This is a genomic window from Halalkalicoccus tibetensis (assembly GCF_037996645.1).
GTDB classification, from domain to species: domain Archaea; phylum Halobacteriota; class Halobacteria; order Halobacteriales; family Halalkalicoccaceae; genus Halalkalicoccus; species Halalkalicoccus tibetensis.
This window is the reverse complement of record NZ_JBBMXV010000002.1, coordinates 55236-108311: the sequence shown is the minus strand read 5'-3', so window position 1 is coordinate 108311 and position 53076 is coordinate 55236. Positions and strand designations below refer to the sequence as shown.

60 protein-coding genes, 1 tRNA gene and 1 pseudogene (2 of these 62 running past the window's edge) are annotated in these 53076 nt (G+C 68.7%); 32 read left to right on the top strand and 30 right to left on the bottom strand.

Going from position 1 to position 53076, the window contains the following annotated elements; translation table 11 throughout:
* On the bottom strand, positions 1-1015 hold the 5' portion of the coding sequence (locus WOA58_RS05820; protein WP_340603233.1) for a M24 family metallopeptidase. 197 nt of this gene lie to the left of the window's left edge; the window shows 1015 of its 1212 coding nt (coding positions 1-1015); its start codon is at positions 1013-1015; its stop codon lies beyond the left edge, outside the window.
* An 82-nt stretch (positions 1016-1097) separates the two neighbouring features.
* Between WOA58_RS05820 and WOA58_RS05815 the strand changes: the two genes are divergently transcribed.
* Genes WOA58_RS05815 through WOA58_RS05805 form a run of 3 tightly spaced genes read left to right on the top strand, consistent with a single transcriptional unit; the run spans position 1098 to position 3404 of the window.
* Positions 1098-2513, top strand: a complete 1416-nt coding sequence (locus tag WOA58_RS05815; RefSeq protein WP_340603232.1) for a dihydrolipoyl dehydrogenase family protein — start codon at positions 1098-1100, stop codon at positions 2511-2513.
* Between the two features lie 37 nt (positions 2514-2550).
* A complete protein-coding gene (locus WOA58_RS05810; protein WP_340603231.1) occupies positions 2551-2868 on the top strand; it encodes a phage repressor protein in 318 nt (105 codons plus the stop codon).
* Positions 2869-2876: 8 nt separating this feature from the next.
* A complete protein-coding gene (locus tag WOA58_RS05805) occupies positions 2877-3404 on the top strand; it encodes a metal-dependent hydrolase (protein ID WP_340603230.1) in 528 nt (175 codons plus the stop codon).
* On the opposite strand, the gene WOA58_RS05800 is transcribed toward WOA58_RS05805, so the two are convergent.
* On the bottom strand, positions 3401-3673 hold the full coding sequence (locus tag WOA58_RS05800; protein WP_340603229.1) for a DUF3006 domain-containing protein: 273 nt from the start codon (positions 3671-3673) through the stop codon (positions 3401-3403). The two genes, WOA58_RS05805 and WOA58_RS05800, sit on opposite strands and share 4 nt — an antisense overlap.
* Positions 3670-4824, bottom strand: coding sequence for a ComEC/Rec2 family competence protein (locus WOA58_RS05795; protein WP_340603228.1), 1155 nt, complete (start codon positions 4822-4824; stop codon positions 3670-3672). Before WOA58_RS05795 ends, WOA58_RS05800 begins: the two co-directional genes overlap by 4 nt.
* 355 nt (positions 4825-5179) lie before the next feature.
* Here WOA58_RS05795 and WOA58_RS05790 point away from each other — a divergent pair, with 355 nt between their 5' ends.
* Both WOA58_RS05790 and WOA58_RS05785 read left to right on the top strand, forming a co-directional pair.
* Positions 5180-6163, top strand: coding sequence for a metallophosphoesterase family protein (locus tag WOA58_RS05790; RefSeq protein WP_340603227.1), 984 nt, complete (start codon positions 5180-5182; stop codon positions 6161-6163).
* Positions 6164-6188: 25 nt separating this feature from the next.
* On the top strand, positions 6189-7445 hold the full coding sequence (locus WOA58_RS05785) for a CDP-glycerol glycerophosphotransferase family protein (protein ID WP_340603226.1): 1257 nt from the start codon (positions 6189-6191) through the stop codon (positions 7443-7445).
* Positions 7446-7513: 68 nt separating this feature from the next.
* On the opposite strand, the gene WOA58_RS05780 is transcribed toward WOA58_RS05785, so the two are convergent.
* Positions 7514-7587 (bottom strand) — tRNA-Tyr (locus tag WOA58_RS05780).
* A 142-nt stretch (positions 7588-7729) separates the two neighbouring features.
* Between WOA58_RS05780 and WOA58_RS05775 the strand changes: the two genes are divergently transcribed.
* The 4 genes from WOA58_RS05775 (at position 7730) to WOA58_RS05760 (ending at position 10526) form a co-directional block, all read left to right on the top strand.
* A complete protein-coding gene (locus WOA58_RS05775) occupies positions 7730-8212 on the top strand; it encodes a double zinc ribbon domain-containing protein (protein ID WP_340603225.1) in 483 nt (160 codons plus the stop codon).
* Positions 8213-8381: 169 nt separating this feature from the next.
* Positions 8382-8561, top strand: a complete 180-nt coding sequence (locus tag WOA58_RS05770) for a ribbon-helix-helix domain-containing protein (RefSeq protein WP_340603224.1) — start codon at positions 8382-8384, stop codon at positions 8559-8561.
* Positions 8562-8564: 3 nt separating this feature from the next.
* Complete coding sequence (gene ftsZ / locus WOA58_RS05765) at positions 8565-9710, top strand: cell division protein FtsZ (protein WP_340603223.1); 1146 nt, start codon at positions 8565-8567, stop codon at positions 9708-9710.
* 102 nt (positions 9711-9812) lie between these two features.
* Positions 9813-10526, top strand: coding sequence for a nucleotidyltransferase family protein (locus WOA58_RS05760; RefSeq protein WP_340603222.1), 714 nt, complete (start codon positions 9813-9815; stop codon positions 10524-10526).
* A 33-nt stretch (positions 10527-10559) separates the two neighbouring features.
* Here the strand turns inward: WOA58_RS05760 and WOA58_RS05755 are convergent, their stop codons facing one another.
* Both WOA58_RS05755 and ncsA read right to left on the bottom strand, forming a co-directional pair.
* A complete protein-coding gene (locus WOA58_RS05755) occupies positions 10560-11543 on the bottom strand; it encodes an aldo/keto reductase (protein WP_340603221.1) in 984 nt (327 codons plus the stop codon).
* Between the two features lie 36 nt (positions 11544-11579).
* Entirely contained in the window at positions 11580-12590 is a 1011-nt protein-coding gene (ncsA, locus tag WOA58_RS05750; RefSeq protein WP_340603220.1) for a tRNA 2-thiolation protein NcsA, read from the bottom strand.
* Between the two features lie 78 nt (positions 12591-12668).
* On the opposite strand from ncsA, the gene WOA58_RS05745 reads away from it, so the two are divergent.
* Both WOA58_RS05745 and WOA58_RS05740 read left to right on the top strand, forming a co-directional pair.
* Positions 12669-13322, top strand: coding sequence for a DUF7095 family protein (locus tag WOA58_RS05745; RefSeq protein ID WP_340603219.1), 654 nt, complete (start codon positions 12669-12671; stop codon positions 13320-13322).
* A 69-nt stretch (positions 13323-13391) separates the two neighbouring features.
* Positions 13392-13859: a DUF4442 domain-containing protein gene (locus WOA58_RS05740; RefSeq protein ID WP_340603218.1), complete on the top strand. Its 468-nt coding sequence runs from the start codon at positions 13392-13394 to the stop codon at positions 13857-13859.
* A gap of 2 nt (positions 13860-13861) precedes the next feature.
* Here the strand turns inward: WOA58_RS05740 and WOA58_RS05735 are convergent, their stop codons facing one another.
* The 3 genes from WOA58_RS05735 to WOA58_RS05725 are packed head-to-tail and all read right to left on the bottom strand — an operon-like array spanning position 13862 to position 15674.
* Entirely contained in the window at positions 13862-14659 is a 798-nt protein-coding gene (locus WOA58_RS05735) for a class I SAM-dependent methyltransferase (RefSeq protein WP_340603217.1), read from the bottom strand.
* A complete protein-coding gene (locus tag WOA58_RS05730; protein ID WP_340603216.1) occupies positions 14660-15487 on the bottom strand; it encodes a deoxyribonuclease IV in 828 nt (275 codons plus the stop codon).
* A 37-nt stretch (positions 15488-15524) separates the two neighbouring features.
* Complete coding sequence (locus WOA58_RS05725) at positions 15525-15674, bottom strand: hypothetical protein (protein WP_340603215.1); 150 nt, start codon at positions 15672-15674, stop codon at positions 15525-15527.
* A gap of 292 nt (positions 15675-15966) precedes the next feature.
* On the opposite strand from WOA58_RS05725, the gene WOA58_RS05720 reads away from it, so the two are divergent.
* From WOA58_RS05720 to WOA58_RS05705, 4 genes are all read left to right on the top strand, one after another.
* Positions 15967-16848, top strand: a complete 882-nt coding sequence (locus tag WOA58_RS05720; RefSeq protein WP_340603214.1) for a coiled-coil protein — start codon at positions 15967-15969, stop codon at positions 16846-16848.
* A 129-nt stretch (positions 16849-16977) separates the two neighbouring features.
* Positions 16978-17973 carry a signal peptide peptidase SppA gene (gene sppA / locus WOA58_RS05715; RefSeq protein WP_340603213.1) on the top strand — a complete coding sequence of 332 codons (996 nt, stop codon included), beginning with the start codon at positions 16978-16980 and terminating at the stop codon, positions 17971-17973.
* Between the two features lie 34 nt (positions 17974-18007).
* On the top strand, positions 18008-19141 hold the full coding sequence (locus tag WOA58_RS05710) for a DUF373 family protein (RefSeq protein ID WP_340603212.1): 1134 nt from the start codon (positions 18008-18010) through the stop codon (positions 19139-19141).
* Between the two features lie 37 nt (positions 19142-19178).
* Entirely contained in the window at positions 19179-19883 is a 705-nt protein-coding gene (locus WOA58_RS05705; RefSeq protein ID WP_340603211.1) for a diphthine--ammonia ligase, read from the top strand.
* A 13-nt stretch (positions 19884-19896) separates the two neighbouring features.
* Here WOA58_RS05705 and WOA58_RS05700 read toward each other — a convergent pair whose 3' ends face one another.
* A complete protein-coding gene (locus tag WOA58_RS05700; RefSeq protein WP_340603210.1) occupies positions 19897-20865 on the bottom strand; it encodes an NDP-sugar synthase in 969 nt (322 codons plus the stop codon).
* 94 nt (positions 20866-20959) lie between these two features.
* On the opposite strand from WOA58_RS05700, the gene WOA58_RS05695 reads away from it, so the two are divergent.
* Positions 20960-21253: a transcriptional regulator gene (locus WOA58_RS05695; protein WP_340603209.1), complete on the top strand. Its 294-nt coding sequence runs from the start codon at positions 20960-20962 to the stop codon at positions 21251-21253.
* 49 nt (positions 21254-21302) lie between these two features.
* Here WOA58_RS05695 and WOA58_RS05690 read toward each other — a convergent pair whose 3' ends face one another.
* Together WOA58_RS05690 and WOA58_RS05685 are read right to left on the bottom strand one after the other, a co-directional pair.
* The gene (locus WOA58_RS05690) at positions 21303-21920 is read right to left on the bottom strand and encodes a helix-hairpin-helix domain-containing protein (RefSeq protein WP_340603208.1); all 618 of its coding nucleotides are present in this window, start codon (positions 21918-21920) and stop codon (positions 21303-21305) included.
* Between the two features lie 22 nt (positions 21921-21942).
* Positions 21943-22767 carry a shikimate dehydrogenase gene (locus WOA58_RS05685; protein ID WP_340603207.1) on the bottom strand — a complete coding sequence of 275 codons (825 nt, stop codon included), beginning with the start codon at positions 22765-22767 and terminating at the stop codon, positions 21943-21945.
* Positions 22768-22885: 118 nt separating this feature from the next.
* Here WOA58_RS05685 and WOA58_RS05680 point away from each other — a divergent pair, with 118 nt between their 5' ends.
* Entirely contained in the window at positions 22886-24211 is a 1326-nt protein-coding gene (locus WOA58_RS05680; RefSeq protein WP_340603206.1) for a D-aminoacyl-tRNA deacylase, read from the top strand.
* Positions 24212-24281: 70 nt separating this feature from the next.
* Entirely contained in the window at positions 24282-25439 is a 1158-nt protein-coding gene (ftsZ, locus tag WOA58_RS05675) for a cell division protein FtsZ (protein ID WP_340603205.1), read from the top strand.
* Here the strand turns inward: ftsZ (WOA58_RS05675) and WOA58_RS05670 are convergent, their stop codons facing one another.
* Entirely contained in the window at positions 25440-26558 is a 1119-nt protein-coding gene (locus WOA58_RS05670; RefSeq protein ID WP_340603204.1) for an iron transporter, read from the bottom strand.
* 38 nt (positions 26559-26596) lie between these two features.
* Complete coding sequence (locus WOA58_RS05665; RefSeq protein ID WP_340603203.1) at positions 26597-27988, bottom strand: hypothetical protein; 1392 nt, start codon at positions 27986-27988, stop codon at positions 26597-26599.
* A 90-nt stretch (positions 27989-28078) separates the two neighbouring features.
* On the opposite strand from WOA58_RS05665, the gene WOA58_RS05660 reads away from it, so the two are divergent.
* The 3 genes from WOA58_RS05660 (at position 28079) to WOA58_RS05650 (ending at position 29589) form a co-directional block, all read left to right on the top strand.
* Positions 28079-28252 carry a protein translocase SEC61 complex subunit gamma gene (locus WOA58_RS05660; RefSeq protein WP_340603202.1) on the top strand — a complete coding sequence of 58 codons (174 nt, stop codon included), beginning with the start codon at positions 28079-28081 and terminating at the stop codon, positions 28250-28252.
* Position 28253: 1 nt separating this feature from the next.
* Positions 28254-28691: a transcription elongation factor Spt5 gene (locus WOA58_RS05655; RefSeq protein WP_340603201.1), complete on the top strand. Its 438-nt coding sequence runs from the start codon at positions 28254-28256 to the stop codon at positions 28689-28691.
* A 145-nt stretch (positions 28692-28836) separates the two neighbouring features.
* Positions 28837-29589 carry a PHP-associated domain-containing protein gene (locus WOA58_RS05650; RefSeq protein ID WP_340603200.1) on the top strand — a complete coding sequence of 251 codons (753 nt, stop codon included), beginning with the start codon at positions 28837-28839 and terminating at the stop codon, positions 29587-29589.
* Positions 29590-29608: 19 nt separating this feature from the next.
* Here the strand turns inward: WOA58_RS05650 and WOA58_RS05645 are convergent, their stop codons facing one another.
* From WOA58_RS05645 to WOA58_RS05635, 3 genes are read right to left on the bottom strand one after another with little or no spacing between them, the layout of a single operon-like run.
* On the bottom strand, positions 29609-30097 hold the full coding sequence (locus WOA58_RS05645; protein WP_340603199.1) for a metal-dependent hydrolase: 489 nt from the start codon (positions 30095-30097) through the stop codon (positions 29609-29611).
* A 38-nt stretch (positions 30098-30135) separates the two neighbouring features.
* The gene (locus WOA58_RS05640; protein WP_340603198.1) at positions 30136-30630 is read right to left on the bottom strand and encodes a CinA family protein; all 495 of its coding nucleotides are present in this window, start codon (positions 30628-30630) and stop codon (positions 30136-30138) included.
* Positions 30627-30980: a nuclear transport factor 2 family protein gene (locus tag WOA58_RS05635; RefSeq protein WP_340603197.1), complete on the bottom strand. Its 354-nt coding sequence runs from the start codon at positions 30978-30980 to the stop codon at positions 30627-30629. The genes WOA58_RS05640 and WOA58_RS05635 overlap by 4 nt, the downstream gene beginning before the upstream one ends.
* Positions 30981-31063: 83 nt before the next feature.
* On the opposite strand from WOA58_RS05635, the gene WOA58_RS05630 reads away from it, so the two are divergent.
* The 4 genes from WOA58_RS05630 to WOA58_RS05615 all read left to right on the top strand — a co-directional run bounded on the left by WOA58_RS05630 (position 31064) and on the right by WOA58_RS05615 (position 35315).
* Positions 31064-32164, top strand: a complete 1101-nt coding sequence (locus WOA58_RS05630) for a pyridoxal phosphate-dependent aminotransferase (RefSeq protein WP_340603196.1) — start codon at positions 31064-31066, stop codon at positions 32162-32164.
* 81 nt (positions 32165-32245) lie between these two features.
* Positions 32246-33052, top strand: coding sequence for a ZIP family metal transporter (locus tag WOA58_RS05625; protein WP_340603195.1), 807 nt, complete (start codon positions 32246-32248; stop codon positions 33050-33052).
* A 79-nt stretch (positions 33053-33131) separates the two neighbouring features.
* Positions 33132-34205: an ArsA family ATPase gene (locus WOA58_RS05620; protein WP_340603194.1), complete on the top strand. Its 1074-nt coding sequence runs from the start codon at positions 33132-33134 to the stop codon at positions 34203-34205.
* Positions 34206-34235: 30 nt separating this feature from the next.
* Positions 34236-35315 carry an aminopeptidase P family protein gene (locus WOA58_RS05615; RefSeq protein ID WP_340603193.1) on the top strand — a complete coding sequence of 360 codons (1080 nt, stop codon included), beginning with the start codon at positions 34236-34238 and terminating at the stop codon, positions 35313-35315.
* On the opposite strand, the gene WOA58_RS05610 is transcribed toward WOA58_RS05615, so the two are convergent.
* Both WOA58_RS05610 and WOA58_RS05605 read right to left on the bottom strand, forming a co-directional pair.
* Positions 35290-36627: a glycerate kinase type-2 family protein gene (locus tag WOA58_RS05610; protein ID WP_340603192.1), complete on the bottom strand. Its 1338-nt coding sequence runs from the start codon at positions 36625-36627 to the stop codon at positions 35290-35292. The two genes, WOA58_RS05615 and WOA58_RS05610, sit on opposite strands and share 26 nt — an antisense overlap.
* Positions 36624-37448, bottom strand: a complete 825-nt coding sequence (locus WOA58_RS05605) for an SDR family oxidoreductase (RefSeq protein WP_340603191.1) — start codon at positions 37446-37448, stop codon at positions 36624-36626. The genes WOA58_RS05610 and WOA58_RS05605 overlap by 4 nt, the downstream gene beginning before the upstream one ends.
* Before the next feature lie 107 nt (positions 37449-37555).
* On the opposite strand from WOA58_RS05605, the gene WOA58_RS05600 reads away from it, so the two are divergent.
* Positions 37556-37993, top strand: coding sequence for an SHOCT domain-containing protein (locus tag WOA58_RS05600; protein WP_340603190.1), 438 nt, complete (start codon positions 37556-37558; stop codon positions 37991-37993).
* On the opposite strand, the gene WOA58_RS05595 is transcribed toward WOA58_RS05600, so the two are convergent.
* Together WOA58_RS05595 and WOA58_RS05590 are read right to left on the bottom strand one after the other, a co-directional pair.
* Positions 37994-38722: an endonuclease V gene (locus WOA58_RS05595; protein ID WP_340603189.1), complete on the bottom strand. Its 729-nt coding sequence runs from the start codon at positions 38720-38722 to the stop codon at positions 37994-37996. It abuts the gene before it with no gap.
* The gene (locus WOA58_RS05590) at positions 38723-39655 is read right to left on the bottom strand and encodes a rhomboid family intramembrane serine protease (RefSeq protein ID WP_340603188.1); all 933 of its coding nucleotides are present in this window, start codon (positions 39653-39655) and stop codon (positions 38723-38725) included.
* Positions 39656-39782: 127 nt separating this feature from the next.
* On the opposite strand from WOA58_RS05590, the gene WOA58_RS05585 reads away from it, so the two are divergent.
* Positions 39783-40220 carry a DUF5788 family protein gene (locus WOA58_RS05585; protein WP_340603187.1) on the top strand — a complete coding sequence of 146 codons (438 nt, stop codon included), beginning with the start codon at positions 39783-39785 and terminating at the stop codon, positions 40218-40220.
* Positions 40221-40234: 14 nt separating this feature from the next.
* Complete coding sequence (gene polX, locus WOA58_RS05580) at positions 40235-41983, top strand: DNA polymerase/3'-5' exonuclease PolX (RefSeq protein WP_340603186.1); 1749 nt, start codon at positions 40235-40237, stop codon at positions 41981-41983.
* Here the strand turns inward: polX and WOA58_RS05575 are convergent.
* Positions 41970-42257 carry a hypothetical protein gene (locus WOA58_RS05575; RefSeq protein WP_340603185.1) on the bottom strand — a complete coding sequence of 96 codons (288 nt, stop codon included), beginning with the start codon at positions 42255-42257 and terminating at the stop codon, positions 41970-41972. The genes polX and WOA58_RS05575 overlap by 14 nt on opposite strands.
* Positions 42254-42532, bottom strand: a complete 279-nt coding sequence (locus WOA58_RS05570; protein ID WP_340603184.1) for an ArsR/SmtB family transcription factor — start codon at positions 42530-42532, stop codon at positions 42254-42256. Before WOA58_RS05570 ends, WOA58_RS05575 begins: the two co-directional genes overlap by 4 nt.
* A gap of 499 nt (positions 42533-43031) precedes the next feature.
* Here WOA58_RS05570 and WOA58_RS05565 point away from each other — a divergent pair, with 499 nt between their 5' ends.
* Positions 43032-44993, top strand: coding sequence for an AMP-binding protein (locus WOA58_RS05565; protein WP_340603183.1), 1962 nt, complete (start codon positions 43032-43034; stop codon positions 44991-44993).
* Positions 44994-44995: 2 nt separating this feature from the next.
* Here WOA58_RS05565 and WOA58_RS05560 read toward each other — a convergent pair.
* The 5 genes and pseudogenes from WOA58_RS05560 to WOA58_RS05540 all read right to left on the bottom strand — a co-directional run.
* A pseudogene (locus WOA58_RS05560) lies at positions 44996-45169 on the bottom strand (cation:dicarboxylate symporter family transporter); the annotation flags it as partial.
* Positions 45170-45874, bottom strand: coding sequence for a hypothetical protein (locus WOA58_RS05555; RefSeq protein ID WP_340603182.1), 705 nt, complete (start codon positions 45872-45874; stop codon positions 45170-45172). It lies immediately after the preceding pseudogene.
* A 44-nt stretch (positions 45875-45918) separates the two neighbouring features.
* On the bottom strand, positions 45919-46512 hold the full coding sequence (locus tag WOA58_RS05550; RefSeq protein WP_340603181.1) for a DJ-1/PfpI family protein: 594 nt from the start codon (positions 46510-46512) through the stop codon (positions 45919-45921).
* 40 nt (positions 46513-46552) lie between these two features.
* The gene (gene dnaJ, locus WOA58_RS05545) at positions 46553-47683 is read right to left on the bottom strand and encodes a molecular chaperone DnaJ (protein ID WP_340603180.1); all 1131 of its coding nucleotides are present in this window, start codon (positions 47681-47683) and stop codon (positions 46553-46555) included.
* A 71-nt stretch (positions 47684-47754) separates the two neighbouring features.
* On the bottom strand, positions 47755-48687 hold the full coding sequence (locus tag WOA58_RS05540; protein WP_340603179.1) for a WD40/YVTN/BNR-like repeat-containing protein: 933 nt from the start codon (positions 48685-48687) through the stop codon (positions 47755-47757).
* A 75-nt stretch (positions 48688-48762) separates the two neighbouring features.
* Here WOA58_RS05540 and WOA58_RS05535 point away from each other — a divergent pair, with 75 nt between their 5' ends.
* Positions 48763-49386 carry an SDR family oxidoreductase gene (locus tag WOA58_RS05535; RefSeq protein ID WP_340603178.1) on the top strand — a complete coding sequence of 208 codons (624 nt, stop codon included), beginning with the start codon at positions 48763-48765 and terminating at the stop codon, positions 49384-49386.
* Positions 49387-49465: 79 nt separating this feature from the next.
* Complete coding sequence (locus tag WOA58_RS05530) at positions 49466-49636, top strand: hypothetical protein (RefSeq protein ID WP_340603177.1); 171 nt, start codon at positions 49466-49468, stop codon at positions 49634-49636.
* A gap of 71 nt (positions 49637-49707) precedes the next feature.
* Here WOA58_RS05530 and dnaK read toward each other — a convergent pair whose 3' ends face one another.
* Together dnaK and WOA58_RS05520 are read right to left on the bottom strand one after the other, a co-directional pair.
* Positions 49708-51642, bottom strand: coding sequence for a molecular chaperone DnaK (gene dnaK / locus WOA58_RS05525; protein WP_340603176.1), 1935 nt, complete (start codon positions 51640-51642; stop codon positions 49708-49710).
* Between the two features lie 150 nt (positions 51643-51792).
* Positions 51793-52383: a nucleotide exchange factor GrpE gene (locus WOA58_RS05520; RefSeq protein WP_340603175.1), complete on the bottom strand. Its 591-nt coding sequence runs from the start codon at positions 52381-52383 to the stop codon at positions 51793-51795.
* Between the two features lie 94 nt (positions 52384-52477).
* Here WOA58_RS05520 and WOA58_RS05515 point away from each other — a divergent pair, with 94 nt between their 5' ends.
* On the top strand, positions 52478-53076 hold the beginning of the coding sequence (locus tag WOA58_RS05515) for a DEAD/DEAH box helicase (protein WP_340603174.1). 766 nt of this gene lie beyond the right edge of the window; 599 of the gene's 1365 nt are visible here — the first part of the coding sequence; it begins with the start codon at positions 52478-52480; its stop codon lies beyond the right edge, outside the window.

The following is a 53076-nucleotide window of genomic DNA, read 5'->3' as shown; positions in this document are numbered from 1 at the left end:
TCTCACAGTGCTCGGCCCATCCCCGGTCGATGTACGGCGGCTCGTGGCCGCCCAGCCCGATGTTGTGGCCGACGTGGTGGCGGGCCAGATCCGCGATCCCCTGCTCCTCGAAGTAGCCCCACACTGCCTCGTCGACGTCGGCGACGGGCACCCCCGGCCCGAGCGCCTCGATGGCGATCGTCTGGGCCTCGAGCATCAGCTCGAAGTAGTGGGCCTGTTCGTCGGTGTAGTCGCCGACGAACATCGTCCGTTCGAGCTCGGAGCGATAGCCGTCGACGTTCGCGGTCGCACCAGTAATGAGAACGTCGCCCTCCCGTAGACGCTGATTGGGCGTGTGGCCGTGGGGCAGGGCCGTCTCATGGGCGCTGATGTAGCCCGCGTGGACGGGGCCGCTCGCGCGCACCCGCTCGACGAACCGGTCGCCGAGGGTGTCGAGCATCGCTCTGGAGGCCTCCATCGAGGCCCGCTGGCTCACGGTCGCGGGGTGGGCGCCGGGCTCGGTGAAGTCGGCGAGATAGCGATGCCCGAGGTTCGCCCACTTCGCCGACTCCCGAACGAGGTCGACCTCGGCCTCCGACTTCTCCCATCGCATCCGCGGGACCCACGACTGGGTTTCGACGTCGACGAAGCCCGAGAGCGCGGGGCCCTCGTAGCCCATCACGCCGGGCGCGCCGTCGGCGTCCGCGAGGACGGACTCGGCGCCCAACCCCCGAAGCATCTCCACTACCGTCTCGATCGGGTCGCCCCCGGGGTAGTCGAAGTAGCTGTGGACGCGGCCGATCCGCGGGTTCCCTTCGACCCGTTCGACCTCCAAGCGAGGGACGACGATCCCACACTCGTCGGGGGTGACCCCGAGGACGACGGGCCGCTCGGTCTGGACGTGGGCGAAGCCCGAGAGGTACTCGATGCTGGTCGCGTCGAACCAGACGCCGGCGTCGTGGTCGCTTTCGGCGATCCGATCACGGACGTCGGCGAGGCGCGTCTCGAACTCGCCGTCGGGGAGGCGTGTCGGCATACCACTGGGTTCGGCGAGTCCTCGCTTAAGCTCCCCGCCCCGCCGGCCCAGCGTTTACGTGTCCCTCCGCCGTCCCTCCCGTATGCAGGAGTTCGATCTGTTGATCGTCGGCGGGGGATCGGGGACGCAGGTGGGGTCGCTCGCGGCCGAACGGGGGATGAGCGTCGCGGTGTGCGAGCCGGGGCCGCTCGGCGGGGCCTGCATCACGCGGGGCTGTGTCCCCTCGAAGGCGCTGATCCGCCGCGCGGACCTCCTCCGGCAGTGTCGGGACGCCGATCGGCTGGGTCTCGACTGCGAGGTCGGCGACGTGGACCTGGGCGCGATCACCGGGGCGGTCCGCGAGACCGTCTACGAGAAGGCCGAGAACCAGGCCGAAAGCCTCCGCGGGTCGGACGACCACACCCTCTACGACGGGAAGGCGCGGTTCGTCGACGACCGGACCGTCGAGGTCGAGGGCCACGACGAGCGGGTCCGCGGCGAGCGGGTCGTCGTCGCGACCGGGACGAGCCCGACGGTCCCGCCCGTCGACGGCCTCGAGGAGGTCGAGTTCCTCACCAGCGACGACGCCCTCTACCTCGAGGAGCGGCCCGACGAGCTCGCGATCCTCGGCGGGGGGTACATCGCCGCCGAGCTGGGTCACTTCTACGCGGCGATCGGAAGCGAGGTGACGATCGTCCAGCGCGGCGACTCGCTGGTCCCCCGCGAGGACCCAGACGCCCGCGAGGCGGTCACGGAGGCCTTCGAGGCCCGCGAGCGCTGCACCCTCCACCTCGGCTGTGAGGCCACCGGGGTCGAGGAGCGCGACGACCGGATCGAGCTCCGCGCGGAGGGCGACGGGGAGGAGATCTCGATCGAGGCCGACGAGCTGCTGGTCGCCGCCGGACGGGAGCCCGCCACCGAGGAGCTCGCGCCCGGGGAGGGCGGCGTCGAGACCGACGACGCGGGGTTCATCGAGGTCGATGACGAACTCGCAACGAGCGCCGAGGGCGTCTGGGCGCTCGGCGACGTCGTCGGCGCGCCGCTGTTCAAGCACGCCGCGGACCACGAGGCGAAGGTAGTCGCGGCGAACGCCGTCATGGATCGGGAAGAAGCGATCGACTACTCGGGGATGGCCCACGCCGTCTTCACCGAGCCCCAGGTCGCGAGCTGCGGGCAGACGGAGGGCGAGCTCGAGGAGGAAGGCAGGGAGTACGAGAGCGCGCGCTTCGAGTACGGCGCGACCCCGATGGGCACGGTCGGGAAGGAAGAGGGGTTCGTGAAGGTCCTCGCCGATCCCGACGGAACTGTGTTGGGCTGTCACGTCGCCGGGCCCGAGGCCGCGACGTTGATCCACGAGGTCTCGGTCGCCGGGCGGGTCGGCGAGGGCACCGTCGAGGAGGTCGCCGAGTCGATCCACGTTCACCCCGCCATGAACGAGGCCGTGCTTGGCGCGTTCGACGAGCTGGCCGACCCGCTCCTCTCGACGGCACCAGACTGGAGCGACGTCTCGATGGAGTAGGCGGCGGGACTAAGGCTCCGGGGGCCGAAACGCCGCCATGAGCGACGACGGACTCCTCACGCGGCTGATGCGGGGCGGCTTTCGCGAACAGGAGCCCCGCCTGCGGATCGACTGGATGACCCACACCGACGAGCGGATCATGGAGCACCTCGACGAGCGCGGGTCGTCGGGGCCCGGGGCGATCGCCGCGTCCCTCGAGAAGAGCGAGGAGTACGTCGCCGACCGGTGTCGCCAGCTCGCGATCCGCGACTTGCTCGCGGCCGAGGGCGACGGGGAGTACCGCCTCTCCGAGCGCGGGCGGGGGTTCCTCGCGGGCGAGGTCGAGCCCGAGGAGCTGGCCGACGACGAGGACTGACCGCTACGATGCTCCCGCCGGTACACCTCGCGGTCGGCTATCTCTGTTACGCCGCGCTCGTCCGCTTCCGTGGGCATGGTGCGCCGGCCGAACGGGCGACCCTCGCCGCCCTGCTGGGCGCGGCGCTGCCCGACCTGATCGACAAGCCGATCCACTGGCTGGGGGTCGTCCCCGTCGGGCGCACGATCGGCCACTCGCTGCTGTTGGCCCTCCCGCTGGTCGCGCTCGTCTGGGTCCTCGCCCGGCGGGCGGGCGAGCGGGAACTCGGCGTCGCCTTCGCCGTGGGGATCCTCTCGCATATCGCGACCGACGTCCCCTGGCACCTGGTCTCGGGCGAGTACCACGAGCTCGGCTTCCTCCTCTGGCCGGTCACCCACATGCCCGAGTACACGGGAACGGCGACCCTCGGAACTCTCGCGGGCGTCGAGGTGACGACGCTGTGGATCGAGGCGGTGATCCTGGTTTGCGGGGTGGCGCTGTGGGTCGCCGACGGGACGCCAGGGGCGGGAGTAGTGAAGGAGCGACTGGGCGATTAGCGCTCCTCGTCGGGCCGCCGCGAGAGCCGGTCGAAGCGCGACTGGGCGCGCTCGCGGCGGCGCTCGCTCTCCCCCCGATCCGGGGTCAGCGCGACGACCTCGTCGTTTCGCAGCTCGATCTCGAGGACGGTCCCCTCGCCACAGTCGTCGGGGAGCTCCCCGGCGTCGAGGCGGCGCTCGTCGATCACCTCGCCCTCCGATTCGAGCAGGCAGACCGCGATCCCCTCCTCGATCCGGTCAACCGTCGCAGTGTAGGTCCCGTCACTCATGCGATCGCCCCCGTCGCTTCCACTTCGCTCGGCACACTCACTGCACTCGCCGCACTCGTCATACCCGTCGCCATCGGACGGACCGACTCGACCGCCCCGTCCTCGGCGGGCGGCTCGTCCTCGATCCCCGCGGGGTCGGTCGTGGCGTCCGTCCCGGACTCGATCGTGAACTCCTCTCCGTCGGATTCGAGCACGACCGAGCCGTGGACCGCGGTCCAGTAGGTCTCGATGCCGCGCTCGGCGAACGACTCGAGGACCTCGTCGTGGGGATGGCCGTACTGGGAGTCGTACGCGCTCGAGATCAGGGCGAGCTCGGGGTCGACCCGGTCGAGGAACGCGGGCGTCGAGCTCGTCGAGCTGCCGTGGTGGCCGGCGTGATAGACGTCGCTCGCGAGCTCGTCGCCGTACTCCTCGACCATGCGCTGCTCGGCGCCCTCCTCGGCGTCGCCGGTCGCGAGGAAGGAGCTCTCGCCGTGGCTCACCCGGAGCGCGAGGCTGTTGTCGTGGAGGTCGTCGGACTCGCGGTCGGCGGGCGGGTTGAGGACCGTCGCCCCGTCGGCGAGGGCGATCTCGTCGCCGGCTTGTGCCTCGATCAGGTCGACGCCGTGCTCGTCGACGGCGTCGAGGTAGTTCTCGTAGGTCTGACTCGTATGGGCGACGCCGGGATCCCACACCTGTCCGACGCCGTCGCGCTCGGTCTCGTAGTGCTCGATGACGGCCGCGTGCCCGCCGATGTGGTCCGCGTGTGCGTGCGTGCTCACGAGGTAGTCGATCCGATCGACGCCCTGTTCGTCGAGGTAGTCGATCACCCGATCCCCGTCGTCACGCCAGTCGCCGCTGTCGATCAGCATCGTCTCCTCGGGCCCGACGAGCAGGGTCGCGTCGGCCTGTCCGACGTCGATCGCGTGGATCTCGAGGGTGCCGCCGGCGTCGTCAGTCCCGACGTCCGTTTCGGATTGATCGTCGTCCTCGTCGTCAGTGCCGTCCGTTTCGGCGTCCTCGCCCATCGTTTCCGCGTCGTTGGGCCCCGCCTCGTCGTCGCTGTCGGCGCCGCCGGCTCCCATGCCGCCACAGCCCGCGACGACGACCATCAGCGAGACGCCGAGGATCATCAGCACCCGTCGCATCGTTGGCTTCCGCTGGCCGCTCATACCGATGCGTTACGCCCCGTCGTGATATACGTTGCCGGTCGACGCCGCCCGGGATCCCGGCCCTCGACCCGTGTCACGGCGATCGGTCGATAGGGATCGACGAACGATCGTCGATCCCGATCGCTCTACATCGTCGGACAGTAACGATCGCGTGACGACGGTAGTCGATGGCGCGCTGCCGCCGAACGTTCCCCACCCGTATCCGCCCGTGGCCGTCTCTCGGCTCCCCTCGGGGTATACCGTCCGAGCCGTGAACCGGAACTACAGCCCCTCTCCATACTACTATTGTCGGTATGGAGTAGAATATATATTTAATACGGAATGTATTTAGCAACGAGCGTCGTATCGAACGGTAATGGGGGCTCCACCGACGCTCGACCCGGACGGGCTCGTCCTCGCCCGGTTACCAGCACCGATTTCGTCGGAGACGACCCGCCTCGCGGTCCTCTCGGACGTTCACATCGCCACCGAGGCGGAGGGTACGGACCGGCTGTTCCATCGGACGGAGGACCGGCTCGCGACCGCCGTCGACCGCCTCAACCGCTCGGAGCCGGATCTCGTGTTGTTCTGTGGCGACCTCACGAAGGACGGCGAGCCGTGGAACTTCGACCGGTTCGACGAGCTGGTCGCGGCGCTCGATCCGCCCCACGTCGTGACGCCGGGCAACCACGACGTCCCGAAGTCGTCCGACGAACACCGGACGCCGGCGGTAGCGGCCTTCGAACGCCGGTATACGCCGGGGTCGCTCCCCCTCGTCGAACGTGTCGGCGGTATCGATCTGGTGGTCTGCAACAGCGCGTCCCTCCCCGACGGCTCGCTGTCCGACACCCACGAGGGGGAGGTCTCCGGGGAGCAACTGTCCTGGCTCGAGGAGACGCTTCCGAGGCTGTCGAACCCGGTCGTCGCGATACATCACAACGTCGTTCCCGTGATGGGAAGCGCCCTCGCGAACCGCCCGCCCTGGCGGACGTTCACCCTCCGGAACCGGGAGGCCGTCAGCTCCCTCCTGGCTCGGTACGACGTCCCCCTGGTGATCTCCGGCCATCATCACGTCCCGTCACTCGCCCGCCGGTCCGGGATCACGCAGCTCATCGCGCCCGCGGCCTGCGCGTACCCGCAGGCACACCTCCTGCTGGAGATCGACCCGTCGGGAACGACGGTACGGATGATCCCGCACGCGGACCGGGACCAGCAGCTCGAAGCGTACGAGGCGATGCAGGCAAACGAGCTTCGGCGCGTCTTCAGGAGCCTGGTCGGGGCGACCATCGAGACCGCGCCGGTCGTCGACGAACCCTCGCAGCCGTCCCTCGAACCGGCCGGCAGTTACGCACAGCCCTGAACAGATGGGGCCGTTCAGCAACCCGTTGAGGAACGCCTCCCTTCGGACGCATCTGAGTCACGCCCTCCTCGTCATCGGCTGTCTCCTCCACTGGGTCGTCGCACGGCTCTCGGAACTGTGGGGTCGTGACCCGTCGCTGTGGGTGTTCGGTGCGCGCTCCGGTGAGGCGTTCGCTGACAACGCGAAATACCTGTATCTGCACGTCGCGTCCACCCATCCCGAGATCCGGCCCGTCTGGCTCTCGAAGGACCGAGCGGCCGTCCGCGACCTCCGGGAACGGGGCTACGAGGCCCACCACGTCCACTCGCCGCGAGGGGTGTATCTCAACCTCCGGGCCGGCGCCGTCCTCGTCACACACGGGCTCCGGGACGTCAACCTGTGGTGCTCGGGCGGGGCGAAGGCGGTCATGCTGTGGCACGGGACGGCCCTCAAACACGTCTCGTGGGACGCCCATTTCCCCGACGAGCCGCTGCCGGTTCGGCTGGCCCACGGCTACACCCATCGGACGCTCGATCTCGTCACCGTCACCGCGGAATCGATGGTGCCGGTGTTCGCCTCCGCGTTCCGGATCGACCCGGCGAGGATCGTCGCCACGGGCTATCCGCGCAACGACGCGCTCTTCGAGCCGACGCCGGGCGCCGAGATCGGGATCGATCAGTCCGTTCACCGTCGGGTCGAGCGGCTCGCGGCGGAGCACACCGTCCTCCTGTATCTCCCGACGTTCCGCGATTCCTCGGAGTCGACCGCGCTCGACGTGCTTGACCTCCCCGCGCTCGGAGGGTTGCTCGAGCGCCACGACGCGTACCTCCTCGTCAAGAGCCACCCCAACGAGGCCATCGACCCCGACGCCGTCCCGTCGGAGCGCGTCGTCCCTCTCCCGGAGACGGCCGACAGCCACCTGCTGCTCCCGTACGCCGACGCGCTGATCTCCGACTACTCGTCGGTGGTCTTCGACTACCTGCTGCTCGATCGTCCCGTGGTGTTCTACGCCCACGACCTCGAGGAGTACCGGGACGAGCGGGGGTTCTACTTCGAGTACGAGGACGTCACGCCGGGACCCGTCGCACGGAGCTCGCCAGCGTTCCTCCGTTCGATCGAGCGGGTCCTCGCCGGCGCCGATCCGTACGCCGACGAACGGGCGCGGGTACGCGAGCGGTTCTGTCATACGGACGAAAACCGCTCGGAGGCCGTCTACGAGGCGGCGTGGCGGCTCCTCCCACCGGCGCCATCGAAGCCCGCTGACTCCTCGCTCGCCAGCAGACTACAGCGGTTCGGGGACTGAGCCGACGATCATGCCTATCGGGTGGCGGTCGCTGGAGGTCCGACGGCCGTAAAAGGTCGCAACGGTAGTCCGCCCTCCCCGATTTGAACGGGGGGCAAGCCGATCTACAGTCGGCTGCTCTACCAGTCTGAGCTAAGGGCGGGCAGCACCTACTGGTCATGCGGTTTCGGACTTAAGGGTTGTTATTCGCCCGACGCCACTGCCGCGTTCGACCCGCGACCGACGCCCGTCCGACGCGGAGCCTAAACGTTCAAATACTCGGGCTCGCTATGGAATTATAGTCGATGAGCAAGATCACCTTCCGCGCGGACGACGACCTCGTCGCCCGCATCGAGGCGATGGACGCCTCGAAGAGCGAGGTCATGCGCGAGGCCCTCCGCGCGTACTTCGGCTCCGACTCCGTCGGGGCGCCGACGGGGTCGGGGTCGCTGGACACGCTCATCACCGACCGGATCGACGAGCGGATCGACGAACGGCTCGGGAACGGAACGGACGTAAACATCACCGTCTCGGTCGAGGACGACCGGATACGGACGGCCGACCCGGGGCCACCGGCCGACGACACCCCCGTTTCCGCCCCCGCCCGAGAGCACAGCTGCGCCCAGTGTGGCGAGACGCTCGACGACGATCACGTCTACTGCCCGAACTGCGGCGAGAAGGCCGACGAGCCGGCCCTCTGTGAGTGTGGTGTCGAGCTGCGTACCGACTGGGCGTTCTGTCCGTCCTGCGGGCGTCGGACGCCCGCGGCGGACGTCCTCGACCGGTGACGTCGTACATCGGCCGGTAGTTTTAATAGTTTACGGGGTCACCCTGTTGCCATGTAAGACACGTCTTACGCACCAGCCACTCACTCGTCACGGATGGGGCGGGTCTGGCTGCTGTGTAAGACACGATGGCCGCCGATCCGGTCCTCGTCTTACGCCAGGGGAAGATACCATGGAACGTGTGACACTGCGAATCCCGGAACAGCAGATAGAAGAGGTAGAACAGATGGTCGAGACGGGGCAGTTCCCCAACCGCAGCGAGGCGATCCGCGCCGCGGTTCGGGAGATGCTCGACGAACGGGGCGTGAGCCAGGACGCCCAAGGGTCCGAACGGACATGGGCGAAGGTGTGATCGATGCAGGACATCGTTCGTGACGCGCTCGACAACGCCGAGGAAGAACAGAAACGGAAGAGCGAGCTGAGCGAGGCCGACGAGTTCGGCGATCCTCGTATAGTGATCGTCGGCTGTGGCGGCGCCGGCAACAACACGGTCAACCGGCTGTACAACATCGGCGTCGACGGCGCCGAGACGGTCGCGATCAACACCGACAAACAGCACCTCCAGATGATCGAGGCCGACACGAAGATCCTCGTCGGCAAGTCCCTGACCAACGGGCTCGGTGCCGGCGGCGACCCCGAGATGGGCGAGCGCGCCACCGAGATGGCCACGGGCACGATCGAGGAGGTCCTCGGCGACGCCGACCTCGTCTTCGTTACTGCCGGTATGGGCGGCGGCACCGGCACCGGCGCCGCGCCCGTCGTCTCGAAGATCGCCAAAAGCCAGGGCGCGATCGTCGTCGGCATGGTCTCGACGCCGTTCAACGTCGAGCGCGCCCGTACGGTGAAAGCCGAGGAGGGCCTCGAGAAGCTCCGTAACGAGGCCGACTCGATCATCGTGCTCGACAACAACCGCCTGCTCGACTACGTCCCGAACCTACCCATCGGAAAGGCGTTCTCGGTGATGGACCAGATCATCGCCGAGACCGTCAAGGGGATCAGCGAGACGATCACCCAGCCCTCGCTGATCAACCTCGACTACGCCGACATGACCGCGATCATGAACCAGGGCGGCGTCGCGGTGATGCTCGTCGGCGAGACCCAGGACAAGAACAAGACCGAGGAGGTCGTCAACGACGCGATGAACCACCCGCTGCTGGACGTCGACTATCGCGGCGCCTCGGGCGGGCTCGTCCACATCACCGGCGGCCCCGACCTCACGCTGAAGGAAGCAGAGGGCATCGCGGACAACATCACCGAACGCCTGGAGGCCAGCGCCAACGTCATCTGGGGCGCGCGCATCCAGGAGGAGTACAAGGGCAAGGTGCGAGTGATGGCGATCATGACGGGCGTTCAGAGCGCCCAGATCCTCGGGCCGAGCACGCAGAAGCAGGCCGACCGCTCGCGGGCCTCGATCGACGGCCGGCAGGTCGACGCCGGCGCCCAGAGCGACGGCGGCCAGGACGAACGCGAGAAGAACAACGGGCTGGACGTCATCCGCTGACGCGACGGCCCTCCTCTCTTCCCGCCCTCCCTTTTCGACGGCCAGCCGGCGGCTCGCCCCGATGGCGAACGCCTATGGCCCGTCGGACGCGTGTCTCCCGGCATGGACGCGCTCGTCTTCGCCGCGGGCCGCGGCACGCGGCTCCGACCCCACACCGACGACGTACCGAAACCCCTGCTACAGGTGGCCGGCGAGCCCCTGCTCGCGCACTGTCTGCGCGCGGCCGTCGACTACGTCGACCGAATCGTCTTAGTCGTCGGCTACCGGGACGCGGAAATCGAGGCGCGATTCGGCGACGAGTTCTCCGGAATCCCGATCGAGTACGCCCGCCAGGAGAGCCGCGAGGGGCTGGCCCACGCTGTGCTCGCGGCCGAAGAGTACGTCGAGGGCGACGTGCTGACGATCAACGGCGACAACGTCTTCGAGGGCGACCTCTCCGGACTCGTCGACCGTCATCACGAGCCCGGCGTCGACGGGACCGTCCTGCTCGATCGGGTCGAGCGCAACGAGGCCGAGGCGACCGCGCGCTGTGACCTCGCGGAGGACGGCACGATCCGCGGGATCGAGACCGCCGTCGGCGAGGCGCCCGAGGCGGGCTACATCGCCGCCGGCGCCCAGACACATGACGGGACGGCGCTGCTCGACGCCTGCCGGTCGGTCGAGCGCTCGAAGAACGACGAGTACGAGCTGACCGAGGCGCTCGCCTCGCTCGTCGAACAGGGGCGGTACGTCGGCGTCGAACCCGACGGCTGGCATCTGAACGTCAACACCCCGGCGGATCTCGACGAAGCGCGGCGGCGTTTCGCGGGGGAGTGAGCGCCGTCGCGAGCGCTTTCGGTCTCTACTGTCCTACCAGCGGTGGTGGACCGCCGGCGCGACGTGGCGGTCGTAGACGTCCCGCACTGCCCGGTGCTGTGCGTCGTCCGGCGCCGGGAGGTCGGCGGCCGCGACGTTCTGTTCGATGTGCTCGGGGTTCGTCGAGCCGGGGATCACCGTGCTGACGGCGTCGAAGCTCAGGATCCAGCGCAGCGCGAACTGCGCCATCGTCGCGTCCTCGGGGACGATCGGGCGGAGCTCCTCGACGGCCGCGACGCCCGCCTCGAGGGGGACGCCCGCGAACGTCTCGCCGCGGTCGAACGCCTCGCCCTCGCGGTTGTAGTTTCGGTGGTCGTCCTCCGGGAACTCGTCATCGGCGTCGATGGCTCCCGTCAGCAGGCCCGAGGCCAGTGGCACGCGCACGATCACGCCGACGTCGCGGCGTTTGGCCTCGCGGAAGAACAGCTCCGCGGGGCGCTGGCGGAACGGGTTGAAGATCATCTGCACCGTCTGCACGCCGGGATACTCGATGGCCTTCAGTCCCTCCTCGACCGTCTCGACGCTGACGCCGTACTCCTCGATCCGGCCCTCCGAGACGAGGCCCTCGAGCGCGTCGAAGACTTCGGGTCGGTAGTAGGCCTCCGTGGGCGGGCAGTGCAGTTGAAGCAGGTCGATCGTCTCGGTCGCGAGATTCTCCCGGCTCCGGTCGACGAAGGTTCTCAGGCTTTCCTCGGTGTAGCCCTCGACCTCGTGGGGCGAGAGCCGGCGGCCGGCCTTGGTGGCGACGACCGGCTCCTCCTCACGCTCCTCGAGGACGGCCGCGATGTGGCGCTCGCTGCGGCCGTCGCCGTAGACGTCGGCCGTGTCGATGAAGTCGACGCCGGCGTCGAGCGCGGCGCGGATCGCCCGTTTTCCCTCCTCGTCGGAGACGTCGCCCCAATCCGAGCCGACCTGCCAGGTTCCGAGGCCGATCTCCGAGACGGTCCAGCCGGTGCGTCCGAGCGGGCGCTGTCGCATACCTCGACCATCGACGCCAGGCGCTTGTAGCTTCGCCTACACCGCCTCGATCGCTTCCAGAAGCGAGCACTTCCGACAGACCTCCCTCGTGGTGGTCGAGCCACACCGCTCGCACTCCCGCAGATCGGCGCTCCGCTCGTCGAGCTCCTCCGAGACGATTCCTCCTAACTCCTCGTAGCCGGCCATGATCGAGTGGCGCGTTCCCGGGTGGTTCTCCTCGAGATCGTAGAGCAGGCGCTGGATCTCGCCGCGATACGCCTCGCTCGAATGCGGGCACTCGGTGATGTGGGCCGGCAGGTCGGCGAGGTGGGCGTACAGCGCGACCTCCTTCTCGGGGACGTCTCGCAAGGGCTTCGCGCGCGGGACGAACTCGTCGCCCTCAGTCCGTGTTCGCGGACTCCGCCCGCTCCCGTTCGAGGAACTCCGTTCCTCGCGCTCCTCGAACCCGCCCAGCGAGGCGTCGAAGTGCTTCGCGATCTGGGCGACGTCGCCCTCGAGGAAGTTCATCAGGGCGGTCTGGGCCTCGTCGTCGAGGTTATGGCCCGTCAGTAGCTTGTCGGCGCCCAGCTCCTCGGCGTATCGTGAGAGGACGTCCCGGCGGAACACGCCGCAGTAGGCGCAGGCGGCCATGTTCTCGGGGTCGTCCTCGACGACGTCGTCCATCCGAACGCCGAACTCGTCCTCGTAGGTAACGACCTCGTGGCGGATCCCGATCTCCTCGGCGAGCTCCTCGCAGGCTTCCAGGCTCTCGTCGCGGTAGCCCTCGATCCCCTCGTGGATCGTCAGGCCGACGATCTCGACGCGGGGGTCCTTCGCGAACGTCTCGTGGAGGATCTGGGTCAGCACGACGCTGTCCTTCCCCCCCGAGAGGCCGATCACCCAGGTCTCGGGCTCCTCGGGGGTCGCGCCGTCCGAGAGCAGCGAGTCCTCGCGGACCCGCTTTCGCACCCGGCGGTCGACCGACTCGAGGAAGTGGGCCTCACAGAGGTGGGCCCCGGAGTACGCCGCGTGCATGACCGCCTCGCGGTCGCACTTCGTACACTCCATCGCCCGACCCTTGCCCACCTCGGCGTATGACGGTTTCGCTCCGAGGGGGTTTTGGCCTCCCGCGAACAAAGGCACTCAATGGACCGAAGCGCAGCGGTCGAGCGGGTCGAACGTCTGGTCGAGACGGTCGAGTCCGACCCCATGCCCGTCCCCGTTCGCGAGATCTGGGTCTACGGCGAGGTCTCGCTGGGGCTCGACCCGATCGAACGGCTCGACGTCTACCTGACGAAGGACATCCTGCTTGGCGGCGACGGGAGCGATGGCGACCGAAGCGGGGAGTTCGAGGAGCGATACGGCGTGAAGGGGATCGGGCAGACTGTGCGGGGCGAGTGGGCCGAGGCGTTCCCCGAGCACGTCCGGGCGAACGACAACGGCTACGCCGCCCCCGAGAAGTGTCTCGCGGCCCATCTCATCGGGGACGACGAGCCGATCCACCTCGAGGTCTGTAACGCGAGCTTCGAGGACAACGTCACCCAGCGCCTGCAGGGGGCGATGACCCGCGAGAACTACGAGCAGATCCTCGATCCGCGCGGGGTCTGTCTGTGGGTCGACGGCCAGCGAAGCGAGGAGGCCTTCGGGAAGCTGCGCTCGGGCGAGCTCGTCCTCCCGACGCTCCCCGACGCTCTCGGGATGCTCGGGATGGACGAGGGCGAGGCCCGCGAGGCCGCCGAGACGTTGCAGGCCTACCGCGAGCGCCAGGAGGGCGCGACCGTCCGGGGCGACGTGGTCTGAGCCGGAAAACCCCGCGTCCCTCGCGTCCCGTTTGACAACCCATTTTGTAGATTCCCGCCATTCCCCGCCATGTTCGACGCCCTCCGCGCGCGGATCTCCCGACACGTCTTCAACTGGTTTCCGGCCTATTGGGGCACCGGCGGCCGGATCACCCACATCGCCCCCGACTGGCAGGAGGTCTGGATCGAGCTCCCGCTGAACTGGCGGACGAAGAACTACGTCGGCACCACCTACGGCGGCAGCATGTACGGCGCGGTCGATCCGGTCTACATGATGATGCTGATCCGCACCCTCGGCGAGGAGTACGTCGTCTGGGACAAGGAGGCCGAGATCCGCTTCAAGAAGCCGGGGCGGGACACGCTGTACGCCACCTTCCGGCTCCCCGACGAGGAGCTCGACGCCATCCGCGCGGCGCTCGAACGGACCGACTCGACCGACCGCGTCTACAGCGTCGACCTCGTCGACGAGGAGGGTGTTACCCACGCGACGGTCCGCAAGACGCTCCACGTCACGACCGATCAGGGGAAGGCGGCCTGAGCCTACGGATCGACCCGGCCGACGGTCACGTAGAAGGGCACCCGCTCGACGCGCTCGTACTCGCCGGTCTGCATCTGCTCGATCGCCTCGCGGCCCATCTCGCGCCACTCGGCGCGCAGCTCGTCGAACCCCGTGGATCCGAGGTCCCCCGCAAGCATCGTCTCCCGGTCGCTCTCGATCCCCGCGCCCGTCGCCTTGCGCTTCGCGCCCTCGAGGGCCGCCTCGTCGTAGGGCGCCTTCACCGTCTTCTCGTGGTCGTACCGCCGGGTCCGAACGTCCGACAGTCCGGCCGCCTCGAACAGCTCCTTCCCATCGGCCCCGAGCGTGACGTCCGTCCCGACGCCCTCGATGTACCGCTCGCGCGCGCGCCGCGCGAGCGCCGCCTCCCCTTCCACCGTCGACTCGACCTCCACCCCGCCGTTGTCGGGTTCGATCGCACAGACGAGGTCGGCGGAGACGCGGACGAACTCCTCGACCGCTAAGCGGGGCTCGGAAAGGTTGATCAGCAGGGCCTGGCAGGTCACGAGGTCGACCGCGCCATCGATCAGGGGCAGGCGGGTCGCGTCGCCCGCCAGGGTCGGGACGTGCTCGCGGACCGTCTTCAAGAGGTCTCGGTCGGCGTCGATCCCGACCACGGCGGCAGGGCTCTCGCGGTCGAGCACGCGCGTCAGCTCGCCGGTCCCACAGCCGACGTCCGCGATCCGCGTTCTACTATCCAGTTCGAGGTCCGCGAGCGCCCCGACCTCCTCCCACATCCCCCGGCGGGTCGATTCGAGATAGTCGGCGTCGAACCGGCGCATCTACTCCCGGAGCTCCCGAACCCGGTCGATGTTCCACTCGTAGCTCTTGCCGTCCTCCGTGGGCGTCTCGAGCACCAGCGGGACCTCGGCGAGATCGGGGTGGTTGATGACCGCCGCCATTCCCTCGATGCCGATCAGGCCCTCGCCGACGTGGGCGTGCTCGTCCTTGTTCGTCCCGCAGGCGTGCTTCGAGTCGTTGAGGTGGATACACCGCAGGTTCTCCAGTCCCACGACCTCGTCGAACTCCTCGACGGTCTCACGGACTCCCTCCGTAGTGGAAAGGTCGTAGCCCGCGGCGAAGGCGTGGGCGGTGTCGATACAGACGTCGAGCTCCTGCTCGCTGGCTTCGAGTACCTCGGCGAGATGCTCGAACTCCCCGCCGAGTTTCGTTCCCGAGCCGGCGTCGCTCTCGATCAGGATCGTTACCCCGTCGGGAACGTCGAGCGCGTCGAGCGCGCTCGCGGCGTTCTCGAGCCCGCCCTCGACGCCCGCGCCGGTATGGGCGCCGAGATGGACGTTGACGAACTCGATGTCCAACTGTTCGGCGGCGTCGAGTTCGGCCTGCATGCTCGCGACCGACTTCTCGCGGAGGTCCTCCTTGGGCGTACAGAGGTTCACGAGATAGGAGGAATGGATCACCCACGGACCGTCGAGCTCCCCTTCCGTTTCCTCGCGGAAGCGCTCTGCCTCCTCCTCGGCGATGTCGGGCCGGGCCCAGACCTGCGGGGAGGTGGTGAAGATCTGTCCGCAGTTGCCGCCGACGTCGAGCTGGCGGGAAACGGCGTTGTCGACGCCGCCGGCGATCGAGACGTGTGCTCCGACGTGCATGCAGGGGGGAGCCGGCCGGGGAGGATAGGGGCTTCGATCAGCCGCGCGTGACCGTGATCGTCACTGCGCCACACGGACACTCGTAGGCGTTGCGGACGTGCCCGCCCCGTTCGAAGCTCAGCATGCGCCGCTCGTCGTTCAGCCGCCGATCACAGCCCTCACAGCGACACGCGAGGCGTTCGAGCATACCCGTATCGAGGCGTCGGAGCGCCGTCAACCCGAGCCAAGGGGGGAGCGGAAGTGAAGGTGAACGGCCGCGGGCCGCAAACGCCGAATCCGGGGTCCTTGGTACCGTTTTACAGGGACTCACGACCGCAACAGTTAAATTGTCAGTCCCAGTACTAGGGGATACCAGAACGCCACCGGTGTGGCGGCAGTATCGCTCGAAAAATGAGAGGGCATCCTTGTACACGGCTGGTTGCGATGACGAGTGTACACTGCCGGGTTTCGGTGGAGGGATGGGAACGGATTAACTACGCATGGTAGACGAAAGCAAGAACATCGAGGTCAGCGACTCCGACCTCGAAAGCGACTCGAAAGGACAGCTCATCAAACTCGCCGGCAAGCTTCGGGACCGACGAAACGACCTCAACCAGATGGCCTCGGAGCGCGCCTCCAAGCGCGACGACCTGAACGCCAAGACGCGCGAGAAGGTCGACGAGGCCCAGGAACACCGCGAGAAGCGCGACGAGCTCAACGAGCAGGTCCAGGAACACAAACAGAAACGCAACGAGCTCAACGCGGAGGCAAACGAGCTGTTCGACGAGGTCGAGGGCCGCAAGTCGGACCTCGAGCTCGATGACGGCAAGGGCCTCGAGGAGCTCGAGGAGGAGATCGAGCAGCTCGAGTTCAAACAGCAGACCGAGGTCCTCTCGACCGAGGACGAGCGCGAGCTCATCGAGAAGATCGAGAACAAGCGCGAGGAGTACCGCGAGCGCCAGGAGAAGCTCGAGGGCAACGACGACCTCGAGGGTCTCGTCGATGAGGCCGAAGAGGTCCGCTCGGAGGCCTCACAGCACCACCAGAAGGTCACGGAGCTCGCCGACCAGGCCCAGGAGCACCACAACCAGATGATCGAGGCCTACCGCGAGGCCGACGACATCCGTGACGACGCCGACGAGATGCACGAGGCGTTCGTCGAGGTTCAGGAGGCCGCCGACCAGCACCACGAGGACTTCGTCCGCGTTCAGAAGCGCCTGCGCGAGCTGGACAAGAAGGAGGAGGAAGCCCGCAAGTCCAACCGCGAACAGGAGCGCGAGGAGGCAAAGGAGGAGGCCGAGGAGATCTATCAGAAGTTCAAGGAGGGCGAGACGCTCGACACCGAGGACCTGATGAAGCTCCAGAAGTCCGGCCTGCTCTAGGACGGATCGACCTTTCTGCGACCCTACTTTCGCGCCGACAGGGACGTCGCCGGCAGCGACCGGCCGCGTCCCGTTCTCAACCTTTAATCAGCCTCCGGCCCGATCGACGGGTATGACCCGGAGGTCCGTATGAACGCGAGCGGGATCGGACGGCTGGCCGTTTCGGTGCTCGGCGCGGTGCTCGCCGCCGCCGTCGGCTACGTGCTGTTCTTCGAACTGCCGACGACGGGCGTCGAACTCGTCGGGGTCCTGTTGGTGATCGCCACGGGGCTGCTCGGCCTGCGGATCGCGGGCCGGATCGGCGAGGACGCCTTCAGCACCTACAACGTCGCACAGGTGGCGGTCGAGGGGCCCATCAGCCGCGACGGCGGCGGCGGGCGGTTCCCGAGCGGACCACAGACGACGCCGACCGACGACGTCGTCGAGCAGATCGAGGCCGCGGACGAGGACGACAGCGTCGAGGGGCTGCTTGTGAAGCTCAACACCCCCGGCGGCGAGGTCGTCCCGAGCGACGACATCCGGCGGGCGGTCGTCGAGTTCGACGGGCCCGCGATCGCCTACACGACCGACGTCTGTGGCAGCGGCGGCTACTGGATCGCGAGCGGCTGCGACGAGCTGCTGGCCCGCGAGGCCAGTCTGGTCGGGAGCATCGGCGTGATCGGCTCGCGGGTCAACGCGACCGAGCTCGCCGATCGGGTGGGCCTCTCGTACGAGCGACTGGCGGCCGGCGAGTACAAGGACGCCGGCGTCCCGCTGAAGGAGATGGAGGAGCACGAACGCGCCTACCTCCAGGGGCTGATCGACGACTTCTACAGCCAGTTCGTCGAACGCGTCGCCGAAGGACGGGAGCTGAGCGAGGAGGAGGTCCGCGCGACCGAGGCCCGTGTCTACGTCGGCGAGGAGGCGCTGGATCTGGGACTGGTCGACGCGCTCGGCACGCGCGAGGACGCCGAGGACCGCCTCGGCGAGCTCCTCGACGTCGAGCCCGAGGTCCGCGAGTTCGAACCCGAGCGCGGGATGATGGCCCGACTCTCGGGCGGCGGTGCGACGATCGCCTACGCCTTCGGCGCGGGGGTCGCGAGCGTCGTCGGCGAGTCGGACCGCGAGATCGACGTGCGCCTGTAGGTTTTTACCCGGCCGGCGTTTGTGTGCGCACATCGTGAGTACGTTGGTGGTGTGTCTCGACCGGTCGGGCAGGATCACGGAGGCCGCGGGCGTCGCCCCGCCGGTCGTCGGCTGGGAGGCGGTGCGCTCGCTCGTGATCGACGTCGGCCTCGCGGACCCGGAGGACTCGCGGGTTAACTGTCTGCTCGAGACCCTCCGTGTGGCCCGCGAGCTCCGCGACGGCGACGAACGGGTGACCGTCGCGGTCGTCTCCGGGGAGACCGACTCGGTCGGGGCGGGCCGGTCGATCGCCGCCCAGATCGAGGCGCTGCGTTCGGATCACGACGTCGACTCGGCGGTCATCGTCACCGACAGCGCCGACGACGAGCGGTTCGTTCCCGTGATCGAGAGCCGGCTGTCGGTCGACTCGGTCGACCGGGTCGTCGTGCGCCAGGCCCGCGACATCGAGTCGACCTACTACCTGCTCAAGCAGTTCCTCGGCGACGAGGAGCTGCGCCAGACGACGCTCGTCCCGCTCGGGCTGGCGCTGCTCGTCTTCCCCGTCCTGCTCACCTTCATGGGGCCGGTGATCGCCGTCGCCTCGATCACGGCCGTCTTCGGGCTCTTCCTCATCTACAAGGGGCTGGGGATCGACGCGTATCTCTCGCGGATCGCCGCCGGCGTCCGGGACGCGCTCTACTCGGGGCAGGTCTCGGTGGTGACCTACGCCGTCGGCGCCGGTCTCGCGCTGATCGGCGTCTTCGTCGGCCTGCTGGGCGTCTCGGGGCACGACGGGGGCGGCGTCTTCGTCCCCGCGATGCGCTTTACCTTCGACAGCGTCCCCTGGCTCGCGATGGCCGCGCTGGCCGCGAGCGCGGGCCGGCTGCTCGACGAGGCGATGCGCGACGAGCCCCTGGCGAGCTCCTCGCTCAACCTCCCCTTCGGCGTGATCGCGCTCGGGCTCGTCGTCCGGGGGTTCTCGGCGTACTTCCTCCAGCGAAGCGACGCGCTGGCGCCGACGGCGGTCCCGCCGATCGACGTCGGCGTCGTCTCCGTCGAGGGGTTCGCGCTCTCGCCGCTCCAGCGACTCGCCGCCTTCGTCGTCGCCGGCGTCGTCGTCAGCCTCGTCGGCGTTCGCGTGGCGACGCGCTTCGGGGGCGCCACGCCGGAGGCGACGCCGACGGACTGATCGACCCACCTATGTCGATCGAGGCGCACCCCCCGGTATGACGAACTGGATCGCGCTGTTCTCGGGCGGCAAGGACTCCTCGTGGGCGCTCTATCGCGCGCTCGAGGAGGGACTGCCCGTCTCGCGGCTAGTCACCGTCCACCCCGCCGCAGACTCGTACATGTATCACGTCCCCGCGACGGAGCTCGCGCGCCTCGCGGCCGAGAGCGTCGGGATCGAGCTCCTGGAGGTCGACTCCGGCGTCGATACGGTGGACGTCGCCGATTCGGGCCGGCAGGGCGACGAGGAGCTCGAACCGCTCGAACGGGCGCTCTCGGAGCTCGACCGCGAGATCGGCGTCGACGGCCTGATCGCCGGCGCGGTCGAGAGCGAGTACCAGACCAGCCGGATCGCCGCGATGGCCGAACGCCTCGGCGCAGAGACGTTCACCCCGCTGTGGGAGCGCGATCCCGTCTCGCTCGCCGAGGCGATGCTCGAGGCGGGCTTCGAGATTCGGATCGTCCAGGTCGCCGCCGCGGGCCTCGACGAGTCGTGGCTCGGACGGAGCCTCGACCGGGCGGCGCTCTCGGAGCTCGTCGAGCTCAACAAACGATACGGCGTCCACGTGCTCGGCGAAGGCGGCGAGTTCGAGACATTGGTCACCGATGGTCCCCATATGGACCGGCCGATCGAGATCGAGTACGAGACCGAATGGGGAGAAGGCCGCGGAAGCCTGACGATCACCGACGCGCGGCTCGGGTAGCCGACCTACCCCTCTACTCCTCGCCGTTGATCCGCGTGTGGGCGCCGATCAGCGCGCCCGCGAGGTTGATCCCCTCGACGTGAGTGGCTTCGTCGATGATCGTCCCCCGCAGCTCGCAGTCCTTCACGGTGACGTCGGGGAAGATCACCGAGTCCTCGGCGGCAACGCTTTCGAGGTGTGCTCCGGCCATGACGTGGACGTTCGCGCCGATATCGCAGTCCTCGACGGTCGCCTCGGGATGGATACGGGAGTCGCCGCCGAGGTGCCACGCGACCGCTTCGAGATAGCTCTCGGGGGTCCCGATGTCGTACCAGGCGTCGTCGAACGCGAACGCGTAGACCTCGCCCTGCTCGACGAGCCACTGGATGAACCAGCCCGGCTCGTCGGGGTTGTTGTCGTCGGCGAGGTACTCCTCCAGGCGCCCGAGTGCCTCGGCCGGGAAGCCGTAGCAGGCGATCGAGGCGAGCGTGCTCGCGGGCTCGTCGGGCTTCTCCTGGAAGCCGACGACCCGGTCGCCCTCCATGTCGACGATTCCGTACTGGCTGGCCTGGTCGTACGAGCCGACGTCGTAGGCCGCGAGCACCGGCTCGCCCTTCGACTCGAAGAAGTCGACGAACTCGCCGATGTCGAAGCTGATCAGGTTGTCGCCGGCGATGACGAGGGTGTCGTCGTCGAGCCCCTCGCGCTCGACGAGCTGGGCGAGCGCGCCGACGACGCCGAACTTCTCGCCCTCGTCGCGGGTCTCCTCGACGGAGACGCGGGGCTTCTCGAACTCGCTCGCGGCGATGTGCTCCTCGAACTCCTCGGCGAAGCGCTCGTTGGTGCTGACGTAGACGTCGTCGATCCGGTCGTCGGCCTCGAGGCCGGCGAAGACCTGGTCGATGACGGTCTCCTCGCCGATCGGGAGGAACATCTTCGGCCGGTGTTTCGTGATCGGCCACAACCGGGTCGCGTACCCGCCCGCCAACACGATGGCGTCCATGGTCGACCATCATCGCCCTTGATTAAGTGGTTTTCCCGTGTGCCAGGGGGCGGTTCTCGCGAACCGTTTTGTACCCCCGACGTCTCGAGCGGACATGTCCGATTCGAGCGCCACCACCCGCGAACGGATCGCCGACCGCCTCCGCGAGGGGCCCGCGACGCCGAGCGGGCTCGCCGAGGAGTTCGCGATCACGACCGGCAGCGCCCTCTCGCACGTCGAACACGTCTCCCGGTCGGTCGAGGCGGGCGACGACGAGCAGCTGCTGGTCGCCCCGCCGGAGTGTCGCGACTGCGGGTTCTCGGAGTTCGACGACCCGCTGAACGTGCCCTCACGGTGTCCCTCCTGTAAGGCGGAATCGATCGAGGAGCCCGCGTTCGTCCTCGAATAACGGGTCGCGGCGCCCGGGACTCCCGAAAGATCGGCGTCGGCTCCGGCCGTTATCGGGCTTGTGCGCGGTCGATCCAGCCCTGGATGCGCTTCTCGGAGAGGCCGGTCTCCGCCGAGAGCTCGCCGGCGTCGGCCGCGGCGAGGTCGGCCGTCGAGTCGACGCCCGCCTCGGAGAGCTTCGTCTCGTAGGACGGCCCGATCCCCTTGATGTCGCGGAGGTCCTCGTCGGCTTCGTCCTCCGGCTCGGGCTCGACCGTCTCCAGGGGTTCGGACTCGGGCTGGGCAGCCGACTCCCCTCCCTCGTCGGGTTCGGGTCCGGATAGCGGTTCCGTCCCCGCCTCGTCGGTCGAGCCCCGGCCGTCGAGCTCGTCGGTCGACTCGTCGACCGTGTCATCGGCGGCGGGCGGTTCGACCTCCGGATCGACGTCCGGATCCGGATCGGGGTCGGGGTCGGTCCCGGCGTCGGGTTCGCTCTCGGCGGCCGGCTCGGGCTTTGCGGCCCCGGAACCGGGGGCGGGCGACGCCGGCGGGGCGTCCTCCTCGGCCGGCTCGGCCGTTCCGGGCTCGCGTTCGACCGTGACGCCGGCCTCGTCGGTGCCCTGCCGATCGCTCCCCGACCGCCCGTCGTCGAGTCCGAGCAACGATTTCAGCTTGTCCAGCAGTGCCATTAGGGGGATTATGCGTGCCGACCTACTTAAAAGCGCCCGACTCCCCGGCCAGTTCGGCCCGCAGCGTCTCGTTCATCGCCTCGACCGGGGCGTCCTGGCCGGTCCAGCGTTCGAGGGCCGCGACCCCCTGGTAGAGCAGCATCCACGCCCCGTCGATCGTCGCCGCGCCCGCCTCCTCGGCGTCCCGTAGCAGCCGGGTCTCGAGGGGCCTGTAGACGATGTCCATCACCGTCAAATGCCTGTTCAGCGCCCCTGCCGGCACCGGTGACTCGTCTTCCTCCATTCCGACGCTGGTGGCGTTGATCAACACGTCGGCGTTCTCGAGCAGTTCGGGGAGGTCCCCGAGCCCGTGGCCCGTCGACTTGGGCACCGCCGTCGCGAGCTCCTCTGCGCGTTCCTTCGTTCGGTTCGCGATGTGGATCGTCGCGCCGGCGTCCGCGAGCACGAAGGCGATCGCCCGGGCGGCCCCGCCGGCGCCGACCACGACCGCGCGCGCGCCGTCGACGTCGACGGCGTGGTCCGTCAGCGCGCGACGAGCGCCGACGGCGTCGGTGTTGTGGCCGGTCGGGCGATCGCCCGTGAGGTCGATCGTGTTGACCGCGCCGATCCGGTCGGCCAGCTCGTCGAGCTCGACCATCGTGAGCACCTCCTGTTTGAAGGGGATAGTCACGTTCAGCCCCTTGATCCCCAGCGCACTCGCCCCCTGGAGCGCCGCCCTAAGCGACTCGGCTTCGGGTTCGAAGATGACGTACCGAGCATCCATCCCCAGCTCCCGGTAGGCCGCCTCGTGCATCGACGGCGATAGTGAGTGCCCCACCGGATTCCCCAGGAGTCCGTAGACGTCCATGCACGGTGTATCCGGCGGGGGCGACATAACACCACTGCCGACTGAACCGTCTCTCCCGCCCACGAGCGTATTTGACGCGGAGCGACGCGCTTATTCGCCGAGCGTGGGAACTGCGGGCGTGATCGGAATCGTCGTCAGCCGCGCCGACTCGGCCTCCGTACTGATCGGCGAGCAGCTGGTCGAACTCGCCGACTGGCGCCCGAAGGAGGACCCGGACCGACCCGACGACGAGGGCGGCGGGACCTACTACACGCTCGATACCGACGCGGCGAGCTTCGAACTGCGCACGTTCGAGGAGTGGCACCTCGAGCTCGAAGGGGTCGCCGACGCCTTCTCCGGCCCCGACCTCGTGATCTTCGCCTCGCGCCATTCGGGCGAGACCGGCCCGCTCCTCACGGCGCATTTCACCGGCAATTTCGGCGAGGCGGAGTTCGGCGGCGAGGACGGCGATCTCGCCGAAGCCTGTCCAGCAGCCCACAAGCGCCTCCTCGAAGGGTTCCGCGAGCACGCACCGGAGGGCTACGAGGTCGGCATGGAGTGTACCCACCACGGGCCGAGTTCGGTGGGCGCGCCCTCGCTGTTCGCGGAGCTCGGAAGCGACGAAGAGGAGTGGGCCGACGACGCCGGCGCCCGCGCGGTCGCCCGGTCGATCCTCGGGCTCGACGGGATCGCTCATCAGGAAAAACAGCTCGTCGCCTTCGGCGGGGGTCACTACGTCCCGCGGCCCGAGCGCGTAGTGAGAGAGACGCCGTGGGCGGTCGGGCACATCGGCGCCGACTGGTGTCTCGATTCGATGGGGCCGCTCGACCCCGACGTGATCGGCTCGGCCTTCGAGGAGAGCCGCGCCGAACTGGCGGTGATCGACGGCGAGCACCCCGAACTCGAGTCGGTCATCGAGGAGCTCGGCCACCGCGTCGTGAGCGAGACGTGGCTCCGGGAGGTCGGCGACCGGGAGCTCGACCTCGTCTCCCGGCTCGAAGCCGAGCTGGGATCGGTCGATGAGGGGCTGCGGTTCGGCGAACGCGACGAGGGAGAGGGGTTCGAGCCCCGCCCGCTGCCGACCGAGGTGATCGAGACGGCCCGCGCGGTCGATCCCGACGCGGTCCGCGACGCCGTCGAGCGCCACACGCTCGCCTTCAGGACAACGGAGGGAGGAACGGAGATCGGCGAGCGGGCGGCCTTCGTGGACGGGGCCGATCGGGAGGCGCTGATCGACGACCTCGTGGCGGTCCTCGAACGGGAGTACGAGATCGAGCGGAACGCTGCGGGTGTTCGGATCCACGAGCGGGCGTTCGACCCCGAGAAAGCGGCGATCCTCGGGGTGCCAGAGGGGCCGGCGTTCGGCAGGCTCGCGTCGGGCGAAAGCGTCGAGGTCGACGGCCGGACCATCGAGCCCGAGGCCGTGACCTCCGAGGAAATCAGGACGTTGTCATATTCTTCCTGAACCGGTCGGACGCGTGTCGGACGTCAAAGGGAACAATGATTACCATGGGTATATTACGGATCCGCAAGACATGGATTCGATCATTCAGAACGCCGTCGAAGACGACGAGGAGGAGCAGGCGGCGGCAGGACCGGACGACGGCGGCGGTGACGACGACGGCGTCGCTCCCGAGGTCAGCCAGTCGGGGCAGATGACCGACGAGGAGCTGCGCGACGTCCTGGAGGACCTCCAGACCAACATCACGGTGGTCGGTTGTGGCGGTGCCGGCGGCAACACGGTCAACCGGATGGAGGAGGAGGGTATCCACGGCGCGAAGCTGGTCGCCGCGAACACCGACGTCCAGCACCTCGTGGAGATCGAGGCCGACACCAAGATCCTGCTGGGCGAGCAGAAGACCCGCGGCCGCGGGGCGGGCTCGCTCCCGCAAGTCGGCGAGGAGGCGGCGCTGGAAAGCGAGGACGAGGTCAACGACGCGATCCAGGGCTCGGACATGGTGTTCGTGACCGCGGGCCTGGGCGGCGGCACCGGCACCGGCTCCGCGCCGGTGGTCGCGAAGGCCGCCCGCGAGTCGGGCGCGCTCACCATCGCCATCGTCACCACGCCGTTCACCGCGGAGGGCGAAGTCAGGAGAACGAACGCCGAGGCCGGCCTCGAACGGCTCCGTGACGTCGCCGACACCGTGATCGTCGTCCCCAACGACCGCCTGCTCGACGCCGTCGGCAAGCTGCCCGTGCGCCAGGCGTTCAAGGTCGCCGACGAGGTGCTCATGCGCTCGGTCAAGGGCATCACCGAGCTGATCACCAAACCTGGTCTAGTGAACCTCGACTTCGCGGACGTTCGTACCGTCATGGAGAAGGGCGGCGTCGCCATGATCGGCCTGGGCGAGAGCGATTCCGAGTCGAAGGCCAAGGACTCGGTGAAGTCGGCGCTTCGCTCCCCCCTGCTCGACGTCGACATCTCGGGGGCGAACTCCGCGCTGGTCAACGTCACCGGCGGCAACGACATGAGCATCGAGGAGGCCGAGGGCGTCGTCGAGGAGATCTACGAGCGGATCGACCCCGATGCACGCATCATCTGGGGGACCTCCGTCGACGAGGAGCTCGAGGGCTCGATGCGGACGATGATCGTCGTCACGGGCGTCGACTCCCCGCAGATCTACGGCCGCGAGGAGGACCAGAAGGAGACGTCCTCCAGTGGCCAGCTCCAGGACATCGACTACGTCGAGTAATCAGTACTCGAACTCGAGGGCGGGCATCTCCATGAACGCCGTCTCGTAGCCGTCGTGGCGCGAGATCTGTGGCACCGACTCGACTTCTACCCGCAGCTCGTCGCCCTCCTCCAGCCCGATCGCCGCGCCGTAGTGAAACCCCAGCTCCGGGTCGAGCGTCCCCGCGAGCGAGTCCTCGAAGACCGTCTCGCCGTCGCGCGTAACGGTCGCCGACAGCGCCATCAGCGGCAGCATGACGCTGTTGTAGGGCGTCCGCGGCGAGACGGCGAGGTACTCCCCATCGAAGCGCTCCTCCTCGAGCGCGGCGACGACGACCTCGGCGTCGCCGCTCCTGTCGGTCCCGACGACCTCCCCGGGGAGCTCCTCGGCGGACGGGACCGTCGGATGGGGCATGTGGCCGTGGTCCCCGTGGTCGTGATCGTCGTGGTCGTCGTGGTCGCCGCCCTCGCCGCCGTGATGGACCATCTCGTCGTGCTCCATGAGGTCGAGCTCGCCGCGCCGACCCCGCTCGTCCTCGTCGATGAGGTCGAACCCGAGGTCGTAGACCGTGTCGGTGTCGAACGCAAAGTCGAACTCGACGGTGCGTGGCTCCTCGAACAGTCCCTCGAACTCCCCGGCGGTGCGGGCGTCAGCGGGGTTGATCCGAAGGGTCGCGGTGTACTCGCCCTCCCCCGGCATCGCGAGGTTGTCGCCGTAGTGAAACCCCATTCGCTGCGAGAGCATCGGCCAGAGCTGGCGCGCGTAGGGGGTCTCGCCCTCGCCCTCGACGGTCATGTGGACGTCGGCGGGGACGACCGTCTCCGATTCGGTCTCCCAGACGCTCGCCATCAGGTGCAGCGAGTCGTCGTCCGCGATGTCGACCATGTTGGTCTCGGTGCCGGTGATCGTCCAGAACCGGTGTGGGTAGGTGTAGGAGAGCGCGACGGCGTATTCCTCGACCTCCCTGACCCCATACATCCCCATCTCCTCGATCGAGGCGGGGATGTAGGCGGCCTCGGGGCGGTCCTCGACGATCGGCGGGTCGCGCCAGGCCGACTGGGTCTCGAAGACGCCGGTACAGCCCGCCAGTCCGGCGGACGCGAGGAGGGCGCCGGCCTGCAGAAAGCCGCGACGGTGCATGTCGGCCCTCGGGGAGTCGCGTTATTACGGCTTCTGGTTCAGCTCACGAAGACGGGTTCCGCGGTGGGAAGCGAGATGATCCAGAGGCTGATCATCGTATAGAGGATCATCACGATCACGAAGGGGTACTGGCTGCGGATCGCCTGCAGCCGGCTCGGGAAGATCGCGAAGGACGCGGCGTGGGCCGCCCAGATCGCGAGCAGGTGACCCACGAGGATGAAGGTCACGTCGAGATAGCCGAACCAGCCCGGCAGCACGAGCGTCAGCGGCGGCAGCGGCGGCGAGAGCGGGGAGCCGAGGGTCAGCACGAACGAGGGGAGCAGGGAGACGAAGAACGTGAAGTAGTGGGCGAGATGGTAGCCCGCGGCGATCCCCAGCAGCGGCGGCGCGAAGCGGATCGCGAGGTGCTCGTCGGTGACGTACGTCTCCGCGAGGCGTTTCGCGTAACGGGTCGCGAGCCAGTAGCCCCCGACGAAGAGGCCGTAACCCGCGAGCAACAACAGCGCGTAGGTCGCGAGCGGCGGGACCCCGAAGCCGACGACGAACTCGACGGTCGCGATCCCGGCGGGGACGACGATGAAACCGCTGTAGGTGAGCTCCCAGACCAGCAGGACGACGAACGCCACCCCACTCAGCCCGTCGATGGCGTCGGATTCGCGGAGCTTCGCGCCCGGAAGGACGAGCTCGACCCCCTCGTCGGTGCGCTGGATCGGCGCGACCGCCCCGTAGTACCGAAAGAGCACGCCCAGCGGATCGCCATAGCGAAACCAGGTCGAGGGGGAGAACAGGACCGCGCCCGCGAGCGTGGAGGCGCTGTAGGCGAGGACCGCGACCGCCAGGGTCCGGGGGGCGGTGTTGACGGGGAAGACGATCTCGACCCAGATGATCGCCAGCAGGCCACAGACGGCGGGCCAGACGCCCCATCGGTCGCGGTACTCGAGAAAGCCCGACGGGAGGACTCGAGAGAGAGCGCGCCACGGATCGACGGCGGGCCAGGGGTTCACCAGCAGGTACGAAACCATGACGAGGCCGGCCCGCCCGCCGACGAAGACGGCGAGGACGGCGAGGTTGGCGTTCGCGACGCTCGGGCCCGTGAACCCGACGTAGACGACGAACACGAGGCCGACAACCGTGAGCGCCCCGATGACGTAGCCGAGCGGCCGTGTGATGGGCTCGCCGACGGCCGCCGAGCGCCGCCAGGCGTGGAGGGACTCGATCAGCCGGCGGTCGGTGACGAACATCGCGAGCAGGCCCGAGGCGCCGACGGCGGCGCCGCCGGTGAAGAGATACAGCCACGTCGGCACCTGAAGGTCCCGGCCCTCGTCCTGGAGGCCGGTCGCGACGTTGCTCGCGGCGACGGTGTCGGATGCGATCAGCAGAAGCGCCGCCGCGAACGCGGCGATCGCCAGCCCACGCCTCCGTCCGTTCATTGTCGGACGTGGGTCCCGGGGGGTTCTCTACCTATCGCTCAGCCCCTGACCAATAGATAGAAAACCCCACCTCCCCTATCGCCGGCACCTATGAACATCCCGACCGATCTCAACTCCTACGTCCGGGTCCTGAAGTTCGCCACCACACCAGAATGGGAGGAGTTCTCCCGCGTCGCGCTGATCGCCGGTGCGGGGGTCTTCCTCGTGGGTATGCTCGGCTTCTTCATGTTCGTGATCATGAGCTACCTCCCCGGGGGTCTCTGAGATGTCGATCTACGCCGTCAAGACCACGGCGAGCCAGGAGCGCACCGTCGCCGACATGATCATGAACCGCGAGGAGCCCGAGATCCACGCGGCGCTGGCGCCCGACTCGCTGACCAGCTACGTGATGGTCGAGGCCGACGACCACGCGATCATCGAGCGCGTCCTCGACGAGATCCCCCACGCCCGCTCGATCGTCCCCGGCGAGAGCTCGATCACCGAGGTCGAGCACTTCCTCAGCCCGAAACCGGACGTCGAGGGGATCGCCGAGGGCGACATCGTCGAGCTGATCGCCGGCCCGTTCAAGGGCGAGAAGGCCCAGGTCCAACGCATCGACGAGGGCAAGGACCAGGTCACCGTCGAGCTCTACGAGGCGACCGTCCCGATCCCGGTGACCGTTCGGGGCGACCAGATCCGCGTGCTCGATAGCGACGAACGCTGACAGCGTTCCTCGGACCATGCGAGCAGCGGCTTCGCCGCCGTGAGGGAACTCCGAAGAACGCGCGAGTGCCGTAGTTACGAGACCGCATACGGGGCCGTTCACGCGAACCACAACTCGCAAACCCGCCCTCCGCGAAGCTCCCACCATGTCGACCCGCGTCGATCCTCACGTGAAGATCCTCGACGAGCAGGTCGCCCGCCGGGCGAAGGAACGCGGCATCGACGTCCTCGTCTACGCCCCGCATTTCACCCGGCTGCCGGAGATCCGCGAGCGCGCGGCGCGCTTCAGCGACGACGACCTCCTCGTGGTCCCGGCTCGCGAGCTGTTCACCGGTTCCTGGAGGAACCGAAAGCACGTCCTCGCGCTCGACCTCGACGAACCGGTTCCCGACTTCCTCACCCTCGAGGCCACCCTCTCGGAGCTCGACCGCCAGGACGCGGTCGTCCTCGCGCCCCACCCCGAGTTCGCGAGCGTGAGCCTCGACGTCGTCGACCTCAACCGCCGTCCCGAACTGTTCGACGGCGTCGAGGTCTACAACCCCAAACACCTCGGGAAACACAACCGCCGCGCCCGTGAGGTCGCCCGCGGGACCGGCCTCCCGGCGTTCGGTTCCTCGTACGCTCACCTCGCGCCGACCGTCGGCGAGGTCTGGACGGAGTTCGAGGGGAGCGTCGACTCGGCGGGCGAGCTCCACGGGGCGCTTCGCTCCGGCGCGCCCCGACGGGTGTTCCACCGCTCGGGGTGGACCCACGAACTGCGCCGTCGGACGGAGTTCGCCCACCTGTTCTGGGAGAACTCCGTCGAGAAGGTCGATCGCCTCGTCCTCTCGGGAACGGAGGACACCCATCCGCGCCACCCGGCCTACGGGGGGCGGTTCGACGACGGCGCGGTCTACTGAATCGATAAGGTCGTTCGGATCAGCGAGCACCCAGCAGCGCCAACGCGCTTTCCGCCATCGTCGGCGGGAGCCAGTAGATCACGGCGGCGGCGGCCGCGAGCTCGACGGCGGTCACGAGGAGGGTCACGACCGGGGACCACCGGCTCCTGACGGGGACCCCGAAGGGAAAGCCGAACTCCCGGCTCCAGAGGGGGTAGAACAGTGCGATCCCGCGTCGGCTCCCGAAGACGTCGAGCAGATAGTGGCTGAGCACGCCGATCCAGACCCACTGGAGGTTCCCGAAGTGGATCGGGTAGGCGAGAAAGACGGCCAGAACGGGCAGGTTGTGCAGCGTCTTGCGATGGCGCCCGAACGCGGTGTCGACGTCGGGAAAGAGCGCCCCGAGAACGATCGGGACGAACAGCTCGGCGACGATCAGGGCCGTCCCGACGTCGGGGACGGGCCGGACCAACACCCCCAGCCCGATCGCCAGCAGCGCCGCGTTCAGCACGTGCCCGCGTTTGTTCACCCATCTGATATAAACGCGGCACGCAAATAACGGTTGCGTCAGACGATCGCGTCGTGGAGGTCCTTGAGCGCCTGCCGGGCGATCCTTCCCTTGATCTCGGTTCGGGAGCCGTCGAACTCGTAGCGCGAGACGGTCGCGTAGGAGTCCCCGGAACCCCAGGGCGCGGCGTGGGCAATGCCTATATAAACGGTTCCGACGGGGTTCTCCTCGCTGCCGCCGGTGGGGCCGGCGATCCCCGTCGTGGCGAGCCCCCAGGTGACGTCGGCCGTGTCGCGCGCCCCGCGGGCCATCTCGCGGGCGACGGGCTCGCTGACCGCGCCGTGTTCGTCGAGCGCCTCCCGCGAGACCCCGAGCACCTCGCGTTTGGCGTCGTAGGCGTAGGTGACCAGCCCCCGATCGACGTAGTCGCTCGATCCGGGGACGTCGGTCAGCAGCGAGCAGATCAGCCCGCCGGTACAGGACTCGGCGGTCGCGACCGTCGCTCCGCCCTCGCGCAACGCCTCCCCGACGCGCTCCTCGATCGGGTCGCTCATACCCGCCCCGTGTCGGTGTAGGTCCAGCGCTCCTCGATCAGTCCCTCGTCGTCGAACCGGTGGACGTCGGCGAAGCCGAAGTCGACCTGCTGGCCCTCCAGGACGCCCGTAAAGCGGCCCCGTACCGCGATCGTGTCGTCGTCGATGGTGAGATCGAGGACGGTGTGGGTACCCCGCTCGATCGCCCGTATCTCGCGGTAGAACTCCTCGAAGTCGTTCATCCCCTCGATGGGCTCCTGGCCGGGTCGGTGGTAGACGACGTCCTCGGAGAAGAGCTCGAACAGCTCCTCGTAGGCCTCGCTGTCGACGTACTCGTAGTAGTCGCGGATCGCCTCCTCGTTCGCGCTCATGGTCGGGGTAGTCGCCCGTATACCATAATGGTCGGCCCCGCCGACTCCGAAAGAGGGAGGGGAGGTCGCTTCCGAGGGGGAGTATGGACTACGAGAAGCCGCTCTTCTTCCGGGTGATGCAGTACGCCGAGCGGGCCGATCGGGACGTGATCGACATGGTCAGCGGCAACCCCGACTGGGAGCCCCCCGAGGCGCTCCGCGAGGGGCTGCGCGAGTACGCCGACCTCCCGGTCTCCGAGTACCAGTACCCCCCGAGCGACGGGCTTCGTGAGCTCCGCGAGGAGATCGCGTCCCGGCGGAACGTACCGATCGAGTCGGTGATCGTCACCAACGGCACCGGCGAGGCGAACTACCTCGCGATGGCCGCGGCCCTCGACCGCGACGCGGGCGAGGAGGTGGTTCTCACGGACCCGGTCTACCCCTACTACCCCGGCAAGACCGGGATGCTCGGCGGCGAGCCGGTCTACGCCCCCGTCGAAGAGGACGGCCGGCTCGATCCCGACGCCGTCCGCGAGCGCGCGAACGAGGACACCGCCGCGATCGTCGTCAACTCGCCGAACAACCCGACGGGGGCGGTCTACGGCGAGGACACGGTAGAAGCGCTCGTCGAGATCGCCGAGGAGTGCGACGCGATCCTCGTCAGCGACGAGGTCTACGACCACTTCGATCACTCGGGGCGCTTCGCGAGCGCGCTCTCGGTGGACTCAGAGCACCGGGCGGTCACGACGGGCTTCTCGAAGTCGATGGCGATCACGGGCCTCCGGGTCGGCTATACGGTGCTCCCGCCGGAGCTCGCCGAGCCCGCCCGGACCCGTCACATGCTCGTCAACGTCGCCGGCTCGCGGCCCGCCCAGCACGCGGTTCTGAGGGCGCTCCGCGAGACCGATCCCGACTACTACGAGGCTAACAGGGCGATGCTCGAAGAACGGATCGACGCCTTCACCGACGCGCTCGACGCCGCGGGCGCCGAGTACACCCGCCCGGACGGCGCGTTCTACGTGCTGGCGCGGTTCGACGGCTTCCCGGGCACCATGGAGAACGTCGAGCGCCTGATCGACGAGGCCGGCGTCGCGGGGATGCCCGGCGACGCCTTCGGCGAGTCGCGGGAGGACTGGCTGCGCTTCGCGCTGGTCACGCCGCGTGCACAGGAGGCCGCGGACAGGCTCGCGAGCTTTTTCAACTGAGCGCCGGAGCGAGCGCCGTCGAGTGGCCCGCCAGCGGTTTGAGGACAGGCTTTTTGCGGCCGTGAGTGGTTGTGGGTCCTGATGGTCGGCGTGGAGCTCGGTTTCGTGGTGGCCGCGGGGGTGTTCACGGCGCTCGTCTGTGGCCTCGGGACGCTGCCGTTCTTCTTCGTCGACGAGATCAGCGACCGCCTCACGGTCGTCGCGTGGGGGTTCGCCGGCGGCGTGATGCTGTTCGCCTCCGTGTTCGGGTTCGTCTTCGAGGGGCTCGCCGAGGGCACGCTCGCGGAGGTGGGCGCGGGGCTGCTCGTCGGCGTGCTCCTGGTCGTCGTGGCGGGTCGCCTGATCGCCGGCCACGAGTTCGCCCCGCGCGAGATGGCGGAGGCCGATTTCGGGAAGCTCGTCCTCATCGTCGGCGTCCTCACCGTCCACAGCTTCCCGGAGGGGGTCGCCCTCGGCGTGGCGTTCGCCGACCTCGGCGTCGACGGCGACCTCGTGATCGGCGGGCTCGCCGTCCCGGCACTGGCGGTGTTCATCACCGTCGCGGTCTCCGCCCAGAACGTTCCCGAGGGGCTGGCGGTCGCGATCCCGCTCAAGACCTTCGGCGTGCCGAACCGGCGGATCTTCGGGTGGGCCGTCTTCTCGAGCCTCCCACAGCCGCTGGGCGCCGCGGTCGCGTACGTGTTCGTCACCCGGGCACGCGAGTTCCTCCCCTTCGGCTTCGGCCTCGCCGCGGGCGCGATGATCTACCTCGTCCTGCACGACCTCTTCCCGGACGCGCTCGAACACGGCCACGGCGCCGGCCTCGTCGACGGTGGTCGGAGTGAGCTGCTCGCCGGGATCCTCTTGGGGGTGGCACTCATGCTCCCAGTGATATGGCTGACGGGCTGAGGCGGCCTCGACGAGACCCGGTCGGGGGATCGTCGGGCAGGACCGACGGGTACACGGGGTTCGGCGAGCACATCGACGTATGGCCGAAGTAGACGTCGAACCCGTCGAGGAGATCGAGGACGTGGACGTCTCGGTTCCCTCGGGCGTCGACGCCCCGGAGTACGTTCTGTACGGCGGGAAGGGCGGCGTGGGGAAGACGACGATGGCCGCCGCGACCGCGCTCGCGAGCGCGCGCGACGGCACTCCTACCCTGGTGGTCTCGACCGACCCCGCCCACTCGCTCTCGGACACCCTCGAGACGGAGATACCGGGCGAGCCGACGCGGATCCGCGAGGGGTTCCCGCTGTTCGCCGCCGAGATCGATCCCGACGAGGCGATGGACGAGGGGATGCTCGGCGGCGAGAACCCGCTTGGCGGGCTCGAGGGGATGTTCGGCGGCGCGGGCGGAGCGGGTGGCGGCCCGGGGGACGGCGAGGGCGGGCTGGGCGACCTGTTGTCGGGCGGGTCGATGCCCGGCGCCGACGAGGCCGCCGCGATGCGCCAGCTGCTCCAGTATCTCGACGACGACCGCTTCGACCGGGTCGTGATCGACACCGCGCCGACGGGCCACACCCTCCGGCTGCTCGAGCTACCGGAAGTCATGGACTCGATGCTCGGGCGGCTCATGCAGTTCCGCCAGCGGATGCAGGGCATGGCCGAGGGGATGAAGGGGATGTTCGGCGGCGAGGACCCCGTCGAAGGGGGGCACGCGGACCTCGACGAGCTCCGGGAGAAGATCGAGCACCTGCGGGCGACCCTCCGTGATCCCGAAAAGACCGACTTCCGAGTCGTGATGGTCCCCGAGGAGATGAGCGTCGTCGAGTCCAAGCGGCTGATCGCCCGGCTCGAGGGGTTCGAGATCCCCGTTTCCACGGTGGTCGTCAACCGGGTGATGGAGGACTTCGCACAGGTCGCCGGCGGCGACCCCGAGGACTTCGTCTCGCCGGACGTCGAGAACTGCGAGTTCTGCAAACGGCGCTGGAAGGTCCAGCAGGGCGCGCTGACCCGCTCGCAGGAGGTCTTTCACGGCCACGACGTCAAACGCGTGCCGCTCTTTGCCGACGAGGTCCGGGGCGAACGGATGCTCGAGCTCGTCGCGGCCTGTCTCGACTGACTTTATCCCATCCCCGGCCGATCCCCCGACATGGACGCCGATCACGAGGGGCGAACCCGGACCTGCCAGGAAGCCCTCTCCGAGGGCGAGTGTCTCGTGCTCTTCCCGGGGCCGAACCTCCAGTATCTCACCGGATTCCGCGACGAGCCGATGGAGCGCCACCTCCTGTTGTTCGTTCCCCGCGAGGGCGAGCCCGTCTTCCTCGCGCCGACGATGTACGACGACCAGCTCGCCGACACCCACGTCTCGGACGTTCGGCTCTGGGACGACGGCGAGGACCCACGCGCGTATATCGGCGAGATTCTCGGAAGGATCGACCCCGACCGACTGCTCGTCGATGACCGGCTGTGGGCGCGCTTCACCCAGGACCTTCAGGCTGTGACGGACGCCGAGTTCGGGCTGGCGAGCGAGGTGCTGGCGGACCTTCGAGTGAAGAAGGACGGGGCGGAGATCGACGCCATCCGAGAGGCGAGCGCGCTGGCCGACCGGGTGAGCGAGGAGGTCAGAGGGCTCGACGCGGTCGGAATGACCGAACGCGAGCTCGCCCGCGAGATCGATTCCCGATTGGCCGATCTGGGCGGCGAAGGGCCGTCCTTCGAGACGATCGTCGCCGCCGGGGAGAACGGCGCGCGCCCGCACCACCGCCACGGCGACCGGGAGATCGGGACTGGCGACCCCGTGGTGCTCGACTTCGGGACCCGCTTCGATGGGTATCCGAGCGACCAGACCCGAACTATCGTTTTCGGGGGCGAGCCGTCCGAGGGGTTCGAGGAGATTCACGAGGTCGTCCGCGAGGCCCAGGGGGCGGCCGTCGAGCGGGTCGAACCCGGCGTTCCGGCGGAAGCGGTCGACCGCGCTGCAAGGGACGTGATCGAAGACGCGGGCTACGGCGAGCGGTTCACGCACAGAACGGGCCACGGGGTCGGCATCGAGGTCCACGAGCCGCCGTACATCGTCGCCGGGAACACTCGAGAGCTCGAGGAGGGGATGGTCTTCAGCGTCGAGCCGGGAATCTATCTGGAGGGCGAGTTCGGCGTGCGGATCGAGGACCTGGTGGTCGTCACCGAAACGGGCTGTGAACGGCTCAACGACTCGAACCGGGGCCCGTGACGACGAGCACCCGCAGGTCGTTGACGTTCGTCCCCGTCGGCCCGGTCTCGATGATCGCTCCCTGCTCGTCGAGATAGGGATAGACGTCGTTCTCGGCGAGGGCGGCCCGCGCGGGCTCGGGATCCGGGACCGTTTCGCTATCGACCACCGCGCCCGCCGCATCGCTCGCGCCGTCGATCCCGTCGGTGTCGACGCTGGCGAGCGCAGTGTGGGAATCGAGCTCTAGCGCCGCCGAGAGCGCGAACTCCTGGTTCGGGCCGCCGGTGCCGTCCCCTCGAAGGGTGACGGTCGTCTCGCCGCCCGAGCAGATCACCGCCGGGGGTTCGACCGGGTTGCCCGATCTCCGCACCTCCTCGGTGACCGCGACGTGGGTCTTCGCGGCCTCGCGGGCCTCGCCGCGCACGCTGGAGGAGAGGATCAGCGGTTCGTAGCCCCGCTCGCGCGAGAGATCGCGGACGGCCTCGAGCGCGGTGAAGCCGTCGGCGACCACGTGGTTGTCCACCCGATCGAAGGCCGGATCGTCGGCGTCGGGCGTCTCCGCGACATCCCCGTTCGCGCCGCGTTCGAGCCGCTCTGCGATTTCTTCGGGCGGGTCGATCCCGTAGCGCGAGAGCACCTCGCTGGCCTCGGCAAAGGTCGTCGCGTCGGGGGCGGTCGGGCCGCTCGCGATCGTGCTGAGGTCGTTGCCGATCACGTCGCTGACGATCAGCGAGACGACGGTGGCGGGAGCGGCCCGGCGTGCCAGTCCCCCGCCCTTGAACGCCGAGCAGTGCTTGCGGACGGCGTTGATCTCGCCTATCTCGGCCCCGCTCGCGAGCAGCGCCTCGGTGGCCTCCTGGAGCGCGGAAAGCGAGACGCCCTCGGCGGGCGCGGGCATGAGCGCGCTGCCGCCCCCGGAGATCAACACGATCGCGAGCGTCCCCTCGCCCGCCTCGTCCGCGAGTTCGAGCATCGCGCGGGTCGACTCGACGCCGCGCTCGGAGGGGACGGGGTGATCGCCCGGCAGCACCTCGATCGCCCCCGTCTCCTCGGGCGCGTCGGTAACGACCCGGCCCTTCGCGATCCGCTCGCCGAGAACCCCCTCGATCGCGCTCGCCATCCGGCCGCCCGCGTTGCCGCCGCCGAGGACGACCAGCTCCTCGTAGGTCGAGAGATCGTAGCTCGCCTCGCCGATGCTCAGACGATCGCCGTCGAGCGAGACGCTCTCGGCGATCGCCCGCTCGGGGTCCGCGGCCTCGATCCCGGCCTCGACGCAGTCGAGCGCGAGCTCGCGTTCGGGCGTTCCCCCCAGCTCCTCGCGCCCGCGGATCATCCGACGATCTTCAGCGCGAGCTTGAACGCCGTGTCCCGAAGCGAGTCGGGCAGCAGGCGGGCGAGCGAGCCGACCTTCGCGACCTTCCCGACGGGGTAGCGGGCGTTGGGGCGGGTCGCGCTCGCGGCGTGGACGATCCAGTCGGCGACCTCGCCGGGCTCGATCGCGCCGGGGCCGTCCCCGCCGATCGCGCTCGTGTCGTCGATCACGCCGTAGATGTCGCTGTACTCCTCGGAGCGCGGAACGTCGTCCGCGGAGTCGGTCGCCCGGTTCGAGAAGTTCGACTTCACCGGGCCGGGCTCGACCAGCACGACGTCGACGCCGAAGCGGCTCGCCTCCACCCGCAGGGAGTCGGTCATCGACTCGAGGGCGGCCTTCGACCCGCAGTAGACCCCGCCGCCGGGGAACGCGACGCGCCCCGCCAGGCTGGAGACGTTGACGATCGTGCCGTCTCCCTGCTCGCGCATGTACGGGAGGACCTCCCGAACCAAGCGGTGGGGACCGTAGACGTTGGTGTCGAACTGTTTCTCGACGTCCCTGACTGGAACGTCCTCGACGGGGCCGAGCTGGCCGTAGCCCGCGTTGTTGACCAGACAGTCGATCCGGCCGGTCTCCTCTATGATCCGCTCGACGACCGCCTGTACCCGGGCGTCGTTGGTGACGTCGAGCTCGAGGGTCTCACAGCCGATCGACTCGAGATCCGCGATGTCGGCCGTGTCCCGGGCCGTCGCGTACACCGTCCACTCCTCCTCTCGGAACTGCCGCGCCGTCTCGCGACCGATCCCCGACGAACAGCCCGTGATACAAACGGTCTTCTCCATGATCCACCCGTCGGTCGCGGGGGAGTTAATTGTTGTACCATGATCCTCGCCCCGCCGACCCGGCCTCGGGGAACGCTTTTGCCCGTCTCGCGCCTACTCGCCCCCGAATGAGGACCGAACGATTCCAACGGCGGCTCGACGAGGAGTACGCCGACGGCTGGCGGGTCGCGCGCGACGGCGGGACCCGCGTGGTCCTTCGCAAGCCCGACTACGGCTCGGTCTGGATCCACGCGCTGATCGCCGTGACCACCGTCTGGTTCACCTTCGGGATCGGAAACCTCCTGTACGCCGTCTACGCCTACCTCAACTCCCCGACGAAGCTGTTGACGGAGGACGACTGTTTCGACGATCCCGACCCCGACGCCGACGCGCTGACGGTGCTCCGACAGCGCTACGCGCGCGGGGAGATCTCCGACGAGGAGTTCGACCACCGGGTCGAGCGACTGCTCGGAACCGATCCCCACCGGAACGCGGGCGGTGGCGAGCGCCAGCGCGGGAGCCGGGACCGAGGACAGGGCCGCGAGCGCGCGACCGACCGTTACTGATTACTGACGCGCCTCGTCGGCAAGCTCGCCCGCATAGGAGTCGGCCCGGCGGACCGGCTCGGGGAGCTTATAACCCTCGCAGTGGGCCTGTGCGAGCGACGCGGCGGTCTCGGGGTCGACCCGGTGGCCCGGGCTCACGTACAGCGGGTTGATGTAGCGCGACCCCCCCTCGTACTGGCGGGTCTGGACCGCGTATCCCAGTACGGTGCCCTCCTCGACCTCGACCCGGTCGTCCGCGAGGATCGGCACCCGCGTGCCCTCTGAGAAGGGCTCCTCGGGCGGGTTGCTCAGGCGGCCACAGAGCAGGCTCTTCGCGACGCCCACGCTGGGGAGGTCGAGCGCCACGCCCATGTGGGTCGCGAGCCCGGCCTGCCGGTAGTGGATCCGGCCGCTGCCGTCGAACAGCGCGAGATCCGGCTCGCACTCCAGCTCCTCGAACGCCGCGAGGATCGACTCGCCCTCCCGGAAGGAGAGCAGGCCGGGGATATACGGGATCGAGAGCTCGGTGACGGCGGAGGCGCGCTCGATCACCTCGCCGTCGCGCATCGCGACGATCGCGCTGACCGCCTGCTCGTCGGGAAAGGCCTGGTCGACGCCGACGACCACGGGCGAGTCGCACTCGAACCGACCCTCGAAGACAGCCTCGCGGGCGATCTCGCGCTGGAGCTCCTCCATCTCCGCCCGCGAGAGGCCGGGGTCGGGCCGGAACTTCGGATAGACGACCTCCATCTAGAACCGCCCTCGACCGGGGCCGCCGGGGCCACCCGGCCCACCGGGACCGCCCGGGCCGCCGGGACCGCCGCCGAACTGGAGCTGGTCGGGCGCGCGCTCGCCCTCGCGGCGGAGCTTCTCGCCGTAGGCGAGGCCGACGAACAGGCCCGCGAGGTGTGCGAGGTGGGCGATCCCGCCGGCGCCCAGCCCGCCGAAGCCGACGACGGCCACCGAGACCCCGGCGAACCCGAGGGTGAGCAGCCACAGCGGCATCGGGATGAAGAAGAACAGCAGCACCCGGAGCTGGGGGTTCAGAACGGTGAGCACGCCCATGATCGCCATGATCGCGCCGCTGGCGCCGAGGACGGCGCTGAACTCCCCGAGCAGGACCGAGACGCTCACCTGCGAGAGCCCCGCGAGCGCGCCGCTGGCGAGGAACAGTATCGTGAAGTTCCGGCTGCCGACCTTCCGCTCGACGATCGGCCCGAAGAAGTAGAGGACGATGCTGTTCATCACGATGTGGCCGAAGCTGCCGTGGGCGAAGATCGAGGTGAACCACGTCCAGACGTGCGAGACGTTCGCCGAGTCGAGGACGAACAGGTAGAACGTGAGCGGGCTGTTGACCCCCGTGAGCAGCTGCAACAGGAAGGTGACCCACATCAGCGAGAGGAAGACGTAGGTCATGTTGTTGCGGAAATACCCGAGCGGCCCGCCGGTGCCGGTGTTGATCGGGATCCGGTCGCTAACGCTCGCTCCCGCGCTCTGCCCGCCGGGGTTGTTCACGCTGTCGTCGAAGCCGCTGTCGAAGACCCCGTCGGGGTCGCGCCACTCCTGGAGGCCGGGACAGTCGTGGTTCTCCGGCAGCCGGTGTTGACCACAGTACACGCCCCCGCAGCGCCCACAGCGATAGGGCATGTTCTCGTGTGAGCCACACCGATCACACTGCGCCATTACCCGCGATTCGCGGCGGGGTGACAAAAGGGGTTGGGATCGGGAGCGGCCGCACGCTCTCGTACGGGCCACGACCGCCGGCACGCGACGAGCGGGGTTTTTGGCCCTCGACCACCGACGTCGGGACGTGCAGGAGTACGAGCGAAAACAGCTGCTCGAACGCGTCAACAAGGAGGGTGCGACCATCGGCGCCTCCATCCCCGAGGAGATCGACGTCCAGGGCGAGCGCGTCGAGCTTCGCGACTTCGTCTTCGAGATCAAGCGCCGCGAGACGATCCCCGAGGGCGAGCGCGACCGCGTCGAGCGGGCGAAGCGAAACCTCCGAAAGGAGCGTCTCGAACGCCTGGAGCTGATCGAGGAGGGCGAGATCAGTCGGGAGGAGGGCGAGCGCCTCGCCGAGTCGATCATCGGGATCGACCGCGCGCTGGAGGGCCTCCAGCAGCTCGGGCCGGCAGACCTCGAGAACGAGGTAAGGGCCCAGGAGGTCGCGGACAAGAAACGCTGGACGCGCTTCATGCGCCAGGCGCTCGGGCTCGACGAGGACAGTACACCTAACAGGCGATGAGCCGAAGGGAGGGTATGAGCCGCAACGCCGAGGTCGCCGCCCTCCTCGAGGAGTACGCCGACCTGCTCGAGGCCCGGGACGTCGAGTACAAGCCCAACACCTACCGACGGGCCGCAGACAGCATCCGCGAGCACCCGACGGCGATCGAGGCGTTGGCGAGCGAGGGTCAGGACGCCGTCGAGGAAATCGACGGGGTGGGCGACGCCATCTCCTCGAAGGTGCTCGAGTACATCGCGACCGGCGAGATCGAGGAGCTGGAGGAGGAGCGCGCCCGGCTCCCGGTGGCGATGGGCGAGCTCACGAGCGTCGAGGGCGTCGGGCCGAAGACGGTGGGAACGCTCTACGAGGAGCTCGGCGTCGAGGACCTCGCCGATCTGGAGAAGGCCGCCAGCGGCGGCGAGATCCGGGAGATCAAGGGGTTCGGGCCGAAGACCGAGGAGAACATCCTCAGTGGGTTGGAGTTCGCCCGGAAGGCGAGCGAGCGCGAGCGGCTCGGCGACACCCGCCCGCTCGCCGACGACCTGCTCGACTACCTGCGCGATCACGAGATCGTCGAGGCGGCCGAGGTCGCGGGTTCGATCCGCCGGTGGCGAGAGACCAGCGGCGACGTCGACGTGCTCGCCGCGAGCGACGATCTGGAGGACGTCGTCGAAACGCTCACCGACTGGGAGCGCGTCGAACGGGTCATGGAGGCCGGCGGGAACAAGGCGAGCGTCGTCGTCGACGGGATCCGGGTCGATCTCCGGGTCGTCGTCCCCGAGGAGTTCGGCAGCGCGCTGCAGTACTTCACGGGCAGCAAGGCCCACAACATCCGGTTTCGCAACCGCGCGCTGGATCGGGACCTGAAGGTCAACGAGTACGGCGTGTTCGACATATCGGGAGTCGACGACACGAGCGGCCAGCGCGCCGGCGAGCGGGTCGACGGGGAAACTGAAGAAGGGATGTACGACGTCCTCGACCTCGCGTGGATCCCGCCCGAACTGCGCGAGGACACCGGCGAGATCGACGCGGCCGCGGCGGACGAGCTGCCCGATCTGATCGGGGAGGGCGACCTCCGGGGGGACCTGCACACCCACACCGACTGGTCGGACGGCACCGAGTCGATCGCCGACTGGATAACCGCCGCCGAGGAGTTCGGCCACGAGTACCTCTGCATCTCGGATCACGCCACCGGTCCGGGGATGGTCGGCGGGGTCGGCCTCTCGGACGAGGAGCTACTGGAACAGGCCGAGGAGATCCGGGCGGCCGCCGAGGACGCGAGGATCGAGGTGTTCGCCGGCGTGGAGGCGAACGTCGACGAGGAGGGCGGTCTGAGCGTTTCCGAGGACGTTCTCGACGAGCTCGACCTCGTCGTCGCCTCGCCACACAGCGCGCTCGACATGGCGCCCGAGGCGGCGACCGACCGGCTCGTGGGGACGATCGAACACCCCGCGACGGACGTGCTCGGCCACCCGACGGGGCGGATGCTGGGCCGGCGTCCCGGCCTCGACCCCGACCTGGAGGCGGTCGCGGAGGCCGCCGCAGAGCACGGCGTGGCTCTGGAGGTAAACGCCAACCCCTCGCGGCTGGACCTCTGGGGCCGGGCGGTGAAGGTCGGCGTCGAGGCGGGCGCGACGATCGCGATCGACACCGACGCCCACAGCGTCGCGGAGTTCGACAACGTCAGATACGGGGTTTACACCGCACGACGGGGCTGGGCGGAGCCGGCGGACGTCCTCAACGCGTGGGGCCCCGCGGAAGTCGCCGAGTTCATCGGACGATGACCCACGTCAGACAGCACAGCGCGACGAACTCGAGGGCACGCAACACGAAGACCATCTGCTGGGCGGCGGTGGTGGTGTAGAAGCCGACCATGCCGACGAAGAAGTAGACCGCGAGCAGGTTCTCGACGAGCAGCACGACCCCGAAACAGAGGAAGCCGAGCGTCATCGCCGTCCGGAACCGCCGGTAGTTCGTGACCCAGACGTAGGTCAGACAGAGCAACAACAGGACGTTGAGGCCCGCGAACGCCGTGGCGCCGTACATCCAGAGGCTCATCCGTTCTCCCCCTCCGCGATCCGATCGAACGTCTCCCTGTGTGCGTCGAACTCGTCGGTGAGGAAGTACATCTCCCCGTACGTGTCCCCGTACGTCAGAACGATGTCGTGTTCTTCGAGCATGTCGAGGTGGTGTCGAACCGTCTTGTAGTTCAAGTCCAGCTCCTCCGCGAGCTGGTTCGCGTTCTTCGGCCGGTCGAGCAGCGAGCGAATGATGCGGATCCTGTTCGTCCCGCCCCGCATTCCCGTGAGTAGATAGTAGAGGATCCGTTCCATTCAGTCAGCCCACCCTCGTTTCGGCCTCGGGACAGCTTCATCTCTCTGTGGATGGGGCACCTATTAGTGGATTTCTGTTCCCGCACGAAGAGCGCAGTCCCCGTGTCCCTCGGCCCGCTGCCGGGGTGGGGTGCGTGGATCGAACACACGACGACTCCGTGCTACTCGCGTCGCGTGCATACGACGGGTGACCAATCCCGTCGATAACAAGTACAGCCGCCACAACTAAAGGCATTTTGCGGCAATCGGACATAAATCATACCCAAATTCGGCCCTACTTTTCTCTCTCGAACGATCTGCACCGGTGACGGGCTCGGCGGGCGACCACGACCGCCCCGCACCGACGGGGGCGGGGACTGGCATTCTCGTTTTGGCCGTTCTGGGCCTCCGAAAGGCCGGCCCATACGCCTTCCACGGATCGATGGGAGTAAAATTGTATATGTATAATATTGAAACAATCTGTGAAAAACCTCTTTGTCCCTCCTGTGGATCGTCGGGTATGGACTCGATCGACGGGGAGGTCGTTCACGAGCCGTCCCCGGAGTTCGCCGCGAACACGAACGTCGCGGCGTTCATGGACAGACACGACCTCGCGGACTACGGGGAGCTGATCGACCGGACCTGCACGGACCTCGAGTGGTTCTGGGACGAACTGGTCGACTACTTAGGGATCGAGTTCTACGAGGACTACGATCGCGTTCGCGACGACAGCGAGGGCCCGCAGTTCACCGACTGGTACCCCGGCGGCGAGCTCAACGTCGCGCACAACACCGTCGATCGCCACGCCGCCCCCGGTAGCGAGACCCGAAACGAGGTCGCCTGCATCTGGGAGGGCGAGCCCGGCGAGGTCAGACAGGTCACGTATCACGACCTCCACCGGCAGGCCAATCAGGTCGCGAACGCCCTCGAGGAGCGGGGGGTCGGGACGGGCGACACGGTCGGGCTGTACATGCCGATGGTCCCCGAGGTGATCGCGATCCTGTATGGCTGTTTCAAGGTCGGCGCGATCGCCGTGCCGATCTTCTCGGGCTTCGGCACCGACGCCACCGCCACCCGGATCGCCGACTCGGAGCCCTCCGTCCTCTTCACCGGCGACGGCTTCTACCGGCGGGGCAGCGAGGTACGCCTCAAGGAATCGGCCGACGAGGCCATCTCGGAGGCGGGCCACGTCGAGCACACGATCGTCTACGAACGGCTCGAGAGCGACTACGAGCGCCAGGAGCGCGATGAAACGTGGGTGGAGGCGATCGGGAGCCAGTCCGACGAGTACGAGACGAAGTCACTGCCCTCCGATCAGGAGTCGATGCTGCTGTACTCCTCGGGCACCACCGGCAAGCCGAAGGGGATCGTTCACACCCACGCCGGGGTCGGGGTCCAGTGCCCCAAGGAGGTCCACTTCGGGATGGATCTCAAGCCCGCCGACCGCTTCTTCTGGGTGAGCGACGTCGGCTGGATGATGGGCCCCTGGACGATGATCGGGACCCACACGTTCGGCGGGACGATGGTGATGTACGAGGGCTCGCCCGACCATCCCCAACCGGATCGGTTCTGGGAGATGATCGACCGCCACTCGATCACGCAGTTCGGGATCAGCCCGACGGCGATCCGCGCGCTGCGCAAGTACGGCGACGAACCCCTCGAGGGGCACGACCTCTCGAGCCTGCGCATCCTGGGCTCGACCGGCGAGCCCTGGGACCCCGAGTCCTGGCAGTGGTTCTACGAGAAGGTGGGGGGAAGCGAGGCGCCGATCATCAACATCTCCGGCGGGACGGAGATCTGTGGCTGTTTCCTGATGCCGATGCCCAACCAGCCGCTCAAACCCTGTACCCTCGGCGGTCCTGGCCTGGGAATGGACATCGACATCGTGAACTCCCAGGGCGAGTCGGTCGCCGACGAGGGCGAGCGAGGCTTTCTGGTCGCGCGCGATTCGTGTCCGAGCATGACGAAGTCGCTCTGGGAGGGCGACGAGCGGTATCTCCAGGAGTACTGGAGCTCCTTCGAGGACCCGCCGCTGTGGGACCACGGCGACTGGGCCCAGAAGGACGAGGACGGCTTCTGGTTCCTCCACGGCCGCGCGGATGACGCGCTGAACGTCGCCGGCCGAAAGGTCGGACCCGCCGAAGTCGAGGGCGCGCTGATGGACCACGAGGCGGTCAACCAGGCCGCCGCGGTGGGCGTCCCCGACGACACGACTGGCACGGCGGTCGTCACCTACGTCGTCCTCGAGGAGGGCGTCGAGGAGGGCGACGAGCTGCGCGAGGAGCTGCGCGGGCAGGTCGGCGAGGAGCTCGGAAAACCGTTCCGTCCCCGCGAGGTGCTGTTCGTCGCGGAGTTCCCGAAGACCCAGAGCGGGAAGGTCGTCCGCCGTGCGATCCAGGCCGCCTACACCGGCGAGGAGCTCGGCGACACGGGCTCGATCGAGAACCCCGAGGCGCTGGAGGGGCTCGAGGAAGCGCGATAGAATCAGTCGTCGCTCGGCGCGACCGCCGGGGCCCCGTCGCCGCTCGCCCAGACGCCGCCGTCGAAGTCGACCGCGCCGTTCCAGTGGCCGACCAGCGTCGCCACCGCCAGGTCGCCGGTGACGTTGGTCATCGTGCGCAGTCGGTCGAGGATCGGATCGATGCCCGCGATGAATCCTTACAGGGCGTCGGTAGGGTCGATCGCCTCGGGTTCCGGACCGTTACCGACGGCGACGTCCGCCACCTCGTCGGGGCCGGGGAGGACGATCACGCCGCCCGCCGCGAGGGGCGCGAGCACGCCCGCGACGACCGTCCCGGGGTGGGCGAGCGGCGCGCGGATCGCCACCTCGTCGCCGGCGTCGAGACCCGACTCGGCGACGATCCGCTCGGTGGCCGCGAGCAGCTCGCCGTGGGTGTGCTCGCCGTCGTCGGTTTCGAGCATCGGGGTGTCCGGGCCGACCTCCGGAGGGACGGGACAGGCGGGGTTCTCGCTCCAGACGCTCTCGCCGAACGCCTCGACTCCCCCTCCCGCTTCGCCGTCGTAGGCGAGGTGGCTCGCGCCCGCCGGCAGGTCGTAGCCCTCGATGCGCTCTCCGGGGGCGACGAGCAGGCGCGCGTCGATCTCCCGCGGGGGATCGAAGCGAACGCGGGCGCCGAGCAGCGCCGCCCCGAACAGCGACAGCAGCGGCGCGCCGCTCTCCTCCCCCACGATCCCGACGAGCGAGCCCGCCCGCACCCCGCGGTGGCTGAAGAAGTTGCCCGCCTTGTGGGCGGTCGTACAGAACTGGTAGTAGTCGTACCGGAGGTTGACGCCGGTCCGTGCGCGAAGCGCCGGCTCGCGGGTGCGTCGCTCCCGGGCGACCAGCTCCCCGATGGTGTCCATGCCGCCCCTTCGTGGGCGGCGAAAAATACGTGCTCGGTCTCGTCTCAGTCGTCCGCGGGCGCGGGCTCGGCGTGCTCGACGTCGGTCCCGAGCAGGTCGAGGAACTCCGCGAGCCACGCGGGGTGGTCGGGCCAGGCCTGGGCGGTCACGAGGTTTCCCTCGCGGGTCACCTCGTCGGTCCACTCGGCCCCGGCCGCGCGGACCTCGGGTTCGAGCGCCGGGTAGGCGGTGCAGGTCCGCCCGTCGAGGACGTCGGCGGCCGCGAGCACCTGCAGGCCGTGACAGAGCGACGCGACGGGCTTGTCGGCCTCGAAGAAGTGTCGGACGATCTCGAGCACCCCGTCGTAGGTCCGGAGGTACTCGGGCGCGCGTCCGCCCGGCACGACGAGCGCGTCGTACTCCGCGGGATCCACGCTCTCGAAGTCGTGGGTCAGCTCGAAGTCATGCCCCGGTTTCTCCGTATAGGTCTGGTCGCCCTCGAAGTCGTGGATCGCCGTCTTCACGGTCTCGCCTGCCTCCTTCTCGGGACAGACCGCGTGGACCTCGTGGCCCACCGTCCCCAGCGCCTGGAACGGCACCATTACCTCGTAGTCCTCGACGAAATCGCCGGCCAGTAACAGGATCTTCTTGCCAGTCATGGTCCCGTTTATCTTCGTCACGAACGATGATAAACGTTCCTTACAGCGAGCTCTTGATCTTCTCGAAGAAGCCCTGTTCGACCTCGATCTCCTCGCCGCCGGCCTCCGCGAAGGTTTCGAGGGCCTCGCGCTGTTCGTCGTTGAGCTCCTCGGGCGTGACGACCTGGATCGAGACGTAGAGGTCCCCCCGTCCGCGCCGGCGCAGCCGGGGCATCCCTTTCCCTTCGAGGCGGAAGCGCTCGCCGCTCTGGGTGCCCGCCGGGACGTCCATCTCTACCGTGCCGTCCATCGTCGGCACCTCGACGGTGGCGCCGAAGACGGCCTTCGGGAAGGAGATCGGCTTCCTGTGGCGCAGGTCGTCGCCGTCGCGCTCGAAGTCGGGATGGTCCTCGACCCGGATCTCGATCAGGAGGTCGCCCTTCGGACCGCCCCGCTCGCCGGGCGCGCCCTCCCGTTCCATCCGCAGCGACTGGCCGTCGCGGATCCCCTTCGGAATCTCGACCGAGAGCGTGGTCTCGCGGGTGACCTGCCCGTCGCCGCGACACTCGCCGCAGGTCTCCTCGTAGACCTGGCCGTCGCCCCGACAGTTGGGGCAGGCCTGGGTCTGCTGCATCCGGCCGAAGGGGGTCTGTTGGACCTGAGTGACCTGACCCTGCCCGTTACACTCGGGGCAGGTCTCGGGGTTCTCCCCGCCCGCGCCGTCACACGAGGGACATTCCTCGGGGCGGTTGATCGTCATCTCCTTCTCGACGCCCTCGTAGATCTCCTCGAGGGTGACGGACAGTCGGGTCTGGAGGTCCGCACCCTGCCGGCGGCCGCCGCCACCGCTCCCGCCGAAGAACTGCTCGAAGATGTCGCCGAGGCCGCCACCGCCACCGCCGAAGCCGCCCGCGCCGGCGCCCCCGAACCCGCCGGCGCCGCCGGCGTCGAAGCCGCCGCGCTTCTCGGCCTGCTCGAACTGCTCGTGGCCCATCCGGTCGTAGGCCGAGCGCTGTTGTTCGTCCGTCAGCACCTCCTTTGCCTTCTTCGCCTTCTTGAACTTCTCCTCTGCGTCCGGCTCGTCGCTGACGTCCGGGTGGTACTTGGCGGCCTTCTTCCGGAAGGCCTGGTTGATCTCGTCCTCGTCGGCGTCCCGACTCACGCCGAGGACGTCGTAGAAATCCTCGCTCATCAGTTGTCACCACGTACTGGGTTGTCGTACTTGAACGGACCGCTTGAGTCATCGACGAGCCGACAGCACGCTCAGATCGCCGTCAGCGACCTGACCCCGGCCGGCAGTGTGCCACAGTCCCGCCACGTCCCGTCCGCCCGCCGCAGCATACGCCCGTCGTTCGTCCCCGCCGTCACGATCCCGTCGACGACGGCCCACGCGAGGACGACCTCCTCGGGGCCGCCCGGGTAGGCCACTTGCTCGAAATCCATCCCGCCCTCGGACTCGAACAGCGCGGCGTCGGCCCCGCTCTCGCCGGACCACGACCCGGGCGAGCCGCGGGCCGCCGCGGCGTACAGCCGTCCATCGTGGGTGATCGCCTCCCGGAAGTATCGATGATCGAGATCACCGTCGAGCCGGGTCCAGGACCGTCCCGCGTCCGTGGTTCGATACAGCCCCGACCCCGTCGAGGCGACGTACTCCGCCGGCCTGAGGACGAGCACGTGGTGAACGTCGTCGTGGACACCCTCCTTTCGCTCGCTCCAAGCGTTGCCCTCGTCGTCGCTGACGTGGACCCCGCCGACCTCGACGCCGGCGATGACCCGCTCGGGGACGTCGGGATGGACCCCGAGGCTCCGGATGTGGGCCTCGTCTCGGTGTCGTGGGGTGTACCACTCCCCGCGCGAGGGCAGCTCCTGGAACCCCGTGAGCTCGCGCCATTCCCCGCCCTCCCCGTCGACCGAGACGTACAGGTGTGCCGGGTGCGTGCCCACATAGAGACGTCCGCCATCGGGCGCGGCCACGACCGAGTAGATCTCCTCGCGGGGCACCCCGAGGTCAGTCCACGAATCGCCCCCGTCGAGCGAGCGATATAGCCCGGTCTTCGAGGCGGCGAAGACCCCCTCGAACGCGTCGAACGTCCGAAGCCGCATGACTCGCCCGGCATCGAGCACCCGTCGCGCGTCGTCGGTCGAATCGGTCGCTAGCCGGAACACGCCGTCGTCAGTTCCCGCCAGTAGTGACATGGGGGAGCTACGCCGCCGATCCGTATAAACGCCGGTGACAGCATCCTTTTGGTGCTCTCGGCCCTTGGTACGGACGTGAACGTACTCATTGCGGGCTCACATGGCGGGGTCGGACAGCACATCACCGAGCTGCTCGCCGAAAGCGAGCACACGGCACGCGCGATGGTCCGGGACGAATCGCAGGTCGACGAGATGGAGGAAGAGTTCGGCGTCGACGTGGTCGTCGCGGACCTCACCGAGGACGTCTCGCACGCCCTCACCGGCTGTGATGCGGTGATCTTCGCGGCGGGCTCGAGCGGCGAGGACGTCGAGGGGGTCGATCGCGACGGCGCGATCCGGCTGATCGACGAGGCCGAGAAGCAGGGTGCAGAACGGTTCGTCATGCTCAGCTCGATCAACGCCGACCGACCCGAGGAGAGCCCCGAGGGGCTGCAGCCGTATCTCGAAGCCAAACTCGCCGCGGACGAACACCTCCAGGACAGCGACCTGACCTACACGATCGTTCGGCCGGGCGAGCTGACCGACGATCCCGCCACGGGGCGGATCGAGGCCGCCCGCCGCGTCGAGCGCGGACGGATCACGCGTGCTGACGTCGCCCGGACGCTCGTCGCCGCGCTCGACGTCGAGACCACCCACGGGGAGACCTTCGAGCTGATCGAGGGCGAGGAGCCGATCGAGGACGCCCTCGAGGGACTCTGATCGCTCGCGAACGTCCCGTATCGTCGAATCCGGCATGGATCGGCAGAAAACACTTATGGTCGTTGGGCCTCGGTCCGCCATGGTATCGACCGATACGTGGATCACTGCCGTTTGTGTTGCCGTCGCGGTCGTTCTCTGGTACGGGACGAGGGTAGCGATCGAGAGCCGGACCGCGGCGATGCTCGTTCTGCTCGGCGTGGGGCTGGCCCTGCCGCTCGGGATCAACGCCTGGCGGGCGCGAACGGCCTGAAAAGCGAGCCGTTTGTTCCCTCTTTCGAACCCCATCGGGGCTGAGAACCGTCCGCGAGGGATGGGTCGTCGCTACTGTTCGTCCTCGTCCTCTACGTCCTCGAAGTCGGCGTCGACGTACTCGCCCTCCTGGCCGCCGCCGGCACCGGCCGCGCCGCCGGCTTCGCCGGGGCCGCCCGCACCGCCCATGTCGCCCATGCCGCCGGGACCCGCACCGGCCGCCCCGCCGGGACCGCCAGCGCCGGCGCCCGCGGCACCCTCGGCGTCCTGATACATCTGCTTGCCGATCTCCTGAAGCGCCTTGCTCAGGTCCTCGGTCGCGGACTTGATCTCCTCGGTCTCGGCGTCCTCGTCCTCGAGCACTGCTTCGACCTCGTCGATCTCGGCCTCGATCTCCTCGATCAGCTCCTCGTCGAGCTCCTCCTCGTTCTCCTCGAGGAGGCTGCGGGCGCGCTGGACCGCGCTCTCGGCGTCGTTGCGCGCCTCGATGCGCTCGCGGCGCTGCTGGTCCTCCTCGGCGTGCTCCTCGGCCTCGCTCTGCATGCGGTCGATCTCCTCGTCCGAGAGGCCCGCGCCGCCCTCGATGGTGATGTCCTCCTTGTTGCCCGAGCCCTGGTCCTCGGCTGAGACGTTGACGATCCCGTTCTCGTCGATGTTGAACGAGACCTCGATCTGCGGCGTGCCCGCGGGCGCCGGCGGGATGCCCGAGAGCATGAACTCGCCGAGCAGCTCGTTCTCCTCGGCCATCTCGCGCTCGCCCTGGAACACCCGGACCTGCACGGAGGTCTGGTTGTCGGCGGCGGTGGTGAAGATCTTCGACTCCTCGGTCGGGATCGTGGTGTTCTTCTCGATGAGGCGCTCGAACAGGCCGCCCTTGACCTCGATACCGAGGCTCAGCGGCGTGACGTCGAGCAGGACGATGTCGTCGACCTCGCCGCCCAGAACGCCGCCCTGGATCGCCGCGCCCAGCGCGACGGCCTCGTCGGGGTTGACGTTCTTCTTCGGTTCCTGGTCGACGATCCCCTCGACCTTCTCCTGGACCTGGGGCATTCTCGTGGATCCGCCGACGAGGATGACCTCGTCGATGTCGTCGGCGTCGTAGCCCGCGTCGCTGAGCGCCTGCTCGGTCGGGCCGACGGTGCGCTCGATCAGGTCCGATGTGAGGGACTCGAACTTCGCGCGGGTCAGCGAGGTCTCGAGGTGCACGGGACCCGAGTCGGTCGCCGTGATGAACGGCAGGTTGATGTCGGTCTCCTTTCGACTGGAGAGCTCGATCTTCGCCTCCTCGGCGGCGTCCTTGAGGCGCTGGAGCGCCTGGCGGTCCTCCCGGAGGTCGATCCCGTGCTCGCTCTCGAACTCCTCGGCGAGGTGGTCGATGACGGCCTGGTCCCAGTCGTCGCCCCCGAGGTCGTTGTCCCCGTTGGTCGCGACGACCTCGTAGACCCCGCCGCCGAGATCGAGTACGGAAACGTCGAACGTCCCGCCCCCGAGGTCGTAGACCATCACGGTCTGGTCGGACTCGTCGTCGAGGCCGTAGGCCATCGAGGCGGCGGTGGGCTCGTTGACGATGCGCTCGACCTCGAAGCCCGCGATCTCGCCGGCGTCCTTCGTCGCCTGGCGCTGCTTGTCGTTGAAGTACGCCGGGACGGTGATGACGGCCTTCTCGACGTCGTCGCCGAGGTACTCCTCGGCGTCGCGCTTGATCTTCTGGAGGATCATCGCCGAGAGCTGCTCGGGGGTGTACTCTTCCCCTTCGATCTCGACGGAGTAGTCCTCCTCGCCCATGTGGCGTTTGATCGAGGCGATCGTCCGGTCGGGGTTCTGGATCGCCTGGTTCTTCGCCGGCTTGCCGACGAGGCGCTCGTCGTCGTCGGTGAACGCGACCACGGACGGCGTCGTCCGGTCGCCCTCGCCGTTGACGATGATCTCGGGGTCCCCACCCTCCATGACCGCAAAGGCGCTGTTGGTGGTTCCGAGATCGATACCGAGAATCTTGTTACTCGCCATTGTTGGCGTAGAGTTGCGTTCTGGATCGTTTAAGCCTTGCTACCTCGCGTTCCCGCGGGAAACAGTACCACAGGCTCCCTGTCCGTCGAATTCCGCCGATCCGGCTACTCGGGAGCTCGAGCGAACCGGAACCGCAACACTACCGTTTCGTTACTCCTCGTTCCCGTCGCTGACCGTCACCTGCGCCGGCCGCAGCACCTTCTCGCCCATCTCGTAGCCCGAGGTGTAGACCTCGTCGACGCTGCCCTTCGGACGATCGCTCTCGACGCGCATCATCACCTCGTGGCGCTGCGGATCGACCTCGGCTCCGGGCTCCGGGGCGACCTCGCTCACGCCCTCCTCCTCCAGGACGCGGTCGAACTCTGAGAGGGTCATCTCGACGCCTTCCTGGAGGCTCTCGACGTCCTCGCTCTCCTCCTCGACGGCCCGGTTCAGGTTGTCCCGGACGTCGAGCAGGCGCTCGACGAGGTCCTCGGTCGCGCGCTCCTCGACCTGCTTCTGGCGCTTCTTCGCGCGCTTCTTGTAGTTCTGGAAGTCCGCCTGCGTGCGTTTGAGCTTCGATTCGAGCTCCTCGACGCGCTCCTCGCGCTCCTCGAGGTCGGCCTCGAGCTCCTCGGCTCGTCCCCGTTCGCCCGCCGCCCCGTTCTCGGCGTCTTCCCTGGCCGCCTCGGCGGTCTCGGCCGCCGATGGCTCCTCATGTTCTCGGTCCTCCTCGGGGGCCGCCGGCTCCTCGTTGCTCATGTATCGAGGGTGCGCCCGCGCGGGTTTAAGGGTTACAGAACCGGCCCGATCGCGGGCACATCCGTTATACCGGCCCGCCCCGAACCCACGCCCAGTGGCGATACGGCTCACCTACGAGGGCGGGACGATCCGCGCCGACGGGCCCGACGAGGACGTCGAGGCCCTCCGCGGAGCGGAGCCGACCGACCCGATCCTCGAGTACGACCCCCGCAGCCGGACCTACAGGGCCCCCGCGTTCCGGTACGCGGAGCTTCGCGACCGGCTCGACGACCGGGGGATCGCGTACGAAGACCTGGTCCTCGGAACGCCCACGCTCCGCGGGCTCGCCTCCGATTACGAGCTACGATCCTACCAACAGGAGGCCCTCGAGGCGTGGCGCGGGAACGGCGATCGGGGCGTGCTCGAGCTCCCGACGGGCAGCGGAAAGACGGTGATCGCCGTGAAGGCCATCGAGGCGCTCGCGACCCCGACGCTCGTCGTCGTCCCCACGATCGACCTCCTCGAACAGTGGCACGCGGAGCTGCGCGCGGAGTTCGACGTCCCTATCGGACGGTTCGGCGGCGGCGTTCAGGCCCGGGAGGCGATCACCGTCTCGACCTACGACTCGGCGTATCTCAAGGCCGACTCGGTCGGCGACGTCTTCCCCCTGGTGGTCTTCGACGAGGTCCACCACCTCGGCGGGAAGGGGTACAG

What these genes read in the sequence shown, in the direction of transcription:
- WOA58_RS05815 (WP_340603232.1), top strand. Translation starts at nt 1,098, where the DNA reads ATGCAGGAGTTCGATCTGTTGATCGTCGGCGGGGGATCGGGGACGCAG.
- WOA58_RS05810 (WP_340603231.1), top strand. Translation starts at nt 2,551, where the DNA reads ATGAGCGACGACGGACTCCTCACGCGGCTGATGCGGGGCGGCTTTCGC.
- WOA58_RS05805 (WP_340603230.1), top strand. Translation starts at nt 2,877, where the DNA reads ATGCTCCCGCCGGTACACCTCGCGGTCGGCTATCTCTGTTACGCCGCG.
- WOA58_RS05800 (WP_340603229.1), bottom strand. Translation starts at nt 3,673, where the DNA reads ATGAGTGACGGGACCTACACTGCGACGGTTGACCGGATCGAGGAGGGG.
- WOA58_RS05795 (WP_340603228.1), bottom strand. Translation starts at nt 4,824, where the DNA reads ATGAGCGGCCAGCGGAAGCCAACGATGCGACGGGTGCTGATGATCCTC.
- WOA58_RS05790 (WP_340603227.1), top strand. Translation starts at nt 5,180, where the DNA reads ATGGGGGCTCCACCGACGCTCGACCCGGACGGGCTCGTCCTCGCCCGG.
- WOA58_RS05775 (WP_340603225.1), top strand. Translation starts at nt 7,730, where the DNA reads ATGAGCAAGATCACCTTCCGCGCGGACGACGACCTCGTCGCCCGCATC.
- WOA58_RS05770 (WP_340603224.1), top strand. Translation starts at nt 8,382, where the DNA reads ATGGAACGTGTGACACTGCGAATCCCGGAACAGCAGATAGAAGAGGTA.
- ftsZ (WP_340603223.1), top strand. Translation starts at nt 8,565, where the DNA reads ATGCAGGACATCGTTCGTGACGCGCTCGACAACGCCGAGGAAGAACAG.
- WOA58_RS05760 (WP_340603222.1), top strand. Translation starts at nt 9,813, where the DNA reads ATGGACGCGCTCGTCTTCGCCGCGGGCCGCGGCACGCGGCTCCGACCC.
- WOA58_RS05755 (WP_340603221.1), bottom strand. Translation starts at nt 11,543, where the DNA reads ATGCGACAGCGCCCGCTCGGACGCACCGGCTGGACCGTCTCGGAGATC.
- ncsA (WP_340603220.1), bottom strand. Translation starts at nt 12,590, where the DNA reads ATGGAGTGTACGAAGTGCGACCGCGAGGCGGTCATGCACGCGGCGTAC.
- WOA58_RS05745 (WP_340603219.1), top strand. Translation starts at nt 12,669, where the DNA reads ATGGACCGAAGCGCAGCGGTCGAGCGGGTCGAACGTCTGGTCGAGACG.
- WOA58_RS05740 (WP_340603218.1), top strand. Translation starts at nt 13,392, where the DNA reads ATGTTCGACGCCCTCCGCGCGCGGATCTCCCGACACGTCTTCAACTGG.
- WOA58_RS05735 (WP_340603217.1), bottom strand. Translation starts at nt 14,659, where the DNA reads ATGCGCCGGTTCGACGCCGACTATCTCGAATCGACCCGCCGGGGGATG.
- WOA58_RS05730 (WP_340603216.1), bottom strand. Translation starts at nt 15,487, where the DNA reads ATGCACGTCGGAGCACACGTCTCGATCGCCGGCGGCGTCGACAACGCC.
- WOA58_RS05725 (WP_340603215.1), bottom strand. Translation starts at nt 15,674, where the DNA reads ATGCTCGAACGCCTCGCGTGTCGCTGTGAGGGCTGTGATCGGCGGCTG.
- WOA58_RS05720 (WP_340603214.1), top strand. Translation starts at nt 15,967, where the DNA reads ATGGTAGACGAAAGCAAGAACATCGAGGTCAGCGACTCCGACCTCGAA.
- sppA (WP_340603213.1), top strand. Translation starts at nt 16,978, where the DNA reads ATGAACGCGAGCGGGATCGGACGGCTGGCCGTTTCGGTGCTCGGCGCG.
- WOA58_RS05705 (WP_340603211.1), top strand. Translation starts at nt 19,179, where the DNA reads ATGACGAACTGGATCGCGCTGTTCTCGGGCGGCAAGGACTCCTCGTGG.
- WOA58_RS05700 (WP_340603210.1), bottom strand. Translation starts at nt 20,865, where the DNA reads ATGGACGCCATCGTGTTGGCGGGCGGGTACGCGACCCGGTTGTGGCCG.
- WOA58_RS05695 (WP_340603209.1), top strand. Translation starts at nt 20,960, where the DNA reads ATGTCCGATTCGAGCGCCACCACCCGCGAACGGATCGCCGACCGCCTC.
- WOA58_RS05690 (WP_340603208.1), bottom strand. Translation starts at nt 21,920, where the DNA reads ATGGCACTGCTGGACAAGCTGAAATCGTTGCTCGGACTCGACGACGGG.
- WOA58_RS05685 (WP_340603207.1), bottom strand. Translation starts at nt 22,767, where the DNA reads ATGGACGTCTACGGACTCCTGGGGAATCCGGTGGGGCACTCACTATCG.
- ftsZ (WP_340603205.1), top strand. Translation starts at nt 24,282, where the DNA reads ATGGATTCGATCATTCAGAACGCCGTCGAAGACGACGAGGAGGAGCAG.
- WOA58_RS05670 (WP_340603204.1), bottom strand. Translation starts at nt 26,558, where the DNA reads ATGCACCGTCGCGGCTTTCTGCAGGCCGGCGCCCTCCTCGCGTCCGCC.
- WOA58_RS05665 (WP_340603203.1), bottom strand. Translation starts at nt 27,988, where the DNA reads ATGAACGGACGGAGGCGTGGGCTGGCGATCGCCGCGTTCGCGGCGGCG.
- WOA58_RS05660 (WP_340603202.1), top strand. Translation starts at nt 28,079, where the DNA reads ATGAACATCCCGACCGATCTCAACTCCTACGTCCGGGTCCTGAAGTTC.
- WOA58_RS05655 (WP_340603201.1), top strand. Translation starts at nt 28,254, where the DNA reads ATGTCGATCTACGCCGTCAAGACCACGGCGAGCCAGGAGCGCACCGTC.
- WOA58_RS05650 (WP_340603200.1), top strand. Translation starts at nt 28,837, where the DNA reads ATGTCGACCCGCGTCGATCCTCACGTGAAGATCCTCGACGAGCAGGTC.
- WOA58_RS05640 (WP_340603198.1), bottom strand. Translation starts at nt 30,630, where the DNA reads ATGAGCGACCCGATCGAGGAGCGCGTCGGGGAGGCGTTGCGCGAGGGC.
- WOA58_RS05635 (WP_340603197.1), bottom strand. Translation starts at nt 30,980, where the DNA reads ATGAGCGCGAACGAGGAGGCGATCCGCGACTACTACGAGTACGTCGAC.
- WOA58_RS05630 (WP_340603196.1), top strand. Translation starts at nt 31,064, where the DNA reads ATGGACTACGAGAAGCCGCTCTTCTTCCGGGTGATGCAGTACGCCGAG.
- WOA58_RS05625 (WP_340603195.1), top strand. Translation starts at nt 32,246, where the DNA reads ATGGTCGGCGTGGAGCTCGGTTTCGTGGTGGCCGCGGGGGTGTTCACG.
- WOA58_RS05620 (WP_340603194.1), top strand. Translation starts at nt 33,132, where the DNA reads ATGGCCGAAGTAGACGTCGAACCCGTCGAGGAGATCGAGGACGTGGAC.
- WOA58_RS05615 (WP_340603193.1), top strand. Translation starts at nt 34,236, where the DNA reads ATGGACGCCGATCACGAGGGGCGAACCCGGACCTGCCAGGAAGCCCTC.
- WOA58_RS05610 (WP_340603192.1), bottom strand. Translation starts at nt 36,627, where the DNA reads ATGATCCGCGGGCGCGAGGAGCTGGGGGGAACGCCCGAACGCGAGCTC.
- WOA58_RS05605 (WP_340603191.1), bottom strand. Translation starts at nt 37,448, where the DNA reads ATGGAGAAGACCGTTTGTATCACGGGCTGTTCGTCGGGGATCGGTCGC.
- WOA58_RS05600 (WP_340603190.1), top strand. Translation starts at nt 37,556, where the DNA reads ATGAGGACCGAACGATTCCAACGGCGGCTCGACGAGGAGTACGCCGAC.
- WOA58_RS05595 (WP_340603189.1), bottom strand. Translation starts at nt 38,722, where the DNA reads ATGGAGGTCGTCTATCCGAAGTTCCGGCCCGACCCCGGCCTCTCGCGG.
- WOA58_RS05590 (WP_340603188.1), bottom strand. Translation starts at nt 39,655, where the DNA reads ATGGCGCAGTGTGATCGGTGTGGCTCACACGAGAACATGCCCTATCGC.
- polX (WP_340603186.1), top strand. Translation starts at nt 40,235, where the DNA reads ATGAGCCGCAACGCCGAGGTCGCCGCCCTCCTCGAGGAGTACGCCGAC.
- WOA58_RS05575 (WP_340603185.1), bottom strand. Translation starts at nt 42,257, where the DNA reads ATGAGCCTCTGGATGTACGGCGCCACGGCGTTCGCGGGCCTCAACGTC.
- WOA58_RS05570 (WP_340603184.1), bottom strand. Translation starts at nt 42,532, where the DNA reads ATGGAACGGATCCTCTACTATCTACTCACGGGAATGCGGGGCGGGACG.
- WOA58_RS05565 (WP_340603183.1), top strand. Translation starts at nt 43,032, where the DNA reads ATGGACTCGATCGACGGGGAGGTCGTTCACGAGCCGTCCCCGGAGTTC.
- WOA58_RS05555 (WP_340603182.1), bottom strand. Translation starts at nt 45,874, where the DNA reads ATGGACACCATCGGGGAGCTGGTCGCCCGGGAGCGACGCACCCGCGAG.
- WOA58_RS05550 (WP_340603181.1), bottom strand. Translation starts at nt 46,512, where the DNA reads ATGACTGGCAAGAAGATCCTGTTACTGGCCGGCGATTTCGTCGAGGAC.
- dnaJ (WP_340603180.1), bottom strand. Translation starts at nt 47,683, where the DNA reads ATGAGCGAGGATTTCTACGACGTCCTCGGCGTGAGTCGGGACGCCGAC.
- WOA58_RS05540 (WP_340603179.1), bottom strand. Translation starts at nt 48,687, where the DNA reads ATGTCACTACTGGCGGGAACTGACGACGGCGTGTTCCGGCTAGCGACC.
- WOA58_RS05530 (WP_340603177.1), top strand. Translation starts at nt 49,466, where the DNA reads ATGGTATCGACCGATACGTGGATCACTGCCGTTTGTGTTGCCGTCGCG.
- dnaK (WP_340603176.1), bottom strand. Translation starts at nt 51,642, where the DNA reads ATGGCGAGTAACAAGATTCTCGGTATCGATCTCGGAACCACCAACAGC.
- WOA58_RS05520 (WP_340603175.1), bottom strand. Translation starts at nt 52,383, where the DNA reads ATGAGCAACGAGGAGCCGGCGGCCCCCGAGGAGGACCGAGAACATGAG.